The sequence below is a fragment of the Kitasatospora sp. NPDC114501 genome (assembly GCF_055633695.1).
In genome coordinates this window covers 1-54,623 of the sequence record NZ_JBVKDS010000030.1, presented here as the reverse complement: position 1 = coordinate 54,623, position 54,623 = coordinate 1, and the positions used below count along the sequence as shown (strand labels likewise).

Annotated in this window: 43 protein-coding genes and 2 pseudogenes; 17 read left to right on the top strand and 28 right to left on the bottom strand. The window is 71.1% G+C overall.

Annotated features, from left to right (window positions below; genetic code table 11):
• Positions 1–218 precede the first annotated feature (218 nt).
• Positions 219–548: a mycothiol transferase gene (locus ACZ7RU_RS36190; protein ID WP_470345256.1), complete on the top strand. Its 330-nt coding sequence runs from the start codon at positions 219–221 to the stop codon at positions 546–548.
• A gap of 299 nt (positions 549–847) precedes the next feature.
• On the opposite strand, the gene ACZ7RU_RS36185 is transcribed toward ACZ7RU_RS36190, so the two are convergent.
• Positions 848–1,948, bottom strand: coding sequence for a sensor histidine kinase (locus ACZ7RU_RS36185; RefSeq protein ID WP_470345258.1), 1,101 nt, complete (start codon positions 1,946–1,948; stop codon positions 848–850).
• Positions 1,949–2,565: 617 nt separating this feature from the next.
• Here ACZ7RU_RS36185 and ACZ7RU_RS36180 point away from each other — a divergent pair.
• Positions 2,566–3,828 carry a cation:proton antiporter gene (locus ACZ7RU_RS36180; protein WP_470345255.1) on the top strand — a complete coding sequence of 421 codons (1,263 nt, stop codon included), beginning with the start codon at positions 2,566–2,568 and terminating at the stop codon, positions 3,826–3,828.
• Between the two features lie 88 nt (positions 3,829–3,916).
• Here ACZ7RU_RS36180 and ACZ7RU_RS36175 read toward each other — a convergent pair whose 3' ends face one another.
• Positions 3,917–4,597, bottom strand: a complete 681-nt coding sequence (locus ACZ7RU_RS36175; protein WP_470345254.1) for a response regulator — start codon at positions 4,595–4,597, stop codon at positions 3,917–3,919.
• Positions 4,598–4,810: 213 nt separating this feature from the next.
• Here ACZ7RU_RS36175 and ACZ7RU_RS36170 point away from each other — a divergent pair, with 213 nt between their 5' ends.
• On the top strand, positions 4,811–6,607 hold the full coding sequence (locus ACZ7RU_RS36170) for an ABC transporter ATP-binding protein (RefSeq protein ID WP_470345253.1): 1,797 nt from the start codon (positions 4,811–4,813) through the stop codon (positions 6,605–6,607).
• Positions 6,608–6,725: 118 nt separating this feature from the next.
• Here the strand turns inward: ACZ7RU_RS36170 and ACZ7RU_RS36165 are convergent.
• Positions 6,726–7,152 (bottom strand): annotated as a pseudogene (locus tag ACZ7RU_RS36165) (phosphatidylglycerol lysyltransferase domain-containing protein); the annotation flags it as partial.
• A 409-nt stretch (positions 7,153–7,561) separates the two neighbouring features.
• Here ACZ7RU_RS36165 and ACZ7RU_RS36160 point away from each other — a divergent pair.
• A complete protein-coding gene (locus ACZ7RU_RS36160) occupies positions 7,562–8,773 on the top strand; it encodes a DUF418 domain-containing protein (RefSeq protein ID WP_470345252.1) in 1,212 nt (403 codons plus the stop codon).
• A gap of 282 nt (positions 8,774–9,055) precedes the next feature.
• Positions 9,056–9,649 (top strand): PadR family transcriptional regulator, encoded by a 594-nt coding sequence (locus ACZ7RU_RS36155; protein WP_470345251.1) that lies wholly within the window; start codon positions 9,056–9,058, stop codon positions 9,647–9,649.
• A gap of 19 nt (positions 9,650–9,668) precedes the next feature.
• Here ACZ7RU_RS36155 and ACZ7RU_RS36150 read toward each other — a convergent pair whose 3' ends face one another.
• The 3 genes from ACZ7RU_RS36150 to ACZ7RU_RS36140 form a co-directional block, all read right to left on the bottom strand.
• Entirely contained in the window at positions 9,669–10,463 is a 795-nt protein-coding gene (locus tag ACZ7RU_RS36150; protein ID WP_470345250.1) for an SGNH/GDSL hydrolase family protein, read from the bottom strand.
• Positions 10,460–10,861: a nuclear transport factor 2 family protein gene (locus ACZ7RU_RS36145; RefSeq protein WP_470345249.1), complete on the bottom strand. Its 402-nt coding sequence runs from the start codon at positions 10,859–10,861 to the stop codon at positions 10,460–10,462. The genes ACZ7RU_RS36150 and ACZ7RU_RS36145 overlap by 4 nt, the downstream gene beginning before the upstream one ends.
• Before the next feature lie 153 nt (positions 10,862–11,014).
• Positions 11,015–11,170 (bottom strand): hypothetical protein, encoded by a 156-nt coding sequence (locus ACZ7RU_RS36140; protein ID WP_470345248.1) that lies wholly within the window; start codon positions 11,168–11,170, stop codon positions 11,015–11,017.
• Positions 11,171–11,346: 176 nt separating this feature from the next.
• Here ACZ7RU_RS36140 and ACZ7RU_RS36135 point away from each other — a divergent pair, with 176 nt between their 5' ends.
• The 6 genes from ACZ7RU_RS36135 (at position 11,347) to ACZ7RU_RS36110 (ending at position 19,139) form a co-directional block, all read left to right on the top strand.
• Positions 11,347–14,097, top strand: a complete 2,751-nt coding sequence (locus ACZ7RU_RS36135) for an AAA family ATPase (protein WP_470345247.1) — start codon at positions 11,347–11,349, stop codon at positions 14,095–14,097.
• A 103-nt stretch (positions 14,098–14,200) separates the two neighbouring features.
• Positions 14,201–15,034, top strand: coding sequence for an alpha/beta fold hydrolase (locus tag ACZ7RU_RS36130; RefSeq protein WP_470345246.1), 834 nt, complete (start codon positions 14,201–14,203; stop codon positions 15,032–15,034).
• 112 nt (positions 15,035–15,146) lie between these two features.
• Positions 15,147–15,719, top strand: coding sequence for a sigma-70 family RNA polymerase sigma factor (locus tag ACZ7RU_RS36125; protein WP_470345245.1), 573 nt, complete (start codon positions 15,147–15,149; stop codon positions 15,717–15,719).
• Between the two features lie 110 nt (positions 15,720–15,829).
• Positions 15,830–16,978: a serine hydrolase domain-containing protein gene (locus ACZ7RU_RS36120; protein WP_470345244.1), complete on the top strand. Its 1,149-nt coding sequence runs from the start codon at positions 15,830–15,832 to the stop codon at positions 16,976–16,978.
• A gap of 425 nt (positions 16,979–17,403) precedes the next feature.
• On the top strand, positions 17,404–18,234 hold the full coding sequence (locus ACZ7RU_RS36115) for an alpha/beta fold hydrolase (RefSeq protein ID WP_470345243.1): 831 nt from the start codon (positions 17,404–17,406) through the stop codon (positions 18,232–18,234).
• A 71-nt stretch (positions 18,235–18,305) separates the two neighbouring features.
• Entirely contained in the window at positions 18,306–19,139 is an 834-nt protein-coding gene (locus tag ACZ7RU_RS36110) for an alpha/beta fold hydrolase (protein WP_470345242.1), read from the top strand.
• A 300-nt stretch (positions 19,140–19,439) separates the two neighbouring features.
• Here ACZ7RU_RS36110 and ACZ7RU_RS36105 read toward each other — a convergent pair whose 3' ends face one another.
• The 3 genes from ACZ7RU_RS36105 to ACZ7RU_RS36095 all read right to left on the bottom strand — a co-directional run bounded on the left by ACZ7RU_RS36105 (position 19,440) and on the right by ACZ7RU_RS36095 (position 21,856).
• The gene (locus ACZ7RU_RS36105) at positions 19,440–19,940 is read right to left on the bottom strand and encodes a Dps family protein (protein WP_470345241.1); all 501 of its coding nucleotides are present in this window, start codon (positions 19,938–19,940) and stop codon (positions 19,440–19,442) included.
• 137 nt (positions 19,941–20,077) lie between these two features.
• A complete protein-coding gene (locus ACZ7RU_RS36100) occupies positions 20,078–20,944 on the bottom strand; it encodes an SGNH/GDSL hydrolase family protein (protein ID WP_470345240.1) in 867 nt (288 codons plus the stop codon).
• Between the two features lie 447 nt (positions 20,945–21,391).
• Positions 21,392–21,856, bottom strand: a complete 465-nt coding sequence (locus ACZ7RU_RS36095; RefSeq protein ID WP_470345239.1) for a MarR family winged helix-turn-helix transcriptional regulator — start codon at positions 21,854–21,856, stop codon at positions 21,392–21,394.
• A 95-nt stretch (positions 21,857–21,951) separates the two neighbouring features.
• On the opposite strand from ACZ7RU_RS36095, the gene ACZ7RU_RS36090 reads away from it, so the two are divergent.
• Positions 21,952–23,181: an amidohydrolase family protein gene (locus ACZ7RU_RS36090; protein ID WP_470345257.1), complete on the top strand. Its 1,230-nt coding sequence runs from the start codon at positions 21,952–21,954 to the stop codon at positions 23,179–23,181.
• A gap of 64 nt (positions 23,182–23,245) precedes the next feature.
• Here the strand turns inward: ACZ7RU_RS36090 and ACZ7RU_RS36085 are convergent.
• The 5 genes and pseudogenes from ACZ7RU_RS36085 to ACZ7RU_RS36065 all read right to left on the bottom strand — a co-directional run.
• A pseudogene (locus ACZ7RU_RS36085) lies at positions 23,246–23,486 on the bottom strand (IS5 family transposase); the annotation flags it as partial.
• A 1,026-nt stretch (positions 23,487–24,512) separates the two neighbouring features.
• Positions 24,513–25,883, bottom strand: coding sequence for a histidine-type phosphatase (locus tag ACZ7RU_RS36080; protein WP_470345238.1), 1,371 nt, complete (start codon positions 25,881–25,883; stop codon positions 24,513–24,515).
• Between the two features lie 267 nt (positions 25,884–26,150).
• Positions 26,151–28,553, bottom strand: coding sequence for a glycoside hydrolase family 2 protein (locus tag ACZ7RU_RS36075; RefSeq protein WP_470345237.1), 2,403 nt, complete (start codon positions 28,551–28,553; stop codon positions 26,151–26,153).
• A gap of 266 nt (positions 28,554–28,819) precedes the next feature.
• Entirely contained in the window at positions 28,820–29,539 is a 720-nt protein-coding gene (locus ACZ7RU_RS36070; protein ID WP_470345236.1) for a carbohydrate-binding domain-containing protein, read from the bottom strand.
• Between the two features lie 65 nt (positions 29,540–29,604).
• Complete coding sequence (locus ACZ7RU_RS36065) at positions 29,605–31,209, bottom strand: cellulose binding domain-containing protein (RefSeq protein ID WP_470345235.1); 1,605 nt, start codon at positions 31,207–31,209, stop codon at positions 29,605–29,607.
• A 284-nt stretch (positions 31,210–31,493) separates the two neighbouring features.
• Here ACZ7RU_RS36065 and ACZ7RU_RS36060 point away from each other — a divergent pair, with 284 nt between their 5' ends.
• Positions 31,494–32,534, top strand: coding sequence for a LacI family DNA-binding transcriptional regulator (locus ACZ7RU_RS36060; protein WP_470345234.1), 1,041 nt, complete (start codon positions 31,494–31,496; stop codon positions 32,532–32,534).
• A 4-nt stretch (positions 32,535–32,538) separates the two neighbouring features.
• On the opposite strand, the gene ACZ7RU_RS36055 is transcribed toward ACZ7RU_RS36060, so the two are convergent.
• The 9 genes from ACZ7RU_RS36055 to ACZ7RU_RS36015 all read right to left on the bottom strand — a co-directional run bounded on the left by ACZ7RU_RS36055 (position 32,539) and on the right by ACZ7RU_RS36015 (position 42,570).
• Entirely contained in the window at positions 32,539–33,564 is a 1,026-nt protein-coding gene (locus ACZ7RU_RS36055) for a LacI family DNA-binding transcriptional regulator (RefSeq protein WP_470345233.1), read from the bottom strand.
• A gap of 116 nt (positions 33,565–33,680) precedes the next feature.
• The gene (locus ACZ7RU_RS36050; protein WP_470345232.1) at positions 33,681–34,700 is read right to left on the bottom strand and encodes a LacI family DNA-binding transcriptional regulator; all 1,020 of its coding nucleotides are present in this window, start codon (positions 34,698–34,700) and stop codon (positions 33,681–33,683) included.
• Positions 34,697–35,356 carry a GDSL-type esterase/lipase family protein gene (locus tag ACZ7RU_RS36045; protein ID WP_470345231.1) on the bottom strand — a complete coding sequence of 220 codons (660 nt, stop codon included), beginning with the start codon at positions 35,354–35,356 and terminating at the stop codon, positions 34,697–34,699. Before ACZ7RU_RS36045 ends, ACZ7RU_RS36050 begins: the two co-directional genes overlap by 4 nt.
• Positions 35,357–35,435: 79 nt before the next feature.
• Complete coding sequence (locus tag ACZ7RU_RS36040; protein WP_470345230.1) at positions 35,436–36,731, bottom strand: glycoside hydrolase 5 family protein; 1,296 nt, start codon at positions 36,729–36,731, stop codon at positions 35,436–35,438.
• Positions 36,732–36,787: 56 nt separating this feature from the next.
• Positions 36,788–38,011 carry a mannose-6-phosphate isomerase, class I gene (gene manA, locus ACZ7RU_RS36035; protein WP_470345229.1) on the bottom strand — a complete coding sequence of 408 codons (1,224 nt, stop codon included), beginning with the start codon at positions 38,009–38,011 and terminating at the stop codon, positions 36,788–36,790.
• Positions 38,012–38,145: 134 nt separating this feature from the next.
• Positions 38,146–39,180, bottom strand: a complete 1,035-nt coding sequence (locus tag ACZ7RU_RS36030; RefSeq protein WP_470345228.1) for a LacI family DNA-binding transcriptional regulator — start codon at positions 39,178–39,180, stop codon at positions 38,146–38,148.
• 61 nt (positions 39,181–39,241) lie between these two features.
• Complete coding sequence (locus ACZ7RU_RS36025) at positions 39,242–40,111, bottom strand: carbohydrate ABC transporter permease (protein ID WP_470345227.1); 870 nt, start codon at positions 40,109–40,111, stop codon at positions 39,242–39,244.
• Positions 40,108–41,067 carry a carbohydrate ABC transporter permease gene (locus ACZ7RU_RS36020; RefSeq protein ID WP_470345226.1) on the bottom strand — a complete coding sequence of 320 codons (960 nt, stop codon included), beginning with the start codon at positions 41,065–41,067 and terminating at the stop codon, positions 40,108–40,110. The genes ACZ7RU_RS36025 and ACZ7RU_RS36020 overlap by 4 nt, the downstream gene beginning before the upstream one ends.
• Before the next feature lie 186 nt (positions 41,068–41,253).
• Positions 41,254–42,570 carry an ABC transporter substrate-binding protein gene (locus ACZ7RU_RS36015; RefSeq protein ID WP_470345225.1) on the bottom strand — a complete coding sequence of 439 codons (1,317 nt, stop codon included), beginning with the start codon at positions 42,568–42,570 and terminating at the stop codon, positions 41,254–41,256.
• Between the two features lie 304 nt (positions 42,571–42,874).
• On the opposite strand from ACZ7RU_RS36015, the gene ACZ7RU_RS36010 reads away from it, so the two are divergent.
• Positions 42,875–43,855, top strand: coding sequence for an ROK family protein (locus ACZ7RU_RS36010; RefSeq protein WP_470345224.1), 981 nt, complete (start codon positions 42,875–42,877; stop codon positions 43,853–43,855).
• An 83-nt stretch (positions 43,856–43,938) separates the two neighbouring features.
• Positions 43,939–45,315 (top strand): GH1 family beta-glucosidase, encoded by a 1,377-nt coding sequence (locus ACZ7RU_RS36005; protein ID WP_470345223.1) that lies wholly within the window; start codon positions 43,939–43,941, stop codon positions 45,313–45,315.
• A gap of 406 nt (positions 45,316–45,721) precedes the next feature.
• Here ACZ7RU_RS36005 and ACZ7RU_RS36000 read toward each other — a convergent pair whose 3' ends face one another.
• From ACZ7RU_RS36000 to ACZ7RU_RS35985, 4 genes are all read right to left on the bottom strand, one after another.
• Positions 45,722–46,135 (bottom strand): (R)-mandelonitrile lyase, encoded by a 414-nt coding sequence (locus ACZ7RU_RS36000; protein ID WP_470345222.1) that lies wholly within the window; start codon positions 46,133–46,135, stop codon positions 45,722–45,724.
• A 31-nt stretch (positions 46,136–46,166) separates the two neighbouring features.
• Positions 46,167–46,934: an SDR family NAD(P)-dependent oxidoreductase gene (locus tag ACZ7RU_RS35995; protein ID WP_470345221.1), complete on the bottom strand. Its 768-nt coding sequence runs from the start codon at positions 46,932–46,934 to the stop codon at positions 46,167–46,169.
• Entirely contained in the window at positions 46,934–47,302 is a 369-nt protein-coding gene (locus ACZ7RU_RS35990; RefSeq protein WP_470345220.1) for a cyclophilin-like fold protein, read from the bottom strand. The genes ACZ7RU_RS35995 and ACZ7RU_RS35990 overlap by 1 nt, the downstream gene beginning before the upstream one ends.
• Before the next feature lie 179 nt (positions 47,303–47,481).
• Positions 47,482–48,498: a zinc-dependent alcohol dehydrogenase family protein gene (locus tag ACZ7RU_RS35985; protein ID WP_470345219.1), complete on the bottom strand. Its 1,017-nt coding sequence runs from the start codon at positions 48,496–48,498 to the stop codon at positions 47,482–47,484.
• Between the two features lie 211 nt (positions 48,499–48,709).
• Between ACZ7RU_RS35985 and ACZ7RU_RS35980 the strand changes: the two genes are divergently transcribed.
• Positions 48,710–49,603, top strand: coding sequence for a helix-turn-helix transcriptional regulator (locus ACZ7RU_RS35980; RefSeq protein ID WP_470345218.1), 894 nt, complete (start codon positions 48,710–48,712; stop codon positions 49,601–49,603).
• 1,334 nt (positions 49,604–50,937) lie between these two features.
• Positions 50,938–52,305: a tyrosine-type recombinase/integrase gene (locus tag ACZ7RU_RS35975; protein ID WP_470345217.1), complete on the top strand. Its 1,368-nt coding sequence runs from the start codon at positions 50,938–50,940 to the stop codon at positions 52,303–52,305.
• 1,015 nt (positions 52,306–53,320) lie between these two features.
• On the opposite strand, the gene ACZ7RU_RS35970 is transcribed toward ACZ7RU_RS35975, so the two are convergent.
• A complete protein-coding gene (locus ACZ7RU_RS35970) occupies positions 53,321–54,478 on the bottom strand; it encodes an IS701 family transposase (RefSeq protein ID WP_470345216.1) in 1,158 nt (385 codons plus the stop codon).
• Positions 54,479–54,623 lie beyond the last annotated feature (145 nt).

The following is a 54,623-nucleotide window of genomic DNA, read 5'->3' as shown; positions in this document are numbered from 1 at the left end:
GCACTCTGCGCCCTCGTCACCCTGGCCACCGCAGCACAAGCAACCACACGCGCAACCCGCCAACGAGCAATCGAAGCCGCAGGCATCCGCGAATAGAACGCTGTCGCCGGGGAGCTCGGCATCCTTGCCGAGCGCCCCGGCGCCGTCGAAGCCCTGCCAGGCGCCCCTCGCTGACGTGACGGTCCGGTGGGCGATCAGAAGAGGACCGAACCTCTGCGGTGGCCGATGAGCACGCCACGCCGAGAAGCGGCGGCGCTTTCGACGTCGACACCACAGATCCGGCCGAGGCATTCCAAGATCTGGCACGAGGAATGCGCGCGATCCCCCGCAGCATCATGCGTGCCGCCGAGTCCCTTGACCTCATCGGGCGGTGCCGAGACGACTTCTTCTCGCTCCGCTTCATCCTCACCCACACGATCGAGGAATACGCGCGAGACAACGGCCACGCGGACCTCCTCCGCGAGCACCGTAGAAGAGCCGGTCGCGTCGTGGCGAAACAGTGCAGTTCGTCTCCTAAACGTAACGGCCCGGGGGGCGGGTTCACATAGTCAGCGAGCCGCTCCCTGCGGACGATCAAGATCGTGAAAGAACCCGCGTATCTCGGCGGCCGTCCGGAAGGCTCGGCGGGTGATCCGCTCGGTGTCCCGCGGCCAGTCAGCCGCTGCGGTGGGAACGGGTCGGGGCCAGAACCAGTAGAGCCGAACCGATCGGCCCCACGATCAGGGCGACGTCGGCACCGCCTGGACGTCGCCGGTACCCAGCCCATCCGTCGTTCGAGTCGCTGGTCGCCGACCGCCTCGGCGTAGACGCCGCAGCGTCCGTCGGCTGCAGAGGTGCGGCCTGCCCTTCAGTCGCCGTTGGCGGTGAGGGGGATGCGCAGGCTGACCTGGTAGCCACCCCCGTGGGCAGGGCCGGCTTCGAGGGCGCCGTGCAGGATCTCGGCGCGTTCGCGCAGACCGATCAGGCCCTGCTGGGAGCCTGGCAGAGCCAGGGAAGGGCGGGCGGGCGCGCTGTTGGTGACGGTCACCCCGACATCGGCCCCGTCCTGCCAGAGTTCGACGGTCGCGGTGGCACCGGGGGCGTGCTTGCGGGCGTTGGTCAGCGCCTCCTGGACCGTCCGGTACACGGCCCGCTGGGCGGAGGCGCCGAGGTCGGAAGGCAGTTGCCCGGTCAGGCGGGTCTCGATGCCGCTGGAGTCCACGAGCCGGTGCAGGTCGGCCAGGGTGGGCTGGGGGGCCAGTTCGGTGTCGCGGCCGCCGGAGGCGCGCAGCAGCCTGACCATGGTGCGCAGTTCGTCGAGCGTGGTGACGCTCAGGGAGCGGATGGTGCGGGCGGCGTCCTTGGCGTCCTCGTCCCTGGTGGACATCTGGAGTGCCCCGGCACGCACGGCGATCAGACTGACCTGGTGGGAGACCACGTCGTGCATCTCGCGGGCCAGTTGGGCGCGTTCGCGGGCGAGGACGGTCTGGGCGTGCAGGATCCGCTCGTGCTCCCTGGCCTCCTCGGTCTCGACCATCTGCCGCTCCAGGTCCCTGCGGGTCTGGAGGAGCTGTCCGAACAGCACGGCGGCGGCCGCGGTGGCGAGACTGTACACGAACGTGACCAGGGTGAAGGTCCGGCTGACCTCGAAGGGGCCACCGAGGGACCACGGGACGATTCCGGCCAGCGCGGTGCCGAGAGCGCAGAGCGCGAGCAGCCGGCGGTTGCGGGAGCGTTCGGCGAGGGTGAACAGCGCCACGATCGGGGCGAGGGCGATGTCGTCCTGGGTGAAGGCGATCGGCAGGGTGAGCAGCAGCACGGCGAGGGGGAACCTGCGGCGCAGTGCCAGTGCGGCGCAGGCGACGGCGGCCACGGCCGGATCGAACGCCCCCGGGTCCTCCGTGAGATTCAGCCAGGCGTCGATGCCCGCCGCCACGACCAGGGCGCCGTCCACGACCGGCGCCGGCACCCGTGCCCACAGCGCGCGGGCTCGGCCCGCCCCCTGCGACTGCGGCTGGTTCCTGTCGGCCGTCGTGCGGCTCGCCGCAGCCTCCCGTTCCGTCACCGCCTTCATCCTCATCGTGCCGCCTCGCCTTCGCTCTGTTCCGTTCCTGCCGCCTCGGCCCGGATCGTGGTCGACGCCCCGAGGGCGACCGGGTGGGCCGTCACGGGGTGTGGCCGGGCTGAGTCGGTCCGCCCCGCTCCGGCAGGTGTCTCCGTCGGAGCCGACCCTAAGGCTTCGGTGTCGTCGGGGCGGTGGCCGTGCGGCAGCTCCGGCCACCCGGCGGGGTGTTCACGTCCAGTCGGCAGGGGCACCCGGTCACGGAGACCCGTCGAGGTGGCGGGCCCTCCAGCGTCACGGATGCTCCGCCCGGTCGGCGGGGGTGTTCCCGGCGGTCGGCGGGGTGAGTGGGTACGGCCTACGGGGTGGGATGGGGACCGTCGGCTGCGACACTGGTCTGCGGACTGGGGCGCCCACACGCTCGGGCGCTGCCCGGGCATGTAGTCAGGACCGACGGACACCTCCGGTCGGGCATGAGCCGCCGGAGGTGTCCACCCCGTCGTCGTTCGGAAGCGGAAGTTCCCTTGCTGATTCCTGTCCTGATCGTGGTCACCGCGGTGGTGGCCGGCTGGTCGCTCGTCGCCGGGCGGCTTGAACGCCGGCACGTACGCGCGCCGCTCGTGCTGGTGCTCGCGGGCGTGGTCACCGGCCTGTTCACCCACAGTGAGATCGCCGCTGCCATGAACTCCGTGATCGCCCAACGGGTGGCGGAGATCATCCTGGCCGTGCTGCTGTTCGTGGACGCCACCGAGCTGCGGGGCGGGCGGCTGTTCGGCCGCGATCCGGGCTCGGCCGCCCGGGTGCTGCTGGTCGCCCTGCCGCTGAGTCTCGGCGCGACGGTCCTGCTCGGCGGGCTGCTGCTGCCGGACCTGCCGGTCGCGGCGTTGCTGCTGATCGCCTGCGTCATCATCCCGACGGACTTCGCCCCGGCCGAGATCCTGGTCCGCGACCGGCGCATCCCGGCCCGGGTGCGCAGCGTGCTCAACGTGGAGAGCGGCTACAACGACGGCATCGTGTCGCCGCTGTTCCTGTTCGCCCTGGTGCTGGCCGGGTCGACGGCCGAGAAGCGCACGCCACTGGAGGCGCTGGGCACCACCGTACCGTTCGCGGTCAAGGCGCTGCTGGTCGGCGCGCTGGTGGGCGCGCTGCTGGCCTGGCTGATGAACCTCGCCCAGCGCGCGCACGGGATGACCGACCAGTCCCGGCGGATCCTGGTGCTGATCGTCCCGCTGCTGGCCTACACGCTGACCACTGCGGTGCACGGCAACGGCTTCGTCGCCTCGTTCGTGGCGGGTGTCGCCTTCCGGTCCATGCGGCGGGCCCCGGAGCGCCATGGCGCCGCGGTGCCGGCCGGCTCGGACTTCCAGCTGCTCGAGGACACCAGCGCCATGATGACCATGGTGATGTGGTTCTTCTTCGGCAACGCGGTCGTGCTGACGTTCAGCCTCGGCCTCGACTGGCCGGTGCTGGTGCTGTGCGCGGCGGCGCTCACCGTGTTGCGGATCGTGCCGGTCCTGCTGTCCTTGCTGGGCTCCCGGTTCAGCCGGGCCGAGCGGCTGATGGTCGGCGCGCTCGGGCCGCGCGGCACCACCTCGATCGTGTTCGGGCTGCTCGCCTTCAACGCCCTCCCGGACGGGCCGGCGGCGAACAGCGCACTCGACGCGATGGTCGTCGTCGTCCTCGGCAGCATCCTGCTGCACGGCGGTGGGTCGCTGGCCATCGCCCGCGCGCTGCGCGGCAGCGCCCGGCCCCGTCGGGAGAAGGCGGTGGATGCCGGGAGTGCCTGAGAAGTCGGGGACGCCCGAGCCGTCGGAAGAGTCGAGGCTGCTCGCTCCTCGACCACCGCACGGCGCGAGTGGGCCCCGACGCCCCGCGTCACGGACGCCGCTTACCCGTCCCGTTCGGGACGTCGGCCAGCAGCCCGGCGCGTTGGGCGAGCAGCGCGGCCTGCACCCGCCCACCGACCCTGAGCTTGGTGAGGATCGCGCTGACGTGGTCCTTCACCGTGCCGGTCCCCAGGTGGAGGCGTACGCCGATGTCGGCGTTCGACAGCCCCTCGGCGAGCAGCACCAGCACCTCCCGCTCCCGGTCGCTGAGCCGGTCGACCCGCCCGGCCTCCGCGTCGACCACGGCCGGACCACTGCCGGGATGGCCGCGCAGCAGGCTCCGCGAGGCCTTGGGCGACAGGACCACCCCGCCCGCCGCGAGGGTGCGCACCTGCGGGGCGAGGTGCTCGGGCTCGGTGTCCTTGAGCAGGAAACCGGCCGCCCCGGAGTTCAGCGCGGTCAGGATGTACTCGTCCGTGTCGAAGGTGGTCAGCATCCCCACCACCGGCGGCGACGGCAGCGCCACCAGTTCCCGCAGCACGCTGAGCCCGTCCACGTCCGGCATCCGGATGTCGAGCAGGACGACGTCCGGCCGGTGCTCCCGCACGGTGGCAACCGCCTGCCCCCCGACGCAGGTCGCCACCACCTCGATGTCCTCCGCCGCATTGAGGATCATGCCGAATCCCGACCTGATCAGCGCCTCGTCGTCCACCACCACTACCCGGATCACACATCCTCCGCGCTGTCTCAGGACCCCTGCCGTACCGCCCCATGATCCCTTGTCCACCCGGCACCGGCGCCCACGGGGCACCGGTGCGGCCACGCGCCACCCGGCGGGGAGGTGCCGGCCGGAAGGCGGGGGTGATCCGGACGGTCACCGGATGGGGCACAGCGCCGCGCGCCGTCACGCTGGACCGGTACGCCACCAGCTGAGAGGAATCCCGTGAACACCGCATCCGGTCCGACGGGCGCGGACACTCCGCCGCTGTCCGCGCGGGCGACGTTCAAGGCGCTGTACGGCTACGTCCGGCCGCATCGGTGGACGATCGCGCTCGGCCTGCTGTGCGCGTTGGTGGGGGCAGCCGGCGGACTTCTGCAACCGTTGGCCACCAAGGCGCTGGTGGACCGGCTCTCGTCCGGTCAGACCATCACCGCGATCGTGCTCTCCCTCACCGCGCTCGTGCTGCTCGGCACGGTGTTCGAGGCGCTCGGCGGGTACGTGCTGGAGCGCACCGCCGAGTCCGTCGTGCTGGCCGCCCGACGAAGCCTGATCGGACGGCTGCTGCGCCTGCGGATCTCGGAGGTGGACCGCATCCCCCCGGGCGACCTGATGTCCCGCGTCACCGCGGACACCACACTGCTGCGCGCCGTCACCACCCGGGAACTGGTCTCCGGCGCCACCGGCGTGGTCACCCTGATCGCGGCCGTCGTCCTGATGGCCGTCCTGGACCCCGTCCTGCTGGGGGTGACGCTCGGCGTCCTGGCCGTGGTCGGCGGGGCCGCCACCCTGATGATGCCGAAGATCTCCGAGGCCACCGAACGCTCGCAGGAGGCGGTCGGCGAGATCTCCACCGAACTGGAACGCGCCTTCGGGGCCTACCGCACCGTGAAAGCGTCCGGCGCCGAGGAACGGGAGACCGCCCGGGTGACGGCCGCCGCACAACGGGCCTGGCAGCACGGCGTGCGCGGCGCCAAGTGGGAGGCACTCGCGAAGTCCGCGGACGTCCTCGCCGTCGAGCTCGCGTTCCTCGCGGTGCTCGCCGTCGGCGGGGCCCGGGTCGCGTCCGGAGCGATCCCGGTCTCCACGCTGATCGCCTTCCTGCTCTACGTCTTCTACCTGATCGACCCGGTCTCCCGGCTGGTCGACGCCGCCTCCCAGTACCAGGAGGGCGCGGCCGCGATCTCCCGGATCACCCGGGCGCAGCAGCTCGCCACCGAACACCGGGAACTGCGTCGGCTCACCCTGCCCGCCCGCGCGGAGGACGGCGCGGGCACGGGCCCCGCGTCGGTCCGCTTCGAGCAGGTGTCCTTCCGCTACCGCCCGGACCTGCCGGAGATCCATCACGAGGTGACGTTCGACGTGCCGGCCGGCGGGATGACCGCCTTCGTCGGCCCGTCCGGCGCGGGCAAGTCCACGGTCTTCGCCCTGCTCGAACGCTTCCACGAGGCGACCGGCGGACGAGTGCTGGTGGACGGCGAGGACGTCCGCGACTGGTCGCTGCCGCGGCTGCGGGACTCCGTCGGCTACGTCGAGCAGGACGCCCCGGTCCTGGCCGGCACGCTCCGCGAGAACCTGCTCTTCGCCGCACCGGACGCCTCGGACGAGGACCTGGCCGACATCCTGACCCGCACCAGACTCGACGCTCTGGTCACCCGCCTGCCCGAGGGCCTGGACACCCTGGTCGGCCACCGCGGCTCCAAGCTCTCGGGCGGCGAGCGCCAGCGCGTCGCCATCGCCCGCGCACTGCTGCGGCGGCCCCGCCTGCTGCTCCTCGACGAGGCGACCTCACAGCTCGACGCCGTCAACGAGCTCGCGGTGCGGGACATCGTGGCGCAGGCGGCCCGGGAGACCACCGTCCTGGTGGTGGCCCACCGCCTGTCCACGGTCACCGGCGCCGACCGGATCGTGGTGATGGACGCGGGCCGGGTCCGGGCCGTCGGCACCCACGCGGAACTCGTCGAGCAGGACGAGCTCTACGCCGAGCTGGCCACCACCCAACTGCTGGCCCCGGCCGGCTGACCCCGACATGCCGTACACACGGCCGCGCGGTGCCGAAGCCGGTGCCGCGCGGTCCGGCGCCGGGCACAGGGTGGCCGTGTGTAAAAGCAGCCTGTTCCGGGCGCCGACCGGCGGGTGGCTACGGCCGACCGGCGGGTTGGCCGGCTCCCGGCGGGCAGTCAGAGTTGGGGCGTCGCGTTGCTTCGACGCCGGTCGGAAGCACCCCCGGACGCGGCGCCGCGGGCCTCGGCGCTCCCGACTTCTCACGGATTCGGGAGCGCCGGGGCCCCGGCAGTGTGGGAGCGGGCAGGAATCCCTCGGCGCGGGCGCCGGCGATGCCGATCCGGGGGATCTCGCTGCTCTTCCCGAAGAGCAGGTAACGCGGTTCCCAGATCGGCCGGTACTTGGCGTTGGCGCGGTACAGCGACTCGATCTGCCACCAGCGCGAGAGGAATCCCAGGACCGAGCGCCACAGCCGCAGCACCGGACCGGCACCCAGGCGCGAACCGCGAACCGCGCTCGAAGACCGAGCGGAACATCGCGAAGTTCAGCGACACCCGCTTCAGCCGCGGGCGGTCGCGGATCCCATCCGGCGGCGAGCCGGAGGTGCCCCGCCGGACGGCCGCGGTGCCTCCGCCGGTCGGCAGGAGGGGTGGCGGCCGGCGGCGACCGCCGCCGTGCGGGGCGCACGCCGGTCGGAGTGCGGGGACATCAGGGTGATCGCGGCCCGTCCACGAGCAAGCGGCCGTGGTTGCTGCCTCGGCCCGGCGGACTCGTCGCTTCCTTACCGGGAGCGGCGGCCGTCCCCGGTGGCCACCGGGGACGGAACGTTTCCGGGCAGTCTCGCGTGAGCTGTGGCAGCGCGCCGACGAGGCCGTCGCAGGCGTTCGGCGGGGGCCGTCCGGCCGACCGGCGGGTGCGGTACGGAAGCCTGCCGGATGTCCCGCGCGGCCGGCCGTCGCAGAGGTTGGCGCCATGACACAGATCGACCCCGCGCAGACGTCGCCACTGTCGCACACCCGTACCCGTACCGACCCCTCACCGCCGGCGCAGTCCGCGTCCACCGCGCGGCTGGTCGGCGTGGACCTGGCCCGCGCCCTGGCCGTGTTCGGCATGTACGTCGTGCACGTCGGCCCGCCGCTGGACGCCACGACCGGAGTCGGCACCTGGGTCCGCTTCCTGGCGGACGGCCACTCGTCGGTCCTGTTCGCCACCCTCGCCGGGTTCTCGCTGATGCTGATCGCCGGCCGCCGGGTGCCGAAGACCGGACTGGCCGGCCGGCAGGCGAAGATCCGCATCGCGATCCGCGCCGTCGTCCTGCTGGTGCTGGGCAGCGTGCTGGCGATCCCGTACGGCGACGTCATCATCCTCGGCTTCTACGGCGTCTACTTCCTCCTCGCCCTGCCGCTGCTGCGGCTGTCCGCCAGGACACTGGCGATCACCGCGGCCGGGCTCGCGCTCGTCACACCGCAGCTGGCGTTCGTCCTGAAAGCGTGGATGGGCGAGTCCATCCAGAGCATCAACGCCCACGACCCGCTCAAGGCCCTCAACGACGTGGGCGTGGTCGATCTGCTGCTCACAGGCTTCTACCCGGCCATCACGTGGATGCCGTTCGTGATCGCCGGCATGGCTCTGGCCCGCCTCGACCTGTCCGCCGTCGCCGTTCAGCGCCGCCTGGCCGCGCTCGGTGCCGCCCTCACCGTGGCCGCCTACGGCATCTCCACGCTGCTGGCGGGCACGAGCGCGGTGTTCACGACGACGGGAGGGGCGTCCAGCGGCTCCGGGGCGGGGACCAGCGGCAGCGGATCCGGCGAGCAGCTCGTGTCCTCGGCCTCGGACCTGCTGGGCGCCGGGCCGCACACCGGCACCACGTTCGACATCGTGGGCAGCGTGGGCGTCGCGATCCTCGTGATCGTGGGCACGACGGTACTGATGGACCGCCTGCCGCGCCTGCGCCGTCTGGCGAAGCCGGTCATCGCCGTGGGGACCATGTCTCTGACGGCGTACGTGGGCCACTTCCTCGCACAGTCCGCGTGGCCCGCCTCCACCGCCGGTGCTGCGAAGTCCTGGATGCCCGTGCTCACGTACATCCTGGTGGCGATCGTCTTCGCCGCGGTCTGGTCCCGCTTCTTCCGCCGCGGCCCACTGGAGTACCTGCTCAACGCTGCCACCAGGCCGGCGAATTAGGGGCGGCGGGGAAGGCGGGTGGCGAACGGCCGGAGCGCGTCCGCGTCGGGCCCGGCGTCGGGGGCACCGCCCGCAGGAGCTGCAAGACCGGACCGGCACGACGGCGGTCGGCAGCGTGAGCACGCAGCCGGCCGCCGTCGATGACGGGCAGGCGACCGGCTACGGGGGACATCTGCTTCGCCGCGGAATGCCCAGGCCGCGTGTCCGCGTCCGTGAGATACGTGCCTTGTTGACTAATCGCGTCGGTCGCCGGTGCGCGGGGGCGCTCGCTAGGCTGGCGGCATGGCCCTGCGCAACGCGATCATGTCGACCCTCCTGGAGGGCGAGGCGTCCGGTTACGACCTGACGAAGGCGTTCGACGCGTCGGCGGCGAACTTCTGGATGGCCACACCGCAGCAGCTCTACCGGGAGCTGGACCGGATGAAGGCCGAGGGGCTGGTCAGCGCCCGGGTCGTCGAGCAGGAGCGGCGGCCGAACAAGCGGCTGTTCTCGCTCACCGAGGCAGGCCGCGCCGCCCTGCGGTCGTTCACGGCCTCGCCGCCGCGGCCGTCCGCGATCCGGGACGAACTGCTCGTCCAGGTGCAGGCCGTGGACGCGGGCGACCAGGAGGCCGTGCGCGCGGCGCTGCTCGAACGTCTGGTGTGGGCGCAGGCCAAGGTGGCCCGCTACGAGCGCCTGCGGGCGCGGCTGCTGGACGGGCGTTTCGAGGACGAGTACCTCGCCACGGCCGAACGCATCGGGCCGTATCTGACGCTGATGCGCGGACTGTCGTTCGAGTACGAGAACCAGCGCTGGTGCGAGCAGGCACTCGCCGTTCTGGAGCGGCGGGCCGCCGCGCCGGCCCCCGCGCGGGGGCCGGCGCAGGGGCAGGTCTGACGGTCTTCGGGGCGGCGGCTCAGTTCGCCGGGCGGGGAGCAGCGACGGGCCGCAGTTCCGGGCGCTTCGCGACCCTTCCGTCGCCGGAGGAGCGGCCGCGCAGGCGGCGCATCAGCCACGGTCCGAGGAAGGTGCCGAGCCAGGCGGCCTCCTGGGCGGCTCGCCGGCGGACCCCTGCCGCGGGGAGCGGTGGCAGGGGCTCGGTCCACCCGCGGTCGCTGCCGGGCAGCGCGAGCGCCTCGGCCGCCGCGGCGGCGATCCCGGCATGGCCGAGCGGGCTGGCGTGCAGCCGGTCCGCGCTCCACATCCGCGGATCGGTCGTCACCTCGTGCGGGAAGAAGTCGACGACCACGACGCCGCGGTGGTCGGCCGTGGCCCGGATGCGTGCGTTGAGGTCCAGGAGCCGGGGCCGCAGCCCGCGGGCCAACGGCGCGATCCGGCCGATGTCGGGGAAGGTGAGGGTGAGGACCCGCGCCCCCGCGCCCGTGAAGGCGGCGAACATCGCGTCGAGTTCCGCCACCACCTCGCCCGCGTCGAAACCGGGCCGCATCAGGTCGTTCATCCCGGCGACCACGGTGACCAGGTCCGGCCGTAGCGCGAGGGCCGGGGAGAGCTGTTCGGCCCGCACCTGGCCGGCGAGCCGGCCGCGGACGGCGAGGTTGGCGTAGAGCAGGTCGGGCTGGTGCTCGGAGATCGTCTCGGCCAACCGGTCCGCCCAGCCGCGCCATCCGGCCGTCTCGTCACCGTCACCCAGGCCCTCGGTCTGGCTGTCGCCGACCGCGACGTAGCGGCGGAAGCCCGTGGTCGCGCTCATGCCTCGGACGCGCCCAGCGCTTCGGCGGTGATTCGCCCGAACTGCGCGCCCATCGCGGCGGCGAGGGCCTGCGCGCCGGAGAGCGGGCGGACCATCACCGTCAACTCGTCGATCAGGCCGTCCTCGTCGAAGTGGAGGAAGTCACAGCCGTGCACCTCGCGGCCGTCGACGGCGGCCTTGAAGACGAAGGCCCGGTCGCGGCCGTCCGCGCCGTTGATCTCGCGGACGTAGCGGAAGTCCTCGAAGACCCGCCCGACACCGCGCAGGATCGCGGCGGTCATGGCCTTGCCCGGGTAGGGCTTGAAGGCGACGGGGCTGGTGAAGACGACGTCCTCGGCCAGGAGGGCCTCGATGGCGTTGTGGTCGCCGGCCTCGACGGCTGCGCGAAAGGGGTGCACGGCGGGCTCCATAGTCAACAAATTGAATAGCTAACTGCGCGCGAGCCTAGCCGCGCGATCCGGGCGCTGTCGAGGACGCACCGAACCTCGGCGGTCGCGAGGGCGCCCACGGCGTTCCGGGCGCGGCCCTGGTCTCCGACGGGAGCCACGGGGTCATCGGCCGGTGATGGTGAACTCGCCCTGGAAGCTCCACACGAACAGGCAGACGCGTTTGTCGGGACGAAGCGCCCGGTCAGAGGATCGTCGATGGCGACCCCTCTGACCTGGCTTCTCCTCCGCGGCGGCGGCCGTTTTCAGCACGGTGAGCACGTCCTTGCTCCGGTGCATCCCGGCGGCGTCGTGGAGAGCGCGCGTGCATACCATGGTGCCGCTGGCCTCGACTCGGCCTCCAGATCCCCTGCCAGTGGCATTCCGCCGGGTCGCCTGGCCCCGCGAGGATACGGAGCCTTCGGGGGCTGGGACGGCACGGAGAAACGGAGTGAGACATGCAACGGCGGGCGCTGCTGGGTCGGGAGGCGGAGCGTCGCGCGCTGGCTGCCCTGGTCGAGCAGGGGGCCACCGGGTCGGGCGGCGCGACGGTGATCGTCGGCGCGCCGGGGATCGGCAAGTCGGCACTGGTCGCAGAGGCCGCGGCCGCGGCGGCGCGCGGCGGGACCCAGGTGATCACCGCCGTGGGGGTCGAGTCGGAGGAGAACCTGCCCTGTGCCGGTCTGCACCAGCTGGTTCACCAACTGCGGGACAGGATCGACGACTTGCCGGGACGTCAGCGCACCGCGCTGCTCGCGGCCGTCGGGCTCGTCGACGAGGCCGTCCCCGATCTGTACCTCGTCGGCCTGGCCGCGCTGACCCTGCTGACGGACGCGGCAGCGAAGGCACCTCTCCTGGTGGTCATCGAGGACGCCCACTGGATGGACCGTGCCAGCCTCGACGTGTTCGGGTTCGTGGCGCGGCGGATCGAGTCCGACCCCCTCGTCCTGGTCGCCGTCACCCGGAACCTTGACGACCACCTCAGCTGCGCCGGCCTGCCCGTGCTGCACCTGGGTCCGCTGACGGACGAGGTGTCGGGCGAGGTGCTGGACGCGGTGGCCCCCGGCCTGGGACAGCAGGTCAGGAGGCGGCTGCTGGAGGAGTCCGCCGGGAACCCGCTGGCGCTGACCGAGCTGCCGGCCGCGCTGCAGTCGGTCGGCGGGGCGTACGCGCTCAACCCGGGACCGCTGCCGCTGACCGCGCGGCTGGAGCGGACCTTCACGGCACGGGTCTCCTGCCTCCCGGCCGACACCCGTGCGGTCCTGCTCCTCGCGGCCCTCAACGGTGACGGAACGATGGACGAATGCCTCGCCGCCGCGACCCGGATGCTCGGGACGGCGGTCGGCGTCGCCGCCTTTGACGCGGCGGTCGACGCCGGTCTGGTGGAAGCCCAGGGGCTGGCCTTCAGGCACCCGCTCGTCCGCTCGGCGATGTACCACGCCGCCACCGCCGCGGAACGACAGGCCGCACACGCCGCTCTGGCCGCCGCGCTCCAAGGGCAGCCCGATCGGCAGGCGTGGCACCGCGCCGCGGCCACCGCCGGTTTCGACGAACGGGTGGCACGGGAGCTGGACTCCACGGCCGGCAGAGCCCTGCGGCGGGGCGGTGTCGCCGCGGCCCTTGCCGCGCTGAGGCGGGCGGCGGAACTGACGAAGGACCCGTCCGCGCGGGCGGACCGGCTGCTCCGGGCGGCGGAGCTCGCGCTGGAGTCCGGCCAAGGAGACGTCGCGGCGCATCTGCTGGCCCAGGCGCGCTCACTGGACCTTTCCGTCCGGGACCGAGGCCGCGCGGCCTGGGTCAGCATCGCGCTGGCCGAGGGAACGCGGGGCGAGGGCGCCGCGACCGCCGAACTGGCCGAGCTGGCGGTCGAGATCGCCGCCGGAGGCGAGTCGACACTGGGGCTGCGCATGCTGTGGAGCGCGGTCCTGCAATGCTTCTGGGGAGAGCCGGGACCGGCCGCCCGCGAGCGCGTCGCCGCCGCCGCAGACCGGATGCCCGTGGACGCCGACGACGCCGACCTGGTCGCTCTGCGGGCGTACTCGGCGCCGGTCGACCGCAAGGGAGCGGTCATGGAATGCCTGGCGGGTCAGCTGCGGCGCGCCTCCGAGAACGCGGAGGGGGACCAGCTCCTGGGCGCCGCCGCCGTGACGGTGGGCGCCCCCGCCCTGGCGAGCCGGTTGACGACGAGATCGCTGGACGCCCTGCGAGCGCAGGGCAGGCTGTCGATGCTGGCCCGCGCCCTCTGCGTCCAGGCGGGGAGCGCCGCACGGCTGGGTGACGTGCGCGCCGGCCTCCTCGCTGCGGAGGAGGCCGCGTCACTGGCCCGCGAGACCGGTCAGCCCCTCGTGCACGCGATGGTGAACGCCATCCGCGCGCAGCTGGCCGCCGTCAGCGGTGACCCGGCGGCGGAGGCGTGGGCGGCGGAAGCCGAGCGCGCTGCCCTGCCCAGCGGAGGGCGCCCGGTGCTGGCCATCCTGCAGACGGCCCGCGGGCAGGCGGCGCTCTGCGAGGGCCGCTACGGCGACGCGTTCGGCCACCTGCACCGGGTCTTCGACCCGGCCGATCCCGCCTTCCACCCCTGGCTGCGCTTCTACGCGGTCGCGGAGCTGGTCGAGGCGGCCGTGCGCAGCGAATCCGCGGAGGCGGCGCGCGACGTCATGCGGGAGCTGACCCCGCTCGGCGAAACGACTTCCTCGCCCGCCCTGCTCTGCGGGTTGCGACTGGGCAGAGCCCTGCTGAGCCCGCAGGACGACGCCGAGCCGCTCTACAGGGCGGCCCTCGACGCGGTCCCCACGGACTGGCCGTTCGAGCGGGCGCGGGCGCGCCTGGCCTTGGGCGAGTGGCTGCGGCGCCACCGGCGCCCCGCGGAGTCCCGCGTCGTCCTACAGGCCGCACGCGAGATCTTCGTCGCCCTCGGCACGTCGGCGTGGGCGGAGCGGGCACGGCAGGAGCTGCGCGCCGCGGGGGCGTCGTCGCCCCGTCAGGATCCGGCCGTGGTCGACTCGCTGACCTCGACCGAGTTGCACGTCGCCCAGCTCGCCGCGCAGGGCCTGACGAACCGGGAGATCGGCGAGCGGTTGTACGTCTCGCCCAGGACGGTGAGCACCCATCTCCAGCGGATGTTCCCCAAACTGGGTGTGGCGGCCCGCGGCGAGCTCGCCGCGGTCCTGGGTGGCACCATGACGTACCCCGAAGGCGCAGCATCATGACGTACGCCGAAGACGTAGTCCGACGGACGCGGTCCGACCTGCTTGTTGCCTAGGTTCGTGCCATGCCCGGTCCGCACACGGCGGACGGGCGGGAAGGCACACCATGGGTACCGTCACCGTCGGCGCCGAGGGCTCGACCGGCATCGAGCTCTACTACGAGGACCACGGGTCGGGGCAGCCGGTCGTCCTGATCCACGGTTACCCGTTGGACGGGCAGTCGTGGGAGAAGCAGACCGACGCGCTCGTCAGGGCCGGCTACCGCGTCATCACCTACGACCGCCGTGGCTTCGGCCGGTCGAGCAAGACCATGACGGGCTACGACTACGACACCTTCGCCGCCGACCTGGACGGCGTACTGACGCAGCTGGACCTGCGTGACGTGGTGCTCGTCGGGTTCTCGATGGGTTCGGGCGAGGTCGCCCGCTACCTCGGCACCTACGGCTCGCAGCGGGTGGCGAAGGCGGCGTTCCTCGGTTCGCTCCAGCCGTTCCTGTTGCAGACGCCGGACAACCCCACCGGTGTACCGCAGAGCATCTTCGACGGCATCGCGGAACAGGCGCAGGCCGACCGCTACGCCTGGTACGAGAGCTTCTTCGTCGACTTCTTCAACTCCGACGAGACGCTCGGATCGCGGCTCAGCGAGGCCGCGCTGCGGGCGAACTGGGCCACCGCCGTCGGCTCTGCCCCCATGGCGGCCTACGCGTGCGTCCCGACGTGGCTGACGGACTTCCGGGCCGACGTGGAGCGCATCGACGTGCCGTCGCTGATCCTGCACGGGACCGCCGACCGCATCCTGCCGATCGACGCCACGGCCCGCGAGTTCCGCCGCCGCCTGCCCGACGCGCGGTACGTCGAGATCGACGGCGCTCCGCACGGGCTGCTGCTCACCCACGCGGCCGAGGTCAACGCCGCCCTGATCGACTTCCTCACCGCCTGAAAGCCGGCGTTTCCCCATTGCACGATGCACGTGTGTGGCTGTTCCCCGCGTTTGCGACTGAGCACGCCACGGAAGACTCGAACAGGATCGGGCGCCTCTCATGAACGCGGTCATGGAACCCGGAACCACTGCCCCCGACCTGACCCGGCCGAACGCCCTGCACCTCGCGTCGGACGTCGACTGCGACGCCTTCCTCAGGGACATCTACGACCGGTACGGCCCACTGCTCCTCCGCTACGCCACGCGCCTGCTGGACGGCGACTGGCACAAGGGCGAGGACATCCTCCAGGAGGCCGCCGCCCGTGCCTGGAAGCACGCCGGGTTCCTGGACGGCGGCAACGAACGCCTCAGACCGTGGTTGTTCACCGTGGTCAGGAACCTCGTCATCGACCATCACCGGGCTCGCCGGACGAGGCCGCTGGAGCTCGTGCCCGTCGAGGAGCTGGACGCCTCCCGCGACAGCACGGCCTCCACGATCGACTCCCACGTGGTCTCGCAGGCGCTGGGGGAACTGAATGAGCAGCAACAAACCGTCATACGCCTCATGTACTACCTGGAATGCAGCGTCAACCAGGCCGCCGAGCACCTCGGCATCCCGCCGGGCACCGTCAAGAGCCGTGCTTTCTACGCCGTGCGGGCGTTGCGCAGAGCTCTGGCGAAGCAGGGGATTCGGGGCTCGTCGTAGTCGGGCAGCGCCCGGAGCGCGGCTTCGTCCGTTCGCGGCGCGGTGTGAACCGGCGTCGAGTCCCCGCCGTGGTGTGAGGGAACGGTCGTCGTCACGAGTGAGGAAGTGTCTTGGTCACGGTCGAAGGAAAGAACACGGCCCGGTTCGAACCGGTCCGAGCGGCGCTGGCCGCGCACCTGGAGTCCGGCGAGGAGCTGGGGGCATCGATCGCCGTCGATGTGGACGGAGTGATGGAAGTCGACCTGTGGGGTGGGTACACCGACACGGCGAGGACCGTTGCGTGGCACCGGGACACGCTGGTCAACTTGTGGTCGACCACCAAGACCCTCAGCAGTCTGGCGGCCCTCGTCCTCGTCGACCGGGGCGTGCTGGACCTTCACCGCCCGGTCGCGCACTACTGGCCCGAGTTCGCCGCACAGGGCAAGCAGGACATCGAGGTGCGGCACGTCCTGGCCCACACCTCGGGACTCTCGGGCTGGGAGCGGCCCTTCTCCGTGGACGACCTGTACGACTGGCCGACCGCGAGCGCCCGGCTGGCCGCGCAGGCTCCCTGGTGGACGCCGGGCAGTGCCTCGGGCTACCACGTGCAGACGCAGGGGCAGCTGATAGGAGAGCTCGTCCGGCGGGTCAGCGGCCGGACTCTGGCCGCCTTCGTCGACACGGAGATCGCCGAGCCGTCCCAGGCCGACGTCCAGATCGGTGCGCGGCAGGTCGACTGGCCGCGCATCGCCGAGCTGGTGGCCCCTTCGCCGCTCTCCGGGATGCCCGCCGGCCTGGACCCGGAGGGGGTTTTCACGAAGACGCTGCTCGGCAGCCCCGCCCGGGACGAACACGTCGACACCCCGCAGTGGCGCCGGGCCGAACTCGGAGCCGTCAACGGGCACGGCAACGCACGAGGCATGGCCCGCGCCCTCTCCGTGATCTCACGACGCGGCCGGGTGAACGGCCGCCGGCTTCTCTCCGCGGACACGGTCGACAAGGTCCTCGACGTGCAGTCCGACGGAGTCGACCTGTTCCTGGGCGTCCCCGTGCGCTGGGGCCTGGGCTTCGCGCTGGCCGACGCGAGGACGATGCCGCACATGCCCGGCGGGAGGGTCTGCTTCTGGGTCGGCCGGGGCGGATCGATCGTCGTGATGGACCTCGATCGGCGCGTCACGTTCGCGTACACGATGAACCGGCTGGGCGACGGCCTCCTCGGCTCGGAACGCACCCACGGCTACCTCAGGCGGGTCTACGAAGTCCTGGCCACCGCGGACTGAGAGCCGCCCGGTCCCCGCCCCCGGAGGCCGCTCGGCGAACCGCGTCCGGCCTGCGGTCGGACGCCGATCACATCGCGAGGCGGCGGGAAGTCGCCGCCCTGCACCGGCATTCACCGCCTGCGCCGCAACGTCGCCGTTCTCGGGGTGAACCGAGCCGCTCCTTCCGTCGTAGGTCAGGACGCAGGACACCCCACCCCGCCGGCCGGGGTCGACGGTGTCCGAGCGGGGCCGCAGCCGGACAGCCGCCCTTCCGGTCGCTGCGGCACCGCCCGCCACTGTCCGGTCCGTGCCCGTCAGCCGGCGCGGACCGAACACACCAACTCATCTGTCCACCAAGCAGATCGGTGCTTCGTCTCCCGAACGCACCGCCCCATTTCGCCGGGCCCGGTCAGGGCCGACGGCCGAGGAAACAAGGACGTTCACGCATGCGCACCACCCTTCTCAACCGCCGATCCGCCCTGCTCGGTGTCACATCGGCCGTGGGGCTGGCCGTGGCCGCCGTCACCCTGCCCGGTGCGGCCGGTGCGGCACCCCTCCGCCCGGAGCGACCGACGATCGTGCTGGAGCACGGGGCGTTCGCCGACGCCGCGAGCTGGGACGGTGTCGTCACGCGGCTGCAGCGCGCGGGCTACCCGGTGGTGGCCGTCGCCAACCCGCTGCGCGGCCCGGCGACCGACGCCGCCTACCTGCGCAGCGTCGTCGACCACATCGACGGGCCCGTGGTCCTGGTCGGCCACTCCTACGGCGGCACCGTCATCAGCCAGGCCGCCGCGGGTCTGGAGGGCAAGGTGAAGGCGCTGGTCTACATCGCCGCGTTCCTCCCCGACACCGGTGAGAGCTCGCTCGGGCTGACCGACAAGTTCCCCGGCAGCACCCTCGGCCAGGCGATCGAGCCCGTCAACTACACCCTGCCGGACGGCAGTCAGGGCACCGACGTCTACATCAAGCCGGAGAAGTTCCGCGGCCAGTTCGCCGCGGACGTACCGGCGAACAAGGCCCGGCTGATGGCCGCCGGGCAGCGCCCGGTCGCCGCCGCCGCTCTGGAGGAGAAGTCCACCCTGGCCGCCTGGAAGACCATTCCCTCCTGGTCCCTGGTCACCACCCAGGACCTCAACATCCCGGTGGCCGCCCAGCGGTTCATGTCGGAGCGGGCGCACGCCCGCACCACTGAGATCGACGCCTCGCACGCGGTGTCCGTCTCGCGCCCCGATGCTGTCACGCGCATCGTGGAGGACGCGGCCCGGGCCGTTCGCTGACCGGAGTCCGGCCGGCGACCTGCACCATCCACCACCCCAGCACCCACCACTACCGGAAGGCAACAATCACCATGGCGTTCATCACCGTCGGCCAGGAGAACTCCACCGACATCGAGCTGTACTACGAGGACCACGGCACCGGGCAGCCGGTCGTGCTCATCCACGGCTACCCGCTCGACGGCCACTCCTGGGAGAAGCAGTCCGCCGCCCTGCTCAAGGCCGGCTACCGCGTCATCACCTATGACCGGCGCGGCTTCGGCCGCTCCAGCCAGCCCACCACCGGCTACGACTACGACACCTTCGCCGCCGACCTCGACACCGTCCTGACCACCCTCGACCTCACCGACGCCGTCCTCGTCGGCTTCTCCATGGGCACCGGCGAAGTCGGCCGCTACCTCGGCACCTACGGCTCGGCGCGCATCGCCAAGGCCGCCTTCCTCGCCTCGCTGGAGCCGTTCCTGCTCAAGACCGACGACAACCCCGACGGCGTCGACGGCACCGTCTTCCAGGGCATCGAGCAGGCCGTCACCGCCGACCGCTACGCCTACTTCACCGCCTTCTACCAGGACTTCTACAACCTCGACGAGAACCTCGGCACCCGCATCAGCGAGGAGGCCGTCCGCAACAGCTGGAACGTCGCCGCCGGCGCCTCCTGGTACGCCTCCCTGGCGTGCGTGGCGACCTGGACCACCGACTTCCGCACCGACATCGCCAAGATCGACGTCCCCGCGCTGATCCTGCACGGCACCGCCGACCGCATCCTCCCCATCGAGGCCACCGGCGAGCTCTTCCACCAGGCCCTCCCGAAGGCCGACTACGTCGTCGTGGAGGGCGCCCCGCACGGCCTGCTGTGGACCCACGCCCAGGAAGTCACCGACGCCCTCCTCGCCTTCCTGGCCAAGTAGCCGCACCGTGGGCCCGCTCCGCCTCCTCCCGGCGGAGCGGGCCCACGGCGTTTCCGGAGAGGGCCCGATCAACGGCCCTGTGCCGGTCGGCGATCGCCGAAGACATAGCGGACGGTGACCGACATGCCGCGGCAGGCCCACCCGGGCTCCGGCCGTGGCCGTCGCCACGCCGCGCCACGCCCTGCATCCTCGCGGGTGCGTTCCCCACGCCCGCGCAGATGGCTGCGGTGCGGGCACGCGGAAGGGGGCCAGGCACCGGGTGTGCCTGGCCCCCTTCCGGGAGCGGTCGCCTGCGGCGGGTCAGCGGCCGGCAGCGCCCATCATCCAGGCGTGCTTCTCCAAGGTGCTGATGACCGCGTGGAGGAGATCGGCCGTGGTCGGGTCCTCCGCGTCGACCTCGTCGTGCAGGGTGCGCACGGTGTCGGCGACGGCGTACAGGCGGTCGGCGATCAGGGCGACGACGGCTGAGGTCGGGTGCTCCCCGCCGGGGAAAGCCGGCAGCGTAGTGGTGGTCGCGACGGTGCCCGAGCGGCCGTCGGGTACGGCTCCCAGGGCACGCATCCGCTCCGCGATGGTGTCGCCGGCCTCACGAGCGTCGTCGACGACCTGGTCGAGGTGCAGGTGCAGGTCCCGGAAGCCGGGGCCGACCAGGTTCCAATGCGCCTGTTTCCCCTGGAGGTGCAGTTCGACGAGGTCGGCCAGGATCGCTTGCAGCGCCGCGGCGAGCGTCGTTGAGGCGGTGAAACGCGCGGCGACAGCCGCGTTCCCGCGCCTGTGGTCGGGAAACACTGAGATAGTCACGTTCTGTCCTTGAGGTTGAACCTGTGACGGTCGGCCGGCAGCCTCTTCCTGTCAGCGCCGTGGTCGACGCCGCCGCAGGCGCGGGGTGCCGGCGGGGCGGTCGTCGAGGACGAAGCCCGCCGCGCCGGCCGGTGTCACTACTTGTCCAGTTCCGCGGTGACGGCCAGGCCCATGGCGAGCTGCCCCGTCAGGTTCGGATGTGCCGCCATGGTGTTCGGCGCGGGGGTCAGCGACTCGATCCACCGCTCCTCCCGCGGCGCACACATGTCGTGACCGATGGTGGAGGTGTAGGTGTCGACGTAGGACACGCCCGCGCCGCCACCCGCCCCGCGCCGCTCCAGGGCCCGGTTGAGCTTCTTAGCCATGTCCCGCAGCCAAACGAAGTCGCCCTTGGCGAAAGGTACTTCCGCGCAACCGACACCGTTGTCAGGCAGGACGGACGGATAGCCGACCACCAGCACCCTGGCGCCCGGCGCGCGTCGCTTGACGTCGGTGACGACGTCGCGGATACGACCCTCCATGGTGTTGATGCGTTCGCTCACCACGTCGGTGCCGCCCGCGTTGTAGCGGTCCTTGCACGGGCTGCCGGCAGGGTTCGAGGACGCGACGAGTACGCACGTGGTGAGGATCGAGGTGAAGCCGACGTCGTTGCCACCCAGGGTCAGCGTGACCACCTTGGTGGCCGGGGTGACGGCGTTGGCCTGTGGCGGCTTGGATCCCTGGTAGTTCCAGACGTGCCGCGTGGTGGCGCCACTGCACGTGACGTCCTTGAACACCGCGCCGCCGGTGAACGCCTTGGCGAACGTCGGGTAGCTGTAGCCGGTGCGGTCGCAGTAGGCGTCGTTGACCAAGGGCATCCCCGCGCCGGACGCGTAGGAGTCGCCCATGGCAACGTATTCGCCTCCGGTCGTCTGCTGCATCTGCACCGCCGCGCTGACAGGGGTGTCCGCCGCTGCCGGCCCCGCCAGGGAGAGCAGGGCGAGGGGCATCACGATCCCCAGCACGGCCCTACTGCTTCGCGGCCTTGTGATTCGAGCCATGTTTCTCCATGAATGTCGGATTGCCGTGCGTGGCCGGTGCGGTCCGCCCGGACACGCTTCTCACCGCACTACGACGGCGGGGACGCGCTGGTTCACCTCTGCCGGCGGCGGCTGGTGACGCGGCTCTGGCGCGGAGAGTGGGGGCGGACGGCTTCGCCTCCCGGCCGCGCCGGCGGCCTGTGCCGACACGGGTTCCCGTCGTCGCCCGTCCTGCGGTGCAGGCGTTCCGCCGGACGGGGCGGGCGTTCCGCCGGACGGGGCGGGCCGGCTTCAGGTCGGGGCGTCGAGAGCTTCGTGGACGTGCCGGAGGTTGCCGTGGGTGCGTTCCGTACCTACAGGCTGATCGCAACGGAGGGCGGCCAGGTCGGCTCGACAGTCGAGGTGTCCCTGGTCTTCAGCGAGCGGTCGGGCTCAACCTTCCGTCTTGGAGCGGGCCGTCCAGGACCTCGCATCCCGACCGTAGCGGGTGAGGAAGCGCGCGAACTGCAGGCGGTCCGCACTGTCCCAGTGCGCGGTGATCTCCTCGAAGGCGCGACGCTGCTCAGTGGCATAGGCCTTGCGCGCCGACTCCCCCGCGTCGGTGAGTTCGAGCAGGCTGCTGCGCCCGTCCTGCTGATAGGCGACACGGCGAAGCAGGCCCTCCGCTATGCACGCGGCGACGGCACGGCTGGCGACCGGCTGAGCGACGCCCATTTCCTCGGCAACGCCCCCCACCGTGATCTGGCCTGCCGCGTCGCCGACGACGTTCAGGACGATGTTGCGGGTCAGGTCTCCACGTCCGGAGCCCACGCGCCTGCGCAGCCGGGACAGTGCTGGCCCCACGTCGTCGAGGAGCGCGTCGTCGTCGGCGTGTACTGGCTGCCCTTGACTGGTCACACCCACAATCTACGACACTCCAGATGGACATACCCAACGCATGTATATTACTTAAGGTATTGATTTTGGCTGGTCCACCGAAGCGAGGCACGATCATGAGCACTACCGCCATCACCGGCGCACAGGTCTTCGACGGGGAGAAGCCACTCGGCGTCACCACCGTCGTGATCGAGGGAAGCCGGATCGTCCAGGTCGGCGGCGACGCCCCGGGCGGGGCCCGAATCGTCGACGGAACCGGAGCGACGCTGCTGCCGGGGCTGATCGACGCGCACGTCCACACTGACCGCGCCTCTCTCGCGCTGGCCCTGAAGTTCGGTGTCACCACCGAATTGGAGATGCAGGGCGCGAACACCCGCGACCGGCGCGCATCGATCAGCGAGGACGACTCGGTGGCCGACGTGCGCTCGTCCGGCTTCGCGCTGACCCCGCCCGGCGGGCACCCGAGCGAGCTGTTCCCTGAGGACTTCCACCCGGGCAAGGCCAGTGGCCCGGGCGGCGGTCACCGGGGCGAGCCGCCCTACCGCCCCGACGCAACCAGCCCCGAGGCAGCGGCGGCCTCCATCCCGCAGCTGATCGCGCACGGCTCCGACTACATCAAGTTCATGATCGACGACGGCAGCGTCGAGGGGCACCCGGGCCTGCCCATGCTCGACCAGGCCACCTTGAACGCCGGGGTGACCGCGGCCAGGAAGCACGGCGCGCTGACCGTCGCCCATGCCCTGACCATCGACGCCACCCGCATGGCCCTTGAGGCCGGGATCGACGGTCTGGTGCACCTGTTCGTCGAACCGGCGACCGACGAGATCGTCACCATGATCAAGGACGCCGGAGCGTTCGTCGTGCCCTGCACCGTGCTGGACGCCTCCATGATGGGCATCACCGGCGACCGGCTGGCCGACGACCCGCGCGTGGCCTCCCGCCTGGACACCGACTGGGACGCCACCTTGCGCTCCTGCTTCGGCCACTACCCCCAGGGCAAGCTCCAGCACGTTCTGGAAAGCGTCAAGGCCCTCGCCGACGCGGGGGTTGACTTGCTGGTGGGCACTGACGCTTCCCAGCCCGTGCCGTTCCTCGGCGGCCTGGCCCACGGCGCCAGCGTCCACCAGGAGTTGCAGCACCTCGTGGCAGCCGGCCTGTCCCCCGCGGCGGCGCTGCGCGCGGCCACCGCCACGACCGCCCGCCGCTTCCACCTCTCCGACCGCGGCCGGATTGCCGAGGGCCTGCGCGCCGACCTGCTCCTGGTCGACGGCGATCCCACCATCACCATCTCCGACACCCTCAACACCCGCGCGGTGTGGCGCCGCGGCACCCGCCTGGCGGCCTGAACCCCCATCCGATCCAGGGCCGCGCCATAACGGGGCGTTTCGTCCCCGGGCCCGGGGCTCGTGTTCCGCGCCAGGCCGGGGTTGATTCGCCGGCGAGTCGGCGGGTCATGAGGCTGACCATCGCGAGGTGGACCACGGGCTTCGGAGCGGGCGGAGAGGGCTTCGTGGTCGCGGGCGAGACGGCGGTGGTTCACGAGCCGGCCCAAGGCCTGCTCAACTGCCCAGCGGCGGGGCTGGACGGCGAATCCCCTGGTGGCGGGGGCGCGGCGGACGATCTCGACGTCGATGCCGAGGGCTCCGGCATGTGAGGGCCAGGCCCTTCGAGGAGGTGGCGGTGGCGCCGGCCACGCGGCACTTGCGGTGGGGTTCGTTGCAGTTCCCCTTCTTCCTGCCGGGTATCCGGGCTCGGCGTCGTGTGCTTCCTCGCCCTCGGGGGGAGGTGGTCATAGTTGCTCCCGTCGTGGCGTCCGGGAGAGTCGCCGTCCGGGGCCTCCGCCCCGCCGCCCCGGGTGGGTGATGCAGCGGTGCCGGCCAGGGGTGCGGTCGGCGAGGACGTCCGAGACGCGACCGGCGGAGTGGAGGCCACCGTCGCGACGGGACGAGCAACGGCGATAACGAGCAGGACGATGACGCCGCGTCAGTTCGACGAGGACCAACTGCATACGGTCGTCGGCCGGAGCCGACTACGGGCCGGCTGGCAGCCGCCAGCGCCAGGTTGGGCCGAGGGCCCCGGGCCGACGACCTGATCCGGAAGTGGAAGCGTGACGGCATGTGGAGCGATTGCAGGCCGAAGCTGGCATGAAAGGCCTGATCACATGGGACGTGGGCGTGGACTTCACCATCGTCCCACCAGCACACCGCCGAAGCGCATGATGAGGGGTCTCCCACGCCCACAGGAGCCTCCCCGAGGCGTCGATACCGAGCCCGACGACCACGGCCTGGAGCGCTCCCGCGGCGGGCTGACCACCAAGCTGCAGCTGGCGACCGAGCAAGGGCGCGCAAACCGTTGTTCCTGCTCGTCACTGCTGTCCAGCGGCACCGCAGCCCCAGTACCAGTCGGTCGAAGACGACACCCGGGTGCCCGAACCGGGCGGCGCTTGGCTTTGATCAGTCACCGTAGCCACCTGGTATCCCGCCCGGTGCAGCCCCACAACACAAGCCCTGTGCTGACGCGTGTCGTGGGGCTATGGCTTGGGTGACGGCCGTCCTGCCGGATCGGTTCACCTCCTGCACTGTCCCTGCCGCCCGCAGGGCTCCTCGGCCTGCTCGGTGAACACCTGCCGGGCCGCGTGACAGCTGGCGTGCGGCGCGGTGGAACGGGCCGGACGGGGTCAACTGTGCTGCAGGCAGCGCTTGAGCTCGTTGAGGTCGTAGAAGTGGCGATCCTTGGCGACGGGCGTGCAGGAGGGCTTGAATGCGGTCTCCTTCTCGTTGTAGAGCATGCGCACGAGGTACCTGGCGGGCTCTCCGGGCGCGGGCGTGTTCGCGAACAGATCCCATTGGATGTTCGCGGCCATCGGTGCGACGTCGGCACCGCGCCACGGGTTGTTCCGGTACGTGTACGGCGTCCCGGGTTCGGCGGGCTCGGTGCTTCCGGGCAGACCCATGAGGGCGGCGAGCGGCTCGATCTCCTCGGCGTGGGTGAACCGGAGCACCGCGCCCTTGTCACTGGTGCCTGCGGCTTTGGCCCCGGCCTGGGCGAGGAGGTCGTCGAGGAGGACGCCGGCCATCTTGTACGTGATCGTGCGGCCGCTGAAGGCGGGGCCCTTCTGGTAGAACTCCTCGGCGTCGTCCAGGTAGGCGAACCACTGGGCGTCGCGCGGGGTGAGGAAGCCGGTGAGGTCGACACCCGGCGCCTCGACGCTCAGATCGGGCGCCGCGCTGTAGAGCTGGTACAGCGAACGGGCGAAGGACACCTGCTCCTCGTCGGACATCGCCGCGATGAAGTCGTCCTGGAACAGGCGCGCCGCGACGTGCCGCGCGGCCTCGTCGGTTCGCGGGTCGTCCTCGATCCGCGCGAGGACGGCGGCCAGATCCGGGTCGCTCTTCAGGTAGGCCTGGTAGTCGGCATTCTGCGGCTGCTTGTGGAAGTACAGCAGGTCCTTGTCGGTGACCGGGGCCTTGATCAGACCGGTCAGCGCGGGATCGCCGGAGGTGAGACCGTCCGTGAACGCGTTGGCGCTCGCAACCGCACGCGGGACACCCGAGGTCTCCACTACGACGGGCTCGTGCCGGGCTGCGATGGCGTGGAACAGCGACGGGAGTCGCTGTTCCATGCGCAGCGCGGTCTGGCGGTGCTCGTCAGCCCCGCGTGCGGAGAGGTTGCCGTAGCCGAGGGTGGACGCGGCGTCCAGGAGTGATCGCACCTGCGGACCGAGTTCCGCGCCGAGGCCGGTGAGGGCGTTCTGTTGCTGGGCCGAGCGCAGGACGGCGAGCACCGCGTCACCGTCGTCGCTGTTCGTCATGGCTCGGGAGCCGTGGCGGGCGACGTTCTCGGTGAACACCGGGTTGAAGCCCTGCGGCGGCTTCTGGTAGCGGTTGGGCTTCTCCTGCGGTGCGTAGGGGGCCTTCGTGCCGTAGAGCTCCTGATGGGCGTAATGCGTACCGGTCCAGTCGCGGGCTGACGCGGTACCCGCGGTGGACAGCACGCCGGCGCTCAGGGCTACGGCGACGACGGCGGAGACGGTGGCGTGACGCTTCATGTCGCCCTTCGGGTTTGCTGTGTTCTGTCGGCCGGTGGTGGCGACCGGATTTTCGCAGGGATGGGGGAAAGATCGTGGGCGCCCCTTGGGGTTCCGGGTGAAGGGCAGTCGAACGCTGGCCGTCGCCGGCTGCCGGGGCCGGTTCCGCCGGTGTCGGCTGGGCGGATGGGCGCGGCTGACGGCCCCGACGCCGCGATGTCGTGTTCGGTACCCGGTGGGCCTGCCCGTCTGAGGCAGAGCCACCGGGGATTGGCCGAGGCCGACCGGTCAGGCCGGTTCGACGCAGAACAGCGCTGCCCGGACGTCGTCGACGCCGACGTCACCGCATCCGGCGACTCGGATGCGCAGTTGCTCACCAGGCAGCAGGGTGGCAAGGCCACGGTCGGCCGTCGCCGAGGGGCTGAGCCGGTCGGGCTGGAGCAGCAGGTCACGGACCAGGGTGCGAGCGGTGACGGTGACCTCGACTGCACCGTCGATGTCCTCGGCCAGTGCGAGGGTGACGTCGAACTGGGGCTTCGGGTAGGCGAAGTGGCGGTCCGCGACGGCGAGATGGACGGCCCGCTGCCCGTCCGCGTCGGCCACCAGCAGTTCGGTGGTCGAGCCTTCGGCCGGCAGGAGCTCCAGCGGGACCACCAGCCGGGTCACCGAACGGGCGTTCGTCCGCACCGGAAGTTCGGTCTGAGCCGTGATGGTGCCGTCCGCGGCGAGCCGGCGCAGCCGCAGCACCGTTTCCCAGGTCTGTCCGGCCTGGTTGACGAGGGCGGCTTCGGGCGCGCCGGTGACGCCGGGCGGTTGGAGGGTGAGCAGGCGGTCGGCGTACAGTCGTCGCAGCTCGTGGTAGAGCGGCTTGAGACGGCCGTCGCCGTCGATGGCGGCCCAGGAGGAGACCGGCCAGCAGTCGTTGAGCTGCCACACGATCGTGCCCGCGCAGCGTGGCCAGTGGGAGCGCCAGTGTTCGATGCCGGTGGCGACGGCGCGGGCCTGGACGACCTGGGTGAGGTAGTGCCACCGGTCGAAGTCCGTCGGGGGTTGGAAGTGGCGGGCGAGGCCGCGGTCGAGCTTGTCGTTGCCGTCGTCGGCCTTCTGGTGGTGGAGCATGCCGGGCGAGTCGGGTGCCAGGGCCTCCCCGGGCAGGGCTCGGCGGAGGGTGGCCAGGGTGGGCGGGGCCTGCCAGCCGAACTCGGCGACGAACCGGGGGACGTTCTCGCGGTACTCGCTGTAGTCCCGGCGGTTCCAGACCTCCCAGGAGTGGTGGGTGCCGTGGTCGGGATCGTTGGGGTGGTGGTCCCAGCTGCCGGACCAGGGGCTGCCGGCCGTGTACGGGCGGGTGGGGTCGAGTTCGGCGACGGTCCGGGGCAGCAGGCCGAGGTAGTAGCCCTCGCCCCAGGAGTCGCCGGCGAGTTCCGGCTCCCAGTCCCAGTCGCGGAAGCCCCAGAGGTTCTCGTTGTTGCCGTTCCACAGCACGAGCGAGGGGTGCGGCATGAGGCGGACGACGTTCTCCCTGGCCTCGGCCTCGATCTCGCCGCGCAGCGGCTGCTCCTCGGGGTAGGCGGCGCAGGCGAAGAGGAAGTCCTGCCAGACCATCAGGCCGAGTTCGTCGCAGGCGTCGTAGAAGGCGTGGTCCTCGTAGATGCCACCGCCCCAGACCCGGATGAGGTCGATGTTGGCCTCGGCGGCACGAGTGAGGCGCTCCCGGTAGCGAGTGGGGGTGACGCGGCTGACCAGGGTGTCGTCGGGGATCCAGTTGACGCCGCGGGCGAAGAGGCGCTCGCCGTTGACGACCAGAGTGAAGCCGGTGCCGTCCTCGTCGGGGGAGCGGTCGAGTTCGACGGTGCGGAAGCCGATCCGGCGGTGCCAGGTGTCCAGCGGTTCGGTGGCGTCGGAGAGGGTGACGTCGAGGTCGTACAGCGGCTGCTCGCCCCGGCCGCGCGGCCACCACAGTTCGGGACCGGGGACCGCCAGGACGAGTACGGCGGCGTCGCCGTCGAGCACGGTTTCGGCACTCGTGCCCGCGACGGCAGCCCGGACGGTGAGCGGATGGGTCGTGCCGGTGGCGGTGCGCTCGACGGTGAGGTGCAGTTCGACGCGGCCGTCGCCCTCGGCGACCGTCACCAGGGGCCGGACCTGAGCGATGCGGGCGGTGGACCAGTGCTCCAGGCGGGCGGGGCGCCAGATTCCGGCGGTGGGCAGGGTCGGGCCCCAGTCCCAGCCGAAGCTGCTGGCCATCTTGCGGATGTACTGGAAGGGCTCGGGGTAGACGTTGGGGCGGGCGCCGGTGAGTGCCCGGGTCTCGGCGGCCTCCTGATAGGCACTGGTGAAGTGGACGGCCAGCTCGCCGGCCAGACCGGTGACGTCGAAGCGGTAGCTCCGGTGCATGTTGCGGGTGCGGCCGAGTTCCGCCGCCCCGAGGGTGATCCGGGCAGCGGTGTCCAGGCCGGCGAACACCAGGTCCGTGCGCTCGTGGGCGCTGACCGGCGCCACGCGGGTGGTGTAGGTCCAGTCACGGCGGCCGACCCAGGCGACATCGTTCTCGTTGGCGGCGAGGAACGGGTCCGGGATCAGTCCGGCGTTCAACAGATCGGTGTGAACGCAACCCGGGACCGACGCGGGCACATGCTCGCCCTCGTACTGCAGGGCCCAGCCCTGGTCGAGCTGAGTGACTTCCTTCATGGTGCGGCTCCTGTCCGGTGGCCGGGCTTGTCGGTGGCGCCAGTGACGGTAGTCCGCATGGCAATCTCTGTCTATTAACCGGTTAGGTTCACTATCTTGGCCGCTAGAGGCGGCGATTGCAAAGGACGGCACAGCCTTCTGGCTAAATCGGTTCACCAGCCGCGTTCGACGTGACTGCCGGGGACTGGTCCAGCGCGGTCTTCCCGCCGCCGCGGAGCCGGCGCGGGGCGGGGCTCGTCGGTGCGTCGGCTCCGGACGCGGGCGGCTCAGATGGCCGGCACCTGCACCCAGAACCGGACGTCGTTGCTGAGGTTGGCGGAGTTCGAATCCAGCCTGGCCTTGATCCAGTAGACGGCGGCCTTGTAGCGGGAGATGTCGGCGGTGTCGGGGTTGCTCAGACCGGAGGCTCCGTTGCGATGCCCGGCGAACCAGGTATCCAGGCCGTAATGACCCTGGCCCTGGTGCAGGCAGGAAACATCCTGGCTCAGGTTGGAGTTGAGCGCGGCACCGTTGTTGTACTGCGCCGCCGACTGGCCGGAGAACTGCCCGCACGACGTCCTGAGCATCAGCCAGTTCTGCTTGAAAATTCCGAAGTTCGCGGAGTCCAAAGACTTGTTGTCGCCGTACGGGTAGTCGGTGGCCATCCGGTCGCTCTCCAGCATGGCGATCGCGAGGTCGAGCGAGGTGGCACCCGCTGCCCGTACCTGGCCCTTGCGGCTGCCGAGACCGCTGACGAGGTAGGAGCCGCAGGGCATGCCCGAGGGGCAGGCGGTGCCGCCACCCCCCGTGTCGGCCCGCGAGCCGCGGACGACACAGGACTGGTTGTTCTCCCATCCCCAGCCGTCGCCGTCCGGATCGCTGGCGCTGCCGTTGACGCAGTACGGGTATCCGTTGGGTGCGGTATCAGCGGATGCGGGCTGGGCGAAGGCCGCAGAGGCGGCGAGAGTGGCGAGTGCGGCGCCGAGCGCCTGGGGAACGCGGTTCATGACGGTTGCTCTCCTGGTTCGCTGGCACCCCCGGGCCGACGGCGCCCGCCCGGGGGTGGGGTGGGTCAGTAGGTCGTGCAGGCCGATCCGTTCAGCGCGAAGGCGGTCGGTACACCGTTGGTCCCCGGCGTCGACGTGCCGGTGAAGCCGAACGCGACCGTGCCGCCGGCTGCGATGGTCGTGTTGTAGTCGGGCGGATTGCTCGCGGTGACCTGCTTGCCGTTCTGGGTTCCGCGGGTGTTCCACATGGCGGTGACGGTCTGCCCACCGGGGAAGGCGAACACCAGCTGCCAGCCGTCGACCGGTGTGGGGCCCGTGTTCCTGATGGTCACGTCACCGTTGAAGGAGGCTCCCCAGTCGGACAGGCCGTAGTGGACGGCGCAGGCGCCCGCCGGGGTCGGGCTCGGAGAGCCTGAGGGGCCGCCGCCGGGCGAGGGCGACGCGGAGCCGGTCGGGGTGACGAGCCCGCTCTTGGCCGCCATGCGGTCGGAGTGGTCGCGGAACACAGCCAGTTCTGGCGCGCCCGCCCGAACGCCGAACGTGCCGTCGACGTCGTGGTCCTCGTACCACCAGAAGGCGCTCCCGTCGCCGTCGGCCGCCTCGAAGTCCGTGTAGAGGGCAGTCCACCAAGCGGAGCGGTCGACGTTCTGGACGTTGAACTCACCCATGAAGAAGGGTTTTCCGACCACGTTGTGCGAGTCGCGGATCCAAGCCCGGATGAGCGTCCTGGTCTGGTCGATCGTCAGGTTCGCCCAGGGTTCGGTCGGGTACGGGTGGGCCGAGGTGTAGTCGATGTACGGCGACTGCTGCACGGCCACGAACGGATTGCCCTCGTCACCGCCGAACCCGTACGCGGCCCCGTGGCCCTCGATGCCGACGCCGAGCAGGTGCTTGCCGTCGATGCCCTTGACGAAGGCCCCCATCTCGTCGACCCAGGCCCGCAGGGTGGTGCCGCCGGTGTCCTCGGCGGCGCCCTGCCCCTGGTAGCGGGGCTCGTTCATGAGGTCCCAGGCGAAGATGGTCGGGTCGTCCATGTACCTGGCGCCGCTGTAGTGGTTGGTGCGGTTGAGCACGTGGCCCACGTAGTCCTTGTACGAGGTGAAGCAGCCGGGACACCGCTTCCTGTCGAAGAAGGCCGCCCGGCCGGGCTGGCCGCCGGACAGCCCCTCCCACTGCAGGCGGCTGTCGATGCCGCCGTAGGCCTCCCAGTAGTTCTCGAACACCGGTATCAGCTTCAGGCCGTGGGCCCTAGCGGACTCGACGATGTAGTCGAACTGGGCGAACTCCTGCTCGTCGTACACGCCCTTGGCCTTCTCGAAGCCATGCCAGTTCTCGTGGCTGAACATCCACAGCCGGACCACGTTCACCTTGTCCGCCCGCAGGTTGGCGAAGTGGGCGTCGATGCGCGCCTTGTCCATGAACTGCGTCTCGGTGTCACCGGACCCCGACCCGAAGGTGAAGAGGTCGTAGGAGTCTGCGCCCGCGAAGTAGTACGGCTTGCCGTTCAGGCAGAAGTGGATGCCGCAGCGACTGGCGAAGGCACTCGTGGTGTCGGCCGCGGAGGCGGTTACCCGGGTGGCTACGAGGCCCGCTGCGGCGAGAACGGCCGCGAGGAGGAGCGCCAGTGGCCAGACGCGGCTTCCGGCGGCGGAATGTGGTTGGTGGTGCACGCGCGTCCCTTTCGTCCCGGACGGGTGGGTGGTGGGTGAAGGGACCCCGGCGCCCGGTGACTCCACCGGGAACACGTCGGGGGCGGTGCGGCCCCGGCTCGGGGTGCGCCGGCCGGCACGGGGGAAGTCGGCGACAGAGCCCGGCCACGGCTTCGATTAACCGCTTAATGCAGACGGACCGTATGGCTGCCGACAGCTGCTCGTCAATAAGCGATTAACCGTTTGTTGCAATGAGCTTGCCGATCAGCCGCTGTCGTCGGGTGGGCGCGTAGTAGCTTGGGGGCATGTCCCAGCAGAAGAGTCCCGCCGCTCGGCGGCCGACCATCACCGACATCGCGAAGATCGTCGGTGTGTCCAAGGTGTCGGTTTCCAACGCGCTCAACGGTCGGCCCGGTGTCTCCGAGGCCACCCGGGCCCGGATCGAGGCCGTGGCCGAGGAGATCGGGTTCGTGCGCAACAGCGCTGCCCGGGCGCTCAGCGGGGCGACGGCGGCGGCGGTGGGCCTGGCGCTCGCCCGACCCGCGCGGATGCTGGGCACCGAGCCGTTCTTCATGGAACTGATCGGCGGCATCGAGAACGTACTGTCCGACGCCTCGTACTCGTTGGCGCTCCAGGTCGTCGCGGACCACGAACGCGGCCTGGAGACCTACCGACGCTGGTGGAGCGAGCGGCACATCGACGGCGCGATCCTGGTCGACCTGCGCGAGGACGATGCCCGGGTGCCCGCGCTGGAGGCGCTGGGCCTGCCGACCGTGGTGATCGGTCACCCGTCCGGGGCGGGCTCACTGACCCCCGTCTGGTCGGACGACGCCGCCGCAGTGCGGGAGACCGTGGAATACCTGGCGGCCCTGGGCCATCGGCGCATCGGCCGGGTGGCCGGGCTGGAGGGCCTGGTGCACACCTCGATCCGGGACCGTGCCTTCGCCGGCGCCTGTTCCGAACTCGGCCTGGACCCCGCGCCCACGGCGCACACCGACTACACGGGCGAGGCCGGGGCGCGGGCCACCCGGCGCCTGCTGCTCTCCCCCACCCGTCCGACGGCGATCCTCTACGACAACGACATCACCGCCGTCGCCGGCTTGTCGGTGGCCCAGGAGATGGGGCTCCAGGTCCCGCGCGACCTGTCGATCGTCGCCTGGGACGACTCCCCGCTGGTCCAGGTGGTCCGGCCGCCGCTCACCGCGCTGACCCGCGACATCCACGCATACGGCGCGAACGCAGCCCGCACTCTGCTCGCCCTGATCGCCCGCGGGCGCGGCGAAGGCTTCGAGGACCGGTCTCCTCGGCTCACCCCGCGCGGGAGTACGGCGCCGCCGTCTGCTTGACCTGTCAGGTACGGGCAGGCGGGCCGGTGGTCCCTCGCGGGACCAGCACCGGGGCGTCGGAGACCCGCGAGCGGGCCCGGCCGTCGTCCAGGAGCTCGAGCAGGCAGCGAGCGACCTCGGCGCCGAACGCGAAGGGGTCGTAACTGAGCGCCGAGAGAGCCGGCCTGGTGATCCGGCACAGGTCCGAGTCGTCCCAGGCGACCAGCGACAGGTCCTCGGGAACCCGAAGGCCGAGCTCGCCCGCCACCGCGAGGCCGGCCACCGCCATGAGGTCGTTGTCGTACACGATGGCGGTCGGCCGGCCGGCGTCGGCCAGCAGTGAGCGAGTCGCCGTGGCGCCCTCGTGTGCGGACAGGGCGGTGTGCACGCTCCTGGCGTCGTCCAGCAGCAGTTCGGCGGCGGTGGACGCGAACGCCTCCGCGCGGACGATCGACTGGCCCAGCATCACCGGGCCGCCGACGTGCGCGATCCGGCGGTGGCCGAGGATCGACAGGTAGCGCACGGCCTCCGCCATGGCCATCGCGTCGTCGTGCCACACTGCCGGGAAGGGGCCACTGAGCTGCGGAGGCGCAACGGCGACGACGGGCATGCCGAGCCGGTGGACGGGTTCGATCCGCGGGTCGTCGCTGGTCACTCCGACCAGGACCGAGCCGTTCACCTTGCCGGACTGCCACCACTGCTTGTACAGCGCGATCTCGGCGTCGAGGTCGGGGGCGACGTGCAGCAGCAGGGAACAGGGCCGCTCGGTGAGCACACTCTCGATCCCGCCGATCAGCGCCATGTGCACCGCGTCCAGAACGGTGCCGGCGGCGGCGCGGGTGAGCGCCATGCCGATGGTGTGGACCCGGTGCCCCTGAGCGAGGGACCGGGCCGCGAGATTGGGCGACCAGCCCAGTTCGCGGGCGGCCTCGACGATCCTCTTGCGGGTGTCGGCGGAGACGCCGGGCCGGTCGTTGAGGGCGAGCGAGACGGCGCCCGCCGATACCCCCGCTCGGGCGGCGACGTCCCGGATCGTCACCCGGCTTTCCATGTGCGTTCCTTCCCGCGGCCCACTGGATGTGCGACGAGGCGCCGCACGGGTCCATCCTGTCAGGCGAGGTGACCCGTGCGGGACCACGGGCGGCGGGGAGGGCGAGGGGCGACTGGTCAGCCGGCGCGGGGGCCGATCTCCCCGGAGCCGCGAGGGATCAGGCGGGTGGGGATCTCGATCCGGCGGGCCGCGCCGGTGTCCCCGGCCAGGCGCTCGAAGAGCGTACGGGCGGCCGCGGCACCGAGCGCGGCCGGGTCCTGGGCGACGACCGTGAGACCCGGCGCGAGCAGATCGGCCAGTTCCAGGTCGTCGAATCCGACCAGGGCGGGGCGGGGCCCGTCCGATGGAAGGTGGTGGAGCACGGCCAGGGTGATCCGGTTGTTGGCGGTGAGGAGGGCGGTGACCGGTGCCGCTCCCCTGGTCAGCCGGTCGACGGCGGCCGTGACCCGGGCCGCATCGGTGGGTCCGGTGTCGATCCACCGCTCGTCCACCGGCAGCGCGGCGTCGGCCATGGCCCTCCGGTAGCCGCGCAGCCGCTCGGCACTGGTGTGGATGCGGGCCAGGTCCCCGATGAAGCCGATCCGCCGATGGCCGTGCCGGATCAGGTGGGCGACCCCGGTCCGGGCGCCGCCCGCGTTGTCACTGAGCACGGCGTCCGCCTCGATGGCCGCCGCCGGGCGGTCGAGGAAGACCACCGGGGTCCCGGCGGCGGATTCCGGAAGCAGGTAGCGGTGGTCGTCCCCGGTCGGCACCACGATCAGGCCGTCCACCCGGCGGGCGCAGAAGGCGAGCGCGAGGTCGCGCTCACGACGCTGGTCCTCGGCACTGGAGCCGGTGAACAGGAGGCAGCCGTGCTCCGCGGCCACGCCCTCCACCGCACGGGAGAGAGCGGAGGAGAAAGGGTCACCGATGTCCTCCAGGAGCAGGGCGATGCTGGCGGTGCGGCCGGTCCGCAGCAGGCGGGCACTGTCGTTGCGGCGGAACCCGAGCCGGTCGATGGCGGCCCGCACCCGCTCGGCCGTCGCGGAGGCGACGCCGCTCTCGCCGTTCACCACCCGGGACACGGTCTTCAGGCCGACGCCGGCCTCCACAGCGACGTCCTTCATCGTGGGCCTGGTGCCGTATCCCCTGCTCATGCCCGGCAGCATACGGCGGAAGCGTCGGCCGCTCCGAGGACTAGGTCGCACCAGGCCGCGGCGAGCAACCGGTGCCCGTACGGGGTGGGGTGGACGCCGTCGGCGGCGATCCGGCCGGGTGCGCCCACGGTGCGCGCGGCCTGGTTGAGCAGGCCGTCGGCGGCCAGCAGGAGCGCGTCGAACTCGGTGGCGAGCCTGCGGACGGCGTGGATGCGCGGGTCGAGGTCCTCGCGCCAGGCCCACTGCTCTGGGGTGACGGGGACGAGGAACGGTTCGATGAGCAGGAGCCGGGCGTCACAGTGTTCACGGACCCGGCCGAGCAGCTGCCGGTAGGTGTCCTCCCACATGCCGGGGGGCGAGGCGAGCCCGGAGTCGTACCGGCGCCAGGTGTCGTTGACGCCGATCATCACGGAGAGCAGGTCGGGCCGGTGGGCCAGGGTGTCGCGGCCCCAGCGGTCGCGCAGGTCGTGGATGCGGTCGCCCGAGACCCCCTGGTTGAGAACGGTCGCACCGGGGTGTGCGGTGTTCAGGGCGGCCGCGGCGAGCGCCGCATAGCCGTTGCCCAGGGAGGCGGGGTCGCCGCGGTCACGTCCGGCGTCGGTGATGCTGTCGCCTTGGAAGAGCACGATGGCGTTGAGCGGCAGGTCGGATGGCATGCGGTCCTCGGGCGGCAGGCTGCCGCGCCCGTCGGGCGGTGGACGGCGGGTGCGGCGGCGGGGGCAGTGTGGGGGCCGGTCAGCCGGCGGCCATCGCCCTGGCGTGGGCGGCGAACAGCTGGGCGGTGGTGCGGGTCGGGTTGGCGGGGTCGTTGTTCCACATGATGCGGTGGCCGTCGTAGTCCGGGTAGAAGGAACCGTCGTCGACCCGGGAGGTGAGCAGCCAGAACTGGTCGCCCGCACCGCCGCCGGTGCGGACGGCGTCGGTCCAGGCGGTGTAGGCGGCGTCGCGGGCGGCGGTGTCGGGGATGTCCCGTGCTGCGTCGATCTGGAGCCCGAACTCCTCGATCACCACGGGCTTCCCGAGTGCTCGGCCGGCGGCGAGGTGGTCCTCGATCCAGCGGGTGCCCCAGGTAGTGGCGTCGGTGCCGGGCTTGCCGACCCTGGTCTCGCCCCAGTTCTGCGGGTAGACGTGGACAGTGCCGTAGTCGACGGCGGGGAGGGCGACCAGTTCGTTCCACCGGACGCCCTCGTAGTCCGAGTAGGGGTAGTCGGTGTGTCCGGGCCGTCCGAAGAAGCCCTCGTCGCCGACGGCGAGCAGTTGGCGGGGGGCGAGCGACTTGACGTAGGCGCTCATCTCGGCGGCCCAGGCGAGCAGGGTGGCGCCGCTCTTGTCGCTGCGGCACCGCGGTTCGTTGGCGAGTTCGAAGGCCATGACGGTGGGGTCGTCGCAGTAGCGCAGGCCGGTGTAGCGGTTGCGGTGCTGGACGAGGTGCTTGGCCCAGGCCCGGTAGCAGGCCTTGATCCCGGGGTCGGTGTAGAAGCGGTCGTGGTTGACACTGTCGCCGTAGGAGTCGTCGGGCAGGCCGAGGAACCAGTTGACGTACTGCTGCATCCCGCCGTAGTCCGGCCAGTTGTTGACCAGGGGCAGGACGAGGCGGATCCCGAGCTGCCCGGCCTTGTGGACGGCGTAGTCGAGGGAGTCGAGCGCCTCGTCGTCGTAGCTGTGGGGCTTGGGCTGCAGAGGGCGGTACGAGCGCCCGGAGCCGTCGGCGAACGCCCAGGCCCGGACCACGGCCAGTCCCATCACGGCGGCGTCGTCGAGGACCGCGTCGATCATGTAGTGGGACTGCTGGTGCAGGTAGTAGCAGTTGGTGCCGCCGAAACGGAACCGTTGTGCCGCCAGGCGGAGTTCACCGCCGTGGGTGGTGACGAAGCCCGCGTCTCGGCGGCCGGGTCCGGCGAGCGGCGCGGGCTCGGCGGCGGCCGGCGTGGTCAGGGCCGGGACGGCGGCCAGCGCCAGGGTGGCGGAGGCGGCGCCGAGCAGCGATCGGCGGGTGAGGGCGGGGTCGGTGGTGCCGGGAAATGCGTTCACGGGAAGGGACCTCCGAAGTGGGCGCCTGGCGGCGCCGACGGGTGGCAGTGGGGCGGTCAGACGCCAGGGTGCTCGGGGACGCGGGCCCGGTAGAGGGTGGCGGTCCCGCGCAGCTCCGCCTGAGCGCCGGTGGCCGGGAGGAAGGCACTGTCCCCTCGGCGCAAGGTGAGCGATCGTCCCGGGGATCGATGGAGTTCGGCGCTGCCCTCGGTGCAGAGCAGGATCTGCGGGCCGTCGGCGGCGAGGGTGGCGCGGCCGAGGAGGTCGAGCCGGGAGAGCGCGAACTCGGCGGCCGGTGTCCGGTAGTGGAGTTCACCGTCAACGCCGCCGGCCGGGGGAACCAGGGCCGGTGGGCCAGGCCGGAAGTCGACGACGGTGGCGAGGGCCTGGACGTCGACGTGCTTGGGAGTCAGACCGCAGCGCAGGACGTTGTCGGAGTTGGCCATGATCTCCACGCCGGTCCCGTGCAGGTAGGCGTGCGGGACGCGGGCGTCGAGGAAGAGCGCCTGTCCGGGCCGCAGTCGCACGTGGTTGAGCAGCAGCGCGGCGACCAGTCCCGGATCACCGGGGTAGTCCCGGCCAGCCGCGGCGTACGCGGCGAAGGTGGCGGCGTGCGGGCCGGGGGTCCCGGCGGCGCGCTCCAGGGCGGGGGCGAGTTCCGCAGCGGCCTCCTCGCCTCGGGCCCGGTCGGCGTCGAGCGCCTCGGTCAGGACGGTACGCAGGGCCGTCGCGGGGTCGGCACTGCGCAGGGTCGCGATCCACGGCGCTAGGGCCGGCGCGTCCAGGGAGGCCATCAGCGCGGCGGTGGCGGCCGGGTCGCGGAAGCCGCAGAGGGCGCCGAAGTCGTCGAGTGCGCAGAGCAGTTCGGGCTTGTGGTGGCGGTCGCGGTAGATGCGGTGGGCTGCGTCCCGTGGAACGCCTGCGGCCTCCTCAGCGGTGTACCCGGCCTCGGCCTGGTCTGCGCTGGGGTGGACCTGGACCGACAGGGCGTACTCGGCGGCGAGCACCTTGACCAGGAACGGCAGTCGGGCTCCGTAGCGCTGCGCGACCCGTCGGCCGAGTTCGTGGTGCGGATCGCGGGCGATGACCTGGTCGAGGGGTTCGGGGCCGTTGCCGCGGTCCAGGGTGGACGGCGCGTCGGGGTGGGCGCCCATCCATAGCTCGGCCTCGGGTTCGCCGGTCGGGCGGCGGCCGGTGAGTCGGGCGATGGCGGTGGTGGAGCCCCACGGGTAGGGCCTGATCCGGTTGGTGAGCAGGTCGGCTGCGGAAAGCGGGCCCACGGCTGGAAGCGGATGGGCAGGGTGGTGCGGCGGGGTCATGGGTGGGCTCCGGTCTGAGGTGGTCCGGTCCGCCCCCGGGCTTCCTCACCCTCAGGAGGAGTCGGGGGCGGACCGGGGTCTGGAGCGGCATGTGGTCAGGGCATGCCGGGGGGTGCGGTGGTGCCGCGGGGTAGGAGGACGGGGGTCGGGGCGGGGCCTGCGGCAGCGGCGCGGCGGTCGAGCAGGGCGAAGAGGCAGCGGCTGACCTGGGCGCCGTAGCCGTAGACGTCGTGGCTCATCGCGGAGAGCGCGGGATGGGTGAGTCGGCACAGTTGGGAGTCGTCCCAGGCGACCAGGCTCAGGTCGTCCGGGACGGTCAGTGCGAACTCGGCGGCGACGGCGAGCCCGGCGACGGCCATGATGTCGTTGTCGTAGAGGATCGCGGTGGGCCGCCGGGTTCCGGAGGCGAGCAGTTCGCGGGTGGCCCGGGCGCCCGCCTGGCCGGAGAAGTCGGTGGGCAGGCTGCGCGGTTCGTCCAGGCCGAGTTCGGCCGCGACCTGTTCCAGTGCGCGCCCCCGTATCGCGGAGTGTCCCAGCCGTGGGTCGCCGCCGACGCGGGCGATCCGGCGGTGGCCGAGCAGCGCGAGGTAGCGCACGACCTCCTCGACCGCGGCGGCGTCGTCCGTCCAGACGGAGGCCGTCGAGCCGCCGGTGAGTCCGGGGTGGCCGGCCGCGACGACCGGCATGCCGATCCGGGCCAGGGCGGGGATTCGAGGGTCGTCCTCGAGCAGATCAACCAGGACTGACCCGCAGACCCGCCGCTCGTGCCACCAGGTGTGATGGACGGCGCTCTCCTGGTCGCGGTCGCGCACCAGCCGCAGCAGAAGCGTGGCCGACCGTTCCTCCAGCACGCTCTGGATGCCGGAGACGAACTCCATGTAGAAGGGTTCCAGGCCGAGTTGGCGGGCCGGGCGGGTGAGCACCAGACCGACGGTGTCTCCCCGGCCGCCGCCCCCGGCCGGGCTGCGGACGGCCTGGCCGGGCGCCCAGCCGAGTTCGGTCGCGGCCGCGCGGATCCGCGCGCGGGTGCGTTCCGACACCCCTGGCCGGTCGTTGAGCGCGAGGGACACCGCCCCCGGCGAGACCCCGGCGCGCTCGGCGACGTCCCTGATGGTGGTGCGCTCGCTCAACTGCGGCTCCGCTCATCGGCTCGGCGGTGACGCGGCGCAGGTGCGGCACCGGAGGGACGGATCACTTCGTGGAGCCTGCCGCGAAGCCGCTGTAGATGAAGCGCTGCAGGGCGAGGAAGACGATCAGAGTCGGCAGGATGACCAGGATGGTTCCGGCCGAGATGGTCTCCCAGTGCGCGCCGAACGGCCCCTTGAAGCGGAACAGCGAGGTGGAGATGGTGCCCAGGTCGGCCGAGGGCATGTACAGGAAGGGGATGTAGAAGTCGTTGTAGACCGCGATGCCCTTGATGATCACCACGGTGGCGATGGCTGGTCTGAGCATCGGCAGGATGATCCGCCGGTAGATGGTGAAGGAGTTGGCGCCGTCGAGCCTGGCCGCCTCGTCGAGCGAGAGCGGGATGGAGCGGATGAACTGAAGGAAGATGTAGATCGACACGATGTCGGTGCCCAGGTAGAGCATGATCGGCGCCCAACGGGTGTTGAACGCCCCGAGGTCGTTGACGATCTGGAAGGTGGCGACCTGGGTGGTCACGCTCGGGACGAGCGTGGCGATCAGGAAGAGGGCCATCACCAGCTTCTTGAGCCGGAACTCGAAGCGGTCGATGGCGTAGGCGGTCATCGAACCGATCAGCACGGTGCCGGCGGTGGAGACCACCAGGATGATCGTGGTGTTGACGAAGCCCTGCAGCATCTTGCCCTGCTGGAAGGCGGTCGCGTAGTTGTGGAGGTTGAGCCAGTCGCCCGGCGGGGTGAGCGGGCCTGTGGTCAGTGCCTCGTTGCTGCTCTTGAGCGAGGTGAACAGCACCACGGTGAGCGGTATCAGCACGATCGCGCTGGCGAGTCCCAGGGAGGTGTATTTGCCGACCGTGGCGGCGAACGCCCGAGGGGTCGGGGCGAACCGGCGGGCGGCCGGGGTGGCGGGAATGGTCACGACAGTTCAACCCTCTCCTCCGGCACCAGGCGGCGCTGGATCCAGGTGACGAACAGGATCAGGGCCAGCAGCACGACGGCGCAGGCGGAGGCGAGGCCGACCTTGTCGAACTTGAAGGCCAGCTTGACGGTCTGGATGACGAAGGTCTCGCTGCCGTTGGAGCCGCCGGTCATGACGTACGGGATCTCGAACACGGCCAGCGAGCCGGAGACCGCGAGGATCGCGCTGAGGCTGATGATCGGTTTGATGCTGGGGGCGATGATGTGGCGGAACTGCTGCCACCGGCTCGCACCGTCGAGTGCCGCGGCCTCGTAGAGGTGGGGCGGGATGGACTGGATCGCGCCGAGGAACAGCACCATGTTCAGGCCCGTGTACCGCCAGACCGACACCCCCGCCAGTGACTTGTTGACGAGGTCCGGATCCCCCAGCCACAGGTGCTGTCCGCCGACGCCCAGCAGGCGCAGCACGGTGTCCAGCGTGCCGCCGGGCTGGAAGAAGTAGAGGAACACGAAGCCGATCGCGACGCCGTTGATCAGGTACGGGAAGAACAGGATGCCCTTGAAGAGGTTCCTGAAGCGGGTGTCGAAGCTGAGCACGGTGGCGAAGTAGAGCGCGAGCGCGATCTGGACGAAGGAGGCCAGTAGGTACACGCCGCTGACCAGGAAGACCTTGAACAGTTCCGGACGCGTGAACAGCGCCGTGTAGTTGTCCGCCCCGACGTTGTTCCGCTCGGGGCTGATGCCGTCCCAGTCGGTGACGCTGTAGCCGAGCATGTCGAGGATCGGCAGGTACGTGAAGGTCACCAGAAGCGCCAGTGGGACCAGCAGGTAGAGCCAGGGTGTGAACCACCGGTGGGTTCGGCCGGCCCTTCGGCGCCGGACCGGCGCATCCGGTACGGCCCGGTCGCCGGAGGGCGGCGTCACGCTCGCGCTCCGGTCCTTCTGCAGTGCAGTCATCTTCCTGTCCTTCGTTGAGCCCGACACCCGGGAGCCCGCCTCCCCCTCCCCCCGCCCGTCCGGAAGGCGGGGCCGTTCCCTTCCTCGCGCCGCCGAGCGGCCGGGACACGGGGGTCGGGGCCGTGGCGCGGTGCGGCCGGGAGGTCAGGGCGGTGCGCCCGGCCGCACCGCAGTCCTTCGGCGCCGTCAGCCGGCCACGGTCTTCTGTGCCTCGGACCACTTCTTGTTCAGGTCCGCGAAGTAGCCGTTCTGGTCTCCGGCGCCGGCGCCGCGGGCGATGTCGACGAGCTTCTGCCGGTAGTCGGGGGCGTCGAGGTCGATCTCCGCGGCCTTGTCGATCTTCTTGACGGCGGCGGACTTCTCCTGCTTCTGGCCGATCATCGTGACGCCCTTGTCGGCGAAGGGCTTGAGCGCGGTCGGCATCGGAGAGCCCTTGACCGAGGAGATGCCCTGTTCGGCCTGGGCGCTGCCGGACTTGTTGATGAACCAGTCCAGCCAGGCCCGGGCCGCCTCCTGGTTCTTGGAGTGCTTGTTGATGCCGTACTTGTAGTCCGGCTGGAGGACCGTGCAGAGCTTGCCCTCCGCGGTCGCCGAGGGGAACGGCATGTAGCCGATGTCGTCGGGGTTCTTCCCGGCGGCCTTCGCGGCGTCCTGCATCTGGGCGATGGACCAGGAGCCGAGGTACATGGTGGCCGCCTGTCCGGTGCCCAGAAGCGTCTTGGAGTTCTCCCAGTTGGTGGTCGTGGGGTCGGGCTCGGTCAGCTTCTCGTGGACGACGGAGTACAGCAGGCTGTCGATCGTGTGGATGTCGTTGCCGCTGGTCCACGGGGCCGCGGTGGAGGCCATCGCGTCCTTGGCGCCCTCGTTGCAGCTCGGCGAGCCGATCGCGTCGGTCCACTGCTTCAGCGGCCAGCCGTCGTGGTAGTTGGTGTAGTACGGGATCGCCTGGGTCTTGGACTTGACGGCCTTCAGGTCCTCGATGAACTCCTGCGGGGTCCTCGGCCACTCGGTGATGCCGGCCTGCTGCCAGAGCGCCTTGTTGTAGACGAAGCCCGTGACGGTGCCGTAATTGGCGATGCCGTACACCTTGCCGCCGACGGTGCCGTAGTCAATCCAGTCGTACTGCTTCGAGAGGTCTCCGGCCTCACCCAACGGGGCGAAGAAGTTGGGGAGTTGGGTGATCGAGAGGTCGGACGGGATCGGCAACACGTCACCGTAGTTCTCGGTGTTCATGCGGATCTTGACTTCGCCCTCGTAGTCGGTCATGCCCTCGAACTTGACCTTGACGTTCGGGTAGGTCTTGTTGAACTCGGCGGCATACCCGGCGAGGACCCCCTTGTTCAGCTGGTCGGTCCGGTTGGTCAGGACCGTGATGGAACCCGACACCTTGGCCGGATCGGAGTTGACGGTCGCCGCGGAGGACGCGGTCCCGCCGCCACCACCGCTACAGGCAGTGAGCAAAATCATGGAAGCGGCCGTGCCGGCCATCCATCCTCTGCGCATCTTCGCTCATCCTTCGCGCTGATCGTCATGAACGCCGGGAAGCGGCCTCCCGGTCGTTGGCTGCTTAACGTAGACGTCACATCGGGGCCATGTCCATAGACCGATCAACATTGAAATGCAGGCAGTTTTTTACGATCCCTGCCCGTTTTACTAAACATTTGCCTAACCTGATGACGAAAAGGCCTCGGCCTGCCGACTCCATGGACAACGTTGTCCAACACAGTGAGAATCACCGGGACCACCCCGGGGCGACATGCCCGAAGCAGGTCGGCACTCCCCCCGTCCTATCAGCGGAGAAGTCACGATGAGTTACGAACAGGCCCTCGCGGTCGACGGCCGCCCCACCTCCGCGCGCGCCCTTCTGGCGGCACTGGACATCGGCGGAACGAAGATCGCGGGAGGTCTGGTCGACGCGGACGGGACCCTCCTCCACCAAATCCGGCAGCCCACCCCCCGGGAGGACGCCCGCACGGTGCTGGCCGCGGTGGAACACGTGCTGGACGGCCTCGCCCGGCACCCTCTGTGGGCAAGCGTGCGGGCTGTCGGAGTCGGCAGCGCCGGCCCGGTGGACATCGAGGACGGTACCGTCAGCCCGGTCAACATCCCCGCCTGGCGGGCGTTTCCGCTACGGACTGCGGTCGCCGGCCACCCCGCCGTCAACGGCCTGCCGGTGGTACTCGGAGGCGACGCGGTGGCGATGGCCGCGGCGGAACACTGGCTCGGCGCCGCACGCCCGTACCGCAACGCCCTGTGCCTGGTGGTCTCCACCGGAATCGGCGCGGGCCTGATCATCGACGGGAGACTCCACACCGGGCCCACCGGGAACGCCGGCCACCTCGGTCACATCAGCATCGACTATGCCGGCCGGCCCTGTCCCTGCGGCTCACGCGGCTGCGTCGAGGGGCTCGCCAGCGGAACCGCCATCGCCCGGACCGCAGCCGAGAACGGTTGGCGGGCCCCCGATGGCGACACCTCCGCCGCAGCGGTCGCGGCCGCCGCTTGTTCGGGCGACCCGCTCGCCCTGCACGCCTACGACCGGGCCGCCCGCGCCCTCGCCGCCGGGATCGCCGCCGTCGCCACCCTGGTGGAGATCGAAGCCGCGATCATCGGAGGCGGCGTCGCCGCCTCCGGCGACCTGCTCCTCCAGCCGTTGCGCCGCCACCTGGCCGATTACGCCACCCTGCCCTTCACGGCCCGAACCGCTGTCCTCCCCGCTGCCCTGGGCACCGGCGCCGGCCTGGTCGGCGCGGCAGCCCTCGCACGCCCGGCACTGCCCGTTCACTGACCCCGTCCAGCCCACTGTCGAGGCAATCCGGGTCGGTGCGGATCCGCTGGCCCGGTGACCCCGTTTCCCGAGGTGTCACATCCGTGTCCGAGCAGACCTTCCTCCGCTTCCCCGACGGGTTCCGATGGGGCGCCGCCACCTCCGCCTACCAGATCGAGGGCGCCGTCTCCGAGGACGGCCGGACATCCTCCATCTGGGACGTGTTCAGCCACAGCCCGGGCACGACCCTCGACGGCACCACCGGCGACACCGCCTGCGACCACTACCACCGCCACGGGCAGGACGTCGCCCTGATGGCCGATCTCGGCCTCCAGGCCTACCGCTTCTCGCTCTCCTGGGCCCGGCTCCAGCCCGACGGCAGCGGCCGAGCCAACCCGAAGGCACTCGACTTCTACCGCCGCCTACTCGACGAGCTGCACGAGAACGGCATCCAGCCCGTCGCCACGCTCTACCACTGGGACCTCCCACAAGCGCTGGAGGACCGCGGCGGCTGGCGTGCCCGGGACACCGCCTGGCGCTTCACCGACTACGCCCAGCTGGTCGGTGAACACCTCGGCGACCTGGTGGACACGTTCATCACCGTCAACGAACCCTGGTGCGCCGCCTTCCTCGGGTACGCCAGCGGCCTGCACGCCCCAGGAGCGCAGGACCCTCCGGGCGCGCTGCGCGCCGCCCACCACCTACTCCTGGGCCACGGGCTGGCAGCGAGGGCACTACGGGTGCAGGGGCGGCACCGGGAAATCGGCCTGGCACCCAACTTCTACCCCGTACAGGCGGTGAGCGACGACCCGACCGATCAGGACGCGGCCCGGCGGATCGACCTGCTGATGAACCGGCTCCTCCTCGAACCGGTGGTCACCGGCGCCTACCCGGCCGACGTCCTGGCGCACATCGAACCGATCGCCGGCCTCGGCCACCTCCGTGAGGGCGACGAGGCCGTGATCAGCACCCCGATCGACTTTCTCGGTGTCAACTACTACAGCTCCCACACCGTCGGCGCAGGCCCTGTTGATCACCGGCCATCGCCCTGGGTCGGAGCCGAGGACGTCGTGTTCCACCCAACCGGACTCCGCACCACCGCCATGGGCTGGGACGTCGATCCCGACGGCCTGCGTCGGCAACTGGAGCGAATCGCGTCCGCCCGCCCCGACCTGCCCATCTGGATCACCGAGAACGGCGCGGCATACGCCGACACCCCCGACGACAACGGCCGGGTACACGATCCCGACCGGATCGAGTTCCTGCGCGACCACCTCACGGCCCTGCACGAAGCGATCCAGTCGGGGGTGGACGTCCGCGGCTACCTGCTCTGGTCGCTGATGGACAACTTCGAGTGGTCCGAGGGGTACACCAAGCGTTTCGGCCTCGTCCACGTCGACTTCGCCACCCAGCAGCGCACGCCCAAGTCCAGCGCGCACTGGTACGGCGAGGTCATCAGAAGCAACGGCTTGAAGCGATAATCGCCTTCTGCGGCCATGGAAGACTCACAGGTCACAGGCCGATGTCCCGGGCCGTTGGTCGCACGGTGATCACCTCTCGGGCGCAGGCTGGGAAGAGCAGGACCCGCTCGCTCCTTCGAAGCGATCACCATGCGCTGCTCACCGAATCCCGGCGAAGACCGAGGCCGCATGGCCGGCGCTGCGGCTGCCGCGACGACCACTGCCACCGGGTCGGCACCGCCTGCCCCGCCGGGAGCCGGGTCGCGGCCGGCCTCACGTGGCAGCGCCAGGCCTCGGTGGTGGTGCTGTCCGGGGCGGGGCCGGTCTCCGCTCGGCGGCCGGTACGTCGGGGCGGGCCCGGACCTCGGCGACCCCACGATTCCGCCACCCAGACCGTGACCGCCTGCCCGCGGTGCGGGAGGGCGGGCTACGGCCAGCGGGTGCGGGGCTCGTTGTACTGCGGGTCGGTGACGGGTTCGGCCCAGATCGTCTCGGGGCTGCCGTCGGCGGTAGCCTCCCACATGGCGATGTGCTCCATGAAGCGGTCGGGGGCGGCTCCGTGCCAATGCTCCTCGCCGGGCGGGCAGGCGACGGTCTCGCCCGGGTGGGCCTCGAAGATCCGGCCGTCGCGGGTGCCCACGTACGCGATCCCGGAGACGACGTGCAGAGTCTGGCCCACCTCGTGGACGTGCCAGTGGGTGCGGGCGCCAGGCGCGAAGCGCACCAGGTTGGCCCGCAGGCGGGAGGGTTCCTGCCCGGCTGCGATGACGTCCCACCAGACGTCGCCGGTGAACCAGTCCGCAGGGGCTTTGCTGGTGGGCTGGGGCTGGACGAATTCCATGACGGTCCTTCTCGTGTCTGGGAGCGAGGGGCTACCGGGCGGTGTACCCGCCGTCGACGGGCAGGGCGACGCCGGTGACATAGCTCGAGCCGGGGCTGCACAGCCAAAGCACGGCCTGGGCGATCTCCTCGGCGGTGCCCAGCCGCTCGATGGCCTGGCCGGTCTCGGCCTGGTCGCGGTCTAGTTCGCCGCCTTCGACCATGGCGTCGACCATGGGGGTGGCGATGGTGCCGGGGCAGACGGCGTTGACGCGCACACCGCGGGGCCCGTATTCGAGGGCGGCGCTCTTGGTCAGGCCGAGCACTCCGTGCTTGGTGGCGTGGTACGCCGCGCGGCCGGGGTTGCCGACCAGGCCGCCCAGCGAGGAGCAGTTGACGATCGCGCCGCTGCCCTGTTCCCGCATGTGGCGCAGTTCGTGCTTCATGCTCGCCCAGATACCGCGCAGGTTGACGGCCGTGACCCGGTCGAATTGCTCGGCGCCCTCATCGGCGGCGTCGGTGGGCGGGGGCGTGATCCCGGCGTTGTTGTAGGCCGCATCGAGGCGGCCGAACGTGGCGACGGTGCGGTCGACTGCGGCGGCGACCTGCTGCTCGTCGGTGACGTCACAGACGAGGGCGAGGACCTGGTGGCCGGCGTCGGTGAGCTCCTTCGCCACCCGGTCGACGGCGCTCTCGTCGATGTCGGCGAGGCCGACGGCGGCGCCCGCCTCGGCGAAGGCACGGGCGGTGGCCAGACCCATGCCGGAGGAGGCACCGGTGACGAAGGCGACCTGGCCGGTGAAGTCGTACACGGGGTTCATCAGGGAGTGCTCGCAGCGGGTTCGGGGGCGGTCTGGATGGTGATCTCTTGGGCGCGGGCGATCGTGTCGGGATCGGCGTCGAGGCTCCCGAGGATCAGGAGGTCCGGGGATGGGGCGGGGCCGTCCCTGTAGAAGAGGGCCAGGTTGCCCCAGGGCGCGTAGTAGGCGATGTCGCCCGCCCTCGCCGCGGCGGGCGCGGGAGTGCCGGAAGTGGTGACCTCGCGCGGCGGGTAGCCGATGCGCTCGGTGCCGTGGAAGTCCTCCAGCAACACGGTCAGCGGGAACATGGCAGCCAGGTCGCGGGCGGCGGGGCTGTCGTGCAGCACCGCTGCGACGGGCGTGCCGTCGAGGGTGACGCGGATGTTCATCGGGATACTCCTGTCGGCGGTGGCCGGGCGTCCTGCCGTCCGGCCGTAGGTGGCGCCGCAGTGGCCGGGCCGGCGGTCGGCCAGCTGTTGGTGCAGGCGGCCGTGGCAGCAGTACGGCCGGGGCGGGGTGGAGCAGCGAGGTGCGCGGGGTGAGGGCGGTCATGGGCGGACCGGCGCGGTCAGGGCTTGAGTAGGGCCTTGATCGCGCGACGCTCGTCCATCGCCTTGTAGCCCTCTGCAACGTCGGCGAGGGGCAGGGTGAGGTCGAAGACCTTGCCGGGGTCGATGCGGCCGGACAGGACGCGCTCGATCAGGTCGGGCAGGTAGCGGCGCACGGGGGCGGGGCCGCCGCGCAGGCCGACGTGGGAGAAGAACAGTTCCTGGCCGTCGACGGCGACCCCGTGGGGGACGCCGACGAAGCCGACGCTGCCGCCGGGCCGGGCAGAGTGCAGGGCCTGCTGCACCGCCTGGGTGGTGCCGACGCACTCCAGCACGCTGTCCGCGCCGATCCCGCCGGTCAGTTCCTTGACCCGGGCGATACCCTCTTCGCCGCGCTCGGTGACGATGTCGGTCGCACCGAACTCCAGGGCGAGCTTCTGCCGCTGCTCGTGGCGGGACATGGCGATGATCCGCTCCGCGCCCATCTCCTTCGCGGCGATCACGGCGCACAAGCCGACCGCGCCGTCCCCGACCACCACTGCGGTCGACCCGGGTCGGACCTCGGCGGCGTCGGCAGCCCACCATCCGGTGCCCATCACGTCCGAGTTCGCCAGCAGGCCCGGCCACAGCTCCTCGCCGGGCAGCTCGTCGGTGGCGACCAGGGTGCCGGCGGCGTTGGGGATGCGCACGTACTCGGCCTGGCAGGTAGACATGAACTCCCGGTGCAGGCAGTTCGACTGGAAGCCGTGCGAGCAGTTCGAGCAGGTGTTGTCGGAGGTCGCGAACGAGCCGACCACGAACTGGCCGGACCGCAGGCCGGTCACCTCGGAGCCGACCTCCTCGACGAAGCCGACGTACTCATGGCCCATCGGGTGCGGGTCGCCGATCGGCTCCGCCCCCCGGTAGGGCCACAGGTCCGAGCCGCACACACACGTCACCGCCGTTCGGATGATCGCGTCGGTGGGCTTGAGGATCTTCGGGTCGTCCACGGTCTCGAAGCGGACGTCGCCAGGGGCGTGGATCACTGCACCGCGCATCAGAGTGCTTCCTTCGGTTCCGGGGCGGACGGCCTGGCGTGTCAGTCGCCGCCAAGCGCGAGTCGGGCACCCCCGCAGGCCTTCCGAAAGCCGAGCCGGGGAGCGCCACGCGTTCCAGACAACCTCCTGTCGTCCACGGCAGCGAGTCACCGATGAGGGGTGTACCGGCGGTACACCCCTCCGGGTGCAGCCAGGCCGTAGGGTCGAAGGCGTGGACAACAGTCAGGAGGTCCGCGAGTTCCTCACCTCGCGGCGCGCGAAGATCACCCCGGAACGGGCGGGCATGCCGACCGGGCCCCGCCGCCGGGTGCCGGGCCTGCGCCGCAGCGAGGTCGCCGCCCTGGCCGACGTGAGCGTGGAGTACTACGCCAAGCTGGAGCGCGGCAACCTCGCCGGCGCCTCACCCGCCGTCCTGGAAGCTCTCGCCCGGGCCCTGCAGCTCGACGACGCCGAACGGGCCCATCTGCTGCACCTGGCCCAGGCAGCCGACGGCACCGACGCACTCGCCCGCCCCCGCCGTCGCACCAGTCGCCAGTGGACGCCGCACCGCAGCCTGCAGTGGATGCTCGACGCCGTCACCGGCGGCCCCGCCTTCGTCCGCAACGGCCGCATGGACCTGATCGCTGCCAACCAACTCGCCCGCGCCTTCTATGCCGAGGTCTACGAGACCTCCGGCAACCAGAACAACCTCGCTCGCTACCAGTTCCTCGACGCCGCCTCCCGTCGCTTCTACCCCGACTGGGACCAGGCTGCCGACATCAGCGTCGCCATCCTGCGCACCGAGGCCGGCCGCGCCCCCCACGACAAGGATCTCCACGACCTCGTCGGCGAACTCTCCACCCGCAGCGACGACTTCCGCACCCGGTGGGGCGCCCACAACGTCCGCCACCACGGCACCGGAACCAAACGCTTCCACCACCACGCCATCGGCGACCTCACCCTCGCCTACGAAGGCATGGACATGGCCGCTGCACCCGGTCTCACCCTCACCATCTACACCGCCGAACCCGGCTCTCCCAGCGAACAGGGTCTGCGCCTGCTCGCCAGTTGGGCTGCCACCCGCGAAACCGCGGCGGGCGCTCGCCAGCAAACAGCTCCAAACTAGGAGTGCGGCACCGCTGGTCATTGGAGCCATCGAGGCCGAAGTCCGGGCTGTGTACTCGCCCGACTGTCCCGTGGGGCGGTCCCTGCCAGCTAGTCAGGGACGGGAGCCGCCGCAGACGGGTTTCAGGACGTCGTCGTAGCCAGAGCGCCCACCCACGGCGACAGCTGCCGCTCCAGACTGCGCGGCCGGGGTCAAGGAGCCGCCCGGTTCGTCATGAGCGCCGATCAGCACCACCGGGTACTCGGAGCGGGCGACCGCGTACAAGGCGAGCGACCCGATCATCGGGGGGCCTGTGGGGAAGAGGGCCTGGGTCTTGCCGGACTGACCGAGTCATCCCGGACAGTCCTGTGACCTCCTTCCTCAGGCGTTCCCCGACAACGGGGCAGCCCGTGGAAGGGCCGGACCTGCAAGTTGCCGGCGCAGCACCGCGTTCTCGTTCCGCAGGACAAGAAGTTCGGCGTCCTTGCCACCTGCTGGTGCAGCAACACCGGAACTGACAACAGCTTCCTCGTCACCCGATAGACCAGCGAGACAATCACCCGCGGCATCGTCCCAGGCGGCCCCGAGCGCCACCAGACCCCTCACGACCTACAGCGACGCACTTCTGAACGGCACAGGCTCGATGGTCGTCTCCTACAGCCGCCTGATCGGATCCGCGAACCGTGTCGGCCGTGTCCTCCACGAACTCGACGACCCGGAGCTACGCAGAGTCACGAAATCAGGAGGCCCAGAACGGGCTCACCGGAGGCCGCGGGCGCAATCTTCCCCATGTGGTCCATGCCATTTCTTGGAGCGACCTGGGCCGTTTCGCAGCCATGCGACCAGGGGTTGACCGGCCCCGATGTCACCTTCTGTAGTTGCATTGCAGGTTAGAGCTGACACATTATCAGACATTAGAATTCCGCCGACCCAACAGTCGGCCAGGGTTTCTCGCCTCGGACAGGGGCGCCGAGCCGCGCCTGCGGGAAAAGCGGCCCGACGACTTCCAGGTGGAATTCGATAAACTTCAGGAGGAGCGCGAAGCAGGTACCCGGGAGTTTCTCCCAGGAAATCCCTCTGTCGCCGCCCCGCCTCGCGGCCCACCCGACGATCCCGGAGAGTCCTCGCACGGCCACCCGCAGTGGCCCAAGTGCGCGAACCCGGCTCTAGCGGCATGATCGTCAAGGCTGAGAACCGTGGAACGGAGCCTCGCGCGACTTTCGCGCACGTCAAGGGGTCAGCCCACGTCAGACCACCTCAATGTGTCTGGTGGTCGCAATGGTGGTCCCGGGGCTCGCTCCGGGACGAGACTGGTGGGATAGAGGCCGTTCCCCCAGCTCGATGAAGTGATCGCCATGCGCTCCTCAGCCAAGCGCGGCCGCGTCTACCGCCGCTGCGGCTGCCGCGACACCCAGCGCCACCAGCTCGGCACCCGCTGCCCGCTCCTCGCCACCGACCCCCACCACGGCACCTGGACCTTGGCCGTCGACAGCCATACCGCCCTCGACGGCCGGCGCCACACCGTGCGCCGCGGCGGCTTCCCCAAGAAGAAGGCCGCCAAGAAGGCCCTGCACCGCTTCCTCGAAGGCGAACGGACCGGCTTCTCCTGCGACCCCGACCAAAGCGTCGCCGACTACCTCGACGAGTGGTTCCACCACAAGCAGGCTTTCCTCAAGCCCACCACCATCGCCCGCTACCGCCGCTACGTCTACGACGACCTCATCCCCGCCTTCCGCACCGTCCTCCTGGACGACTTCGCCCGCCCCCACCTGTGCGCCTTCGTCACCGACCAGCTCGCCCACCAGCGCGGAGAGGTCACCGCCTACCGCATCCTCGCCACCCTCTCCAGCGCCCTCGGCGACGGCGTCCGCAACGACCGCCTGCCCCGCAACATCGCCCGCCCGATGATCATCAAACGGCCCCGCCGCGCCGAACGCCCCCAGTGGACCGCCGACCAGGCCGCCCGCTTCCTGCGCTACGCCCACGGCGCCGACCCCCTCATCGCCAACTTCACCGAACTGCTCATCGGCTCCGGCATCCGCCGCGGCGAAGGCCTCACCCTCCACGAGGACGACGCCTATCTCGACAAACGCTTCATGTACATCCGCTGGACACTCGCCGCCGTCGACAACAACCAGCTCATCTTCACCGCCCCCAAGACCCGCTCCAGCCGCAACTGGGTTGCCCTCTCCGACCGCGCCGCCGACGCCATCGCCGACCAGATCACCCACGCCACCTTCCGCGGCCCCAACCCCACCCCCGGCCACGGACTCGTCTTCCACCGCCACGGCCGCCCGATCCGCCCCGGCTACGTCCTCGACCGCTTCCACCAGCTGTGCCGCGGCGCCGGCGTCTCCGTCATCCGCCTCCACGACCTGCGCCACCTCGCCTGCACCCTCGCCATGGACGAGCACGTCCCGGTCCCCATCGTCTCCAAGACACTGCGGCACTCCACGCTGTCGACAACCGTGGACATCTACCACTTCCTCAGTGCCCGAGCCGCCCGCGAAGCCGTCGATGCCATCGACCACGCCCTCAACCAAGCCGACAGCGACGCCAGATACGGCCGCCACACCACTCCGAGAAATGCGACCCGGCCCATAACCCGCCCCACGCACAGGACCCGCCCGACCCGCCGAAATACTGCGCCGACAAAATGGCGGGACCACACTGCGACCACCAGCCGACGGAACATCAAAAAGGCCGCCTCCACCTTTCGGTGAAAGCGGCCTACGACCTGCGAAAACGCTGGTCGGGACGACAGGATTTGAACCTGCGACCCCTTGACCCCCAGTCGCCCGGCGATAGCCATCGCTGCACGTCAGACGGTAGACAGCCCGCGCTGTTCGTTCGCCGAAAGGCGCCTCAGAGACACTGGTGAACGACGCGTGGTCCCCGGCAAGTCCCCACCGATACCCCTTCCGCTGCGACCCCTCAGCCACGCTCTGTGGGCGACCGCATACAGAGGAGTGGGACTCGGGATACTCATCCACAGGTCGTACTCGCCGACCTCGCTCTCATGGTGCCGCACCGGGATGGTGCGGAGCGACTCCCCCACGACCAGCCGAGCAGCGGGTCGAACGTTGAGCTGCGATGGTGCCGCACCGGAATGGTGCGGAGGGACTCCATGGCGGATGTCCACACGGGGCCGAGGATGTTGCTGCAATGGTGCCGCACCGGGACAGTGCGGAGCGACTCCTGGTGGGCAGCACCTCGAAAATGGGCGCGGGCATGCTGCGACGGTAGTGCGGATCTACCGAATCACGGTTCAATCGTCGAAACGGTGCGGAGCAACTGAGCACATTGCGGACGTCCTCGTCGCCGGCGCGGAGCTGCGATGGTGCCGCACCGGGACGGTGCGGAGCGACCCGAAGGTGGCCGGCGCGTTTGCTTATCCCCTCCAAACTGTGATGGTGCTGCACCCGGTGGAGTGCGGACGAACGGCGCTGCCGAGGCCCTTCGCCCTGCCCTTGCCGAGGCTGCGATACTGCCGCGCCGGTGAGGCGCGGAGGAACCCGGAGACGGTCAGGTCCAGCTTCTCCTAATACTGCAACGGTGCTTGGCCTGACGAGGCGTCAGCTCGTGGGCTTTGGCCTCGTCGTTTGTAGTGGCTGGTCCGGGCCTGGTGCTGGCGCCGGCGTCGCCAGTGGGACCAGTGCAGGACGTGGGTAATGCTGCGGCGGACGGGCCGTGCGAGATTGGTGATCAGTCGGCGGATTTCGGGGACGGTGAGCGGTATCAGGTCTGGCGTTCGAGCCGGTCCGGCCCCTTTTCGAGCTGCTGGGCCCGCACGACGGTCAGGTAGGCATGGGCAGCCATGGCCAGGGTGATGTGCCGGTACCAGCCCGGGTAGCGGCGGACCTGGTAGTCATCCAAACCGCACTGGCCTTTCGCCGTTTGAAAACACTCCTCGATCGCCCAGCGGGCGCCAGCGACGGCGATCAGCTCGTTGAGCGTGGCGTCGGCGGGCGCGTAGGCAATGTAGTAGGCGACCTTCGTCGGGTCGGTGATGCTGCGGCGGGCCAGGACCCAGTGGCGGCGGTCGGGTCGATGCCAGGGCCGGACCTCGACGCGGGCCCAGTCGTAGATCCGCAGGCCGTGGGCGCCGTCGCCGCATGAGCGGCGCTTCCACTTCTGCCGGGGCAGATCCGCGATCAGGTCGTGGAGCGGGTGGTCCGGGGCCCGCCGGGTGACAACGGTGTCGTGCCGGGTGGTGGCCACAACATGGAAGACGTCGGCCTGCTCCAACTCGTGGCGCCAGCCCTTGCCGTAGCCGTAGCCCGCGTCCGCGGTCACCCATCGGAAGGGGATCCCGTCGTCGATCGCCCGGCGGACCATGGCCCTGGCGAGCTGGACCTTGGTGGCGAACTCGACCTCGTCGCCGATCCCCGCGCCCTGGCAGCGCACGCGGTCGTCCGTCCAGGACTTCGGCAGGTAGAGCGCCCGGTCGATCAAGGTCCGGCCCCGCCCAGTCGAGTAGGCGAGGAAGACTCCGACCTGGCAGTTCTCGGTGCGGCCGGCGGTGCCTGAGTACTGCCGTTGGACGCCAGCCGACCGCGTGCCCTTCTTCAGAAATCCGGTGTCGTCCACGATCAGCACGCCGCCGGGATCCGCCAGGTGCTCGACCACATACTGGCGTACGTCATCGAGCACCCCGTCGGCGTCCCAGTCGATACGGTTCAAGAGGCGCTGGATCCGGTCCGGGCCGCCATGGCCAGCTTCCTCAGCCACCGTCCACCCGTTCTTGCGCTCCAGTGGTGCCAGCAAGCCCTGCATGTAGGCCAGCGCAGACTCCCGCGACTCGCTCCGCGAGAACCGGTGCGCGAACCGCTCATGCAACTCCGCCAACCCGTCCGACCAGCGACGAGCATCAACCTCGGATATGTCCCCACCCATGAACAGCTCAACGAGCGAACCCGACAGCCGTCACGATAAGCACCGTTGCAGTACTAAGGCGTGTCTGACAAATGGTCATCTGGTCGCGTCGCGGAGCCAGAGGATCAGGGAGGCCAGGACGACTCCGGCGCGGTAGCGGTCGGCG

Bases quoted from the DNA above. Each gene is read 5' to 3' on its own strand.
- ACZ7RU_RS36130 (WP_470345246.1), top strand. From the start codon at position 14,201: ATGGGTACCGTCACCGTCGGCGCCGAGGGCTCGACCGGCATCGAGCTC.
- ACZ7RU_RS35970 (WP_470345216.1), bottom strand. From the start codon at position 54,478: ATGGGTGGGGACATATCCGAGGTTGATGCTCGTCGCTGGTCGGACGGG.
- ACZ7RU_RS36115 (WP_470345243.1), top strand. From the start codon at position 17,404: ATGCGCACCACCCTTCTCAACCGCCGATCCGCCCTGCTCGGTGTCACA.
- ACZ7RU_RS36010 (WP_470345224.1), top strand. From the start codon at position 42,875: ATGAGTTACGAACAGGCCCTCGCGGTCGACGGCCGCCCCACCTCCGCG.
- ACZ7RU_RS36160 (WP_470345252.1), top strand. From the start codon at position 7,562: ATGACACAGATCGACCCCGCGCAGACGTCGCCACTGTCGCACACCCGT.
- ACZ7RU_RS35975 (WP_470345217.1), top strand. From the start codon at position 50,938: ATGCGCTCCTCAGCCAAGCGCGGCCGCGTCTACCGCCGCTGCGGCTGC.
- ACZ7RU_RS36060 (WP_470345234.1), top strand. From the start codon at position 31,494: ATGTCCCAGCAGAAGAGTCCCGCCGCTCGGCGGCCGACCATCACCGAC.
- ACZ7RU_RS36080 (WP_470345238.1), bottom strand. From the start codon at position 25,883: ATGAAGCGTCACGCCACCGTCTCCGCCGTCGTCGCCGTAGCCCTGAGC.
- ACZ7RU_RS36150 (WP_470345250.1), bottom strand. From the start codon at position 10,463: ATGAGCGCGACCACGGGCTTCCGCCGCTACGTCGCGGTCGGCGACAGC.
- ACZ7RU_RS36155 (WP_470345251.1), top strand. From the start codon at position 9,056: ATGGCCCTGCGCAACGCGATCATGTCGACCCTCCTGGAGGGCGAGGCG.
- ACZ7RU_RS35990 (WP_470345220.1), bottom strand. From the start codon at position 47,302: ATGAACATCCGCGTCACCCTCGACGGCACGCCCGTCGCAGCGGTGCTG.
- ACZ7RU_RS36070 (WP_470345236.1), bottom strand. From the start codon at position 29,539: ATGAACCGCGTTCCCCAGGCGCTCGGCGCCGCACTCGCCACTCTCGCC.
- ACZ7RU_RS35985 (WP_470345219.1), bottom strand. From the start codon at position 48,498: ATGCGCGGTGCAGTGATCCACGCCCCTGGCGACGTCCGCTTCGAGACC.
- ACZ7RU_RS36110 (WP_470345242.1), top strand. From the start codon at position 18,306: ATGGCGTTCATCACCGTCGGCCAGGAGAACTCCACCGACATCGAGCTG.
- ACZ7RU_RS36075 (WP_470345237.1), bottom strand. From the start codon at position 28,553: ATGAAGGAAGTCACTCAGCTCGACCAGGGCTGGGCCCTGCAGTACGAG.
- ACZ7RU_RS36135 (WP_470345247.1), top strand. From the start codon at position 11,347: ATGCAACGGCGGGCGCTGCTGGGTCGGGAGGCGGAGCGTCGCGCGCTG.
- ACZ7RU_RS35995 (WP_470345221.1), bottom strand. From the start codon at position 46,934: ATGAACCCCGTGTACGACTTCACCGGCCAGGTCGCCTTCGTCACCGGT.
- ACZ7RU_RS36090 (WP_470345257.1), top strand. From the start codon at position 21,952: ATGAGCACTACCGCCATCACCGGCGCACAGGTCTTCGACGGGGAGAAG.
- ACZ7RU_RS36000 (WP_470345222.1), bottom strand. From the start codon at position 46,135: ATGGAATTCGTCCAGCCCCAGCCCACCAGCAAAGCCCCTGCGGACTGG.
- ACZ7RU_RS36055 (WP_470345233.1), bottom strand. From the start codon at position 33,564: ATGGAAAGCCGGGTGACGATCCGGGACGTCGCCGCCCGAGCGGGGGTA.
- ACZ7RU_RS36020 (WP_470345226.1), bottom strand. From the start codon at position 41,067: ATGACTGCACTGCAGAAGGACCGGAGCGCGAGCGTGACGCCGCCCTCC.
- ACZ7RU_RS36050 (WP_470345232.1), bottom strand. From the start codon at position 34,700: ATGAGCAGGGGATACGGCACCAGGCCCACGATGAAGGACGTCGCTGTG.
- ACZ7RU_RS36015 (WP_470345225.1), bottom strand. From the start codon at position 42,570: ATGCGCAGAGGATGGATGGCCGGCACGGCCGCTTCCATGATTTTGCTC.
- ACZ7RU_RS36125 (WP_470345245.1), top strand. From the start codon at position 15,147: ATGGAACCCGGAACCACTGCCCCCGACCTGACCCGGCCGAACGCCCTG.
- ACZ7RU_RS36045 (WP_470345231.1), bottom strand. From the start codon at position 35,356: ATGCCATCCGACCTGCCGCTCAACGCCATCGTGCTCTTCCAAGGCGAC.